The following is a 55,644-nucleotide window of genomic DNA, read 5'->3' on the forward strand; positions in this document are numbered from 1 at the left end:
ACATGCGGTTAGAATGTGCGCCAAATAATGAAAGGATAGTTTTTATGCGCATTCATATTCTGGGTATTTGCGGCACCTTTATGGGCGGTCTGGCGATGCTGGCCCGCTCGTTGGGCCATGAAGTGACTGGCTCGGATGCCAACGTGTACCCGCCAATGAGTACCCTGTTAGAAGAGCAGGGTATTGAATTAATTCAAGGTTACGACCCAAGCCAGCTCGATCCGCAGCCGGATCTGGTGATTATCGGTAACGCGATGACGCGTGGGAATCCGTGTGTTGAAGCGGTGCTTGAGAAAAGCATTCCTTACATGTCTGGCCCACAGTGGCTGCATGATTTCGTCCTGCGTGACCGTTGGGTGATTGCTGTGGCGGGTACGCACGGTAAAACCACCACGGCGGGCATGGCGACCTGGATTCTTGAAGCCTGCGGTTACAAGCCTGGTTTTGTGATCGGTGGCGTGCCGGGTAACTTCGATGTTTCTGCGCGTCTGGGCGAAAGCTCATTCTTCGTGATTGAAGCGGACGAATACGACTGCGCGTTCTTCGACAAGCGTTCCAAATTTGTGCACTACTGCCCGCGCACGCTGATCCTCAATAACCTTGAGTTCGACCACGCGGATATTTTTGACGACCTGAAAGCGATTCAGAAACAGTTCCACCATCTGGTGCGCATCGTGCCAGGACAGGGGAAAATTATCTGGCCTGAAAACGACACCAATATTAAACAAACTCTGGCGATGGGCTGCTGGAGCGAGCAAGAGCAGGTGGGCGAGCAGGGTCACTGGCAGGCGAAAAAGCTCAACCCGGATGCTTCACATTGGGAAGTGTATCTGGACGGCGAGCGTGTTGGCGAAGTGCACTGGCAGTTGGTTGGCGAGCACAACATGCATAACGGTTTGATGGCGATTGCTGCTGCGCGTCATGTGGGTGTCACGCCTGCGGATGCGGCAAAAGCGCTGGATAGCTTTGTGAATGCACGTCGTCGCCTGGAACTGCGCGGTGAAGAAAACGGCGTCACGGTGTATGACGATTTTGCGCATCACCCAACGGCGATTCTGGCAACGCTTGCTGCACTGCGTGGCAAAGTGGGCGGCACAGCGCGCATTCTTGCGGTGCTTGAGCCTCGCTCGAACACCATGAAAATGGGCCTGAGCAAAGACGATCTCGCGCCATCTTTAGGCCGTGCGGATGAAGTCTTCTTGCTTCAGCCGCCGCATATTCCATGGCAGGTCGTGGAAGTGGCGGAAGCCTGCATCCAGCCTGCGCACTGGAGCGCGGATGTCGATACGCTGGTGGATATGGTGGTGAAAACCGCCCAGCCTGGCGACCATATTCTGGTGATGAGCAACGGCGGTTTCGGTGGGATCCACCAGAAATTGCTGGATGCGCTGGCTAAAAAAGCTCAGCTTCAGGCGTAACGCTCCTGCCAATAAAAAAGCCTGCATATTTGCAGGCTTTCTTTTTTAACCCTGGCTTTCGGCCAGTTCGCGCAGATAAGAGAATATCTGGCGGTAAGATTTTGGCGGCTTGTTGGCTGCTTTCTCTTTTTGCGCATTGCGTATCAGCACGCGCAGTTGCTGGCGGTCAGCTTCTGGGTAAAGTCTTAACACTTCACTCATCGCGTCATCGCCTTCTTCAACCAAACGATCGCGCAGCGCTTCCAGTTTATGGAACAGCGCAACTTGCTGGTTGTGGCGGTTTTTCAGCTTATCCAGCGCCTGGCGAATCGGGTCCATGTCGCGCGAACGCATCATTTTACCAATCAACTGCACCTGGCGACGGCGGCCTTCTTTCTTGATTTTCTGCGCCAGCTCAATGGCGGCACGTAAATCGTCATCCAGAGGGATTTTGTCGAGCGCATTTTTGCCCAACTCCATCAGCTCCATACCGAGGCGTTTTAATTCTTCGGCATCACGTTTAATTTCGCTTTTACTGACCCAGATAATCTCATCATCTTCGTCTTCATTTTCGTCATCTGGGACGTCGTCGAGCCAGTCATCGGGCTGCTTAGTCATATTAGGCTCCTTAAAAAAAGTGGCTAATTCTACCAGTAAAGCCTGTTCACTGCGAAATTGTTCTGATCCTGTTAGACTTAAATCACTCACCTTACATTATGGCAGTAGCGATGAAAGTAAACACGCAAGTAGCACAACAACGTCAGGTTCTGGAACAAGCGGTATCTCAGGCGCTGGAACTGGCTTCCGCTCAGTCAGATGGCGCAGAAGTTGCCGTCAGTAAAACCACTGGTATCAGCGTAAGTACGCGATACGGTGAGGTGGAAAACGTCGAATTTAATAGCGATGGTGCGTTGGGCATCACCGTTTATCACCAAAATCGTAAAGGCAGCGCATCAACGACTGACCTCAGCCCGGACGCCGTAGCGCGCACCGTGCAGGCGGCGCTGGATATCGCCCGTTACACATCACCCGATCCTTTTGCAGGCATCGCCGATAAAGATCTGTTGGCCTTTGAAGCGCCAGATTTAGATCTTTTCCATCCCACAGAGATGGATGCCGATCGTGCTATCGAGCTGGCGGCTCGTGCTGAAAACGCATCCCTGAACGTCGATAAGCGCATCAACAATACCGAAGGTGGCAGCTTTAACAGCCACTACGGCATCAAAGTATTCGGCAACAGCCACGGCATGCTACAAAGCTATTGTTCAACGCGCCACTCCATTTCAAGCTGTGTGATTGCTGAAGTGAACGGCGAAATGGAGCGCGATTATGCGTATACCATTGGCCGCGCGATGGAAGACCTGGATAGCCCGGAATCAGTCGGTGCTGAGTGTGCTCGCCGTACGCTGGCGCGCCTTTCTCCGCGTAAATTGTCTACCATGAAAGCCCCGGTTATGTTTGCTGCTGAAGCGGCAACCGGCTTGTTTGGGCACCTGGTGGGCGCGATTGCAGGCGGTTCGGTTTACCGTAAATCCACCTTCCTGCTGGATTCTCTGGGCAAACAAATTCTGCCGGAATGGCTGACAATTGAAGAGCACCCGCACCTGCTTAAAGGCCTGGCTTCTACGCCATTTGACAGCGAAGGTGTGCGCACAGAGCGCCGCGACATTATTAAAGACGGCATTCTGCAACAGTGGCTGCTGACCAACTATTCTGCCCGCAAACTGGGCCTGAAAAGCACAGGCCACGCCGGTGGTATCCACAACTGGCGTATCGAAGGGCGCGGCCTGGATTTTGACGGTATGCTCAAAGAGATGGGTACCGGCCTGGTCGTGACCGAGTTGATGGGGCAGGGCGTGAGCGGCATCACCGGGGATTATTCTCGCGGTGCATCCGGCTTCTGGGTTGAGAACGGCGAAATTCAGTATCCGGTGAGCGAAATCACCATCGCCGGAAACTTAAAAGATATGTGGCGCGAAATTGTCACAATCGGTAGCGATATCGAAAAACGCAGTAATATTCAATGTGGTTCAGTGCTGTTACCGGAGATGAAGATCGCCGGTCAGTAGAACGGTAACGGGCGCGTCCTGCCGCGCCCTTCTTCGACATAATAAAAAGGTGAGCAAATGCGTAAGCAACTTATTGCAATGTTGGCAGTATCGTCCGTGCTCTTTACCGGTGCGGTGATGGCGAAAGATGTTGGCGATGATATGGATACGATCGCTGAAAACTACAAAACCGTGTTGAAAACTGATGACGCGGCAGAACTAAAAACTTCTCTCAACAATATGCGTACCGCGGCGCTGGATGCACAAAAAGGCACTCCGCCGAAGCTTGAAAACGAAGCTGCGGACAGCGCAAAAATGAAAGACTACCGCCACGGCCTGGACATTCTGGTCGGCCAAATCGACGGCGCGCTGAAACTGGCTAACGAAGGCAAAGTAAAAGAAGCGCAGGCCGCAGCCGAAGAATTTAAAACCACTCGGAATGCCTACCACAAGAAGTACCGCTAAGATGATACTGGCTCTGGCTCTTTTTCAGAGCCGGTATATTTCCTTCTCTTTTACAAGGACATCTGATTTATGAAACCGATTCATACGATTATCAAAGGTGCTGCCACCGTTTCGCTGCTTGCGTTTAGCGTTTTTTCTGCAACTGCCGCGCTGCTACCAGTATCCGGGGATTACCAGGCCGATCATTTTTCCGGGAAAGTCGTTTCAGTAGATCAAAAGAATCACGTTGTGGTGCTTGAGGGAAGTGAGGGCAATAAGGTTTCAGTGAATGTTCCTGAAACAGCCGGTACGCTGGCTAATATCAAAGCCGGAGACACAGTGAACACCACCGTGACGCGTTCCGTAGCCGTGGCGTTTGATACCGATATTGATAAATCAGCACCGACAGCTTCTAGAACCCAAGGGGTAGAAAAAGCAACCAAACAAAACCCGGAGCATGAAGCTTTCCGCCAGGTTAATGTTCAGCTCAAGATCAAACATATCGATCTGAAAAAGAATGAAATTACTTTTGAAGGGCCAAAAGGCCAGCAGAAAGTGGTGACGGTTGAAGATCCTGATATTCAGGCGCGTTTGAAAGATCTTAAAGTAAACCAAAGTGTGCGTGTGACTTATACCGATTCCATTCAAATCACAGCCCAGGCTAATAAGTAATTTCTGCCTATGCATTAACCCTTCTTTCTGCGCTTTGGGAAGAGGGGTTATTCAGTTGTGCTTGCTAGAGGGTTGGGTACCCAGCCTCTTTCTGGCACTTTCGGAAACAACTACTTGTGACATAGAGGCCCATCCTGTTCATGCCCGGATCCCCAGGATTCTAACCATGTCACCGTCTCTTCTGCAGTAATGTGGTTTCCTGTCTCCTGGTATTCCTGCCATGCTGCCTGAGCCTCTTTGCGGTACTGGCTACGCTTCTCTTCCCGGACAACATATTCGGTGATCGCTTCGAGCATCAGAGCATGTGCAGAGCTGTGGCGGTCATCGGCCAGTGTTTTGAGTCGGTCTTTCATCTCCTGCTCAATCCGCAGGGTAGTGGTCTGTCGAAGCGTGTTAGGCATAATTTACTCCGTTTGATATCACTGGTGTCACCAACGATATTAAACACATTCAGAAACGCTGTCATTACGGATAGCCTCCAACTTTTAGGGCTATTTTTATACCTGTTGAGCATTCTACGTTCCCCCCAGCTCCCTACCAACCGCCATAACACCAGCTTGCGGCGTTCCTCGCAGTAAGCATTTTTATTTATCCCCTAGCCTATCTTTTCAGCTGCCGCCTTCCAACGCGATCACAAAACCTAATAACAATTATTACTCTAAGGCTAATGATTGATACCTCACCTTAATTGATACCCCAAAGAGGTAGGCGCAAAATTTAACCAGACTAAAGCAAATCAAAATGATTGGCTGAATCAGGAGGTTAAATATGTTGTCCGGGCAAACCCCAGCACGAGTCTGGAACACACGCCGCACCGAGAAACAGCGTCGTATGGCTTCCACCAACGTGCAGGGCAAGGTGCTTCCAACCGAAGGCCTTGTCGATATGTTGGAAAAACTGATCGCTCCCGGCGATCGCGTGGTGCTTGAAGGCAATAACCAAAAACAGGCGGACTTCCTTTCCCGCATGTTGGCCGAAGTTAGCCCATCCAAAGTTCACGATCTGCATATGATCATGCCGAGCGTAGGGCGTAGCGAACACCTTGATATTTTTGAAAAAGGCATCGCCCGCAAGCTCGATTTCTCCTTCTCTGGCACCCAAAGCCTGCGCATTTCGCAGTTGCTTGAAGACGGTCAGTTAGAGATTGGGGCCATTCATACCTACATCGAACTTTATTCCCGTTTGTATGTGGATCTGGCGCCGAACGTCGCGCTGGTGGCCGGTTTTAAAGCCGACCGCAAAGGCAACCTGTATACCGGTGCCAGCACCGAAGATACGCCTGCGTTAGTTGAAGCTGCCGCATTCCATGACGGCATCGTGATCGCCCAGGTTAACGAACTGGTTGACGATGAATGTGACCTGCCGCGTGTGGATATTCCTGGTTCCTGGATTGACTACGTGGTTGTGGCTGACAAACCGTTCTTTATCGAACCGCTGTTTACCCGTGACCCGCGCCTGATCAAGCAAGAACACATCCTGATGGCGATGATGGCGATTAAAGGCATCTACGCAGAACATCAGGTGCAATCGCTCAACCACGGTATCGGCTTTAACACCGCCGCCATCGAACTGCTGCTGCCGACCTACGGCGAACAGCTCGGCCTGAAAGGCAAAATTTGTAAACACTGGACGCTGAACCCGCACCCGACGCTGATCCCTGCTATCGAAAGCGGCTGGGTAGAAACCGTGCACTGCTTTGGCGGTGAGTTAGGAATGGAAGAGTACGTTCGCGCTCGCCCGGATGTGTTCTTTACCGGTGCTGACGGCTCAATGCGTTCCAACCGTGCGTTCTGCCAGTTGGCAGGCCAGTACGCGGTGGACATGTTCATCGGCTCTACTTTGCAGGTCGACGGCTACGCTAACTCCTCAACTGTAACGCGCGGTCGTCTGTCTGGTTTCGGCGGTGCGCCAAACATGGGTCACGATCCACACGGTCGTCGCCATGCAACCGCCGCCTGGCTTGCCATGCAGGCTCAACCAGACTTGATGCAGCGTGGGCGCAAGCTCGTGGTGCAGATGGTTGAAACCTTCCAGGCGGGCGTTAAGCCAACGTTTGTTGAAAAACTCGATGCCGTTGACGTGGCGAAAGCCTCCGCGATGCCGCTGGCTCCGGTCATGATTTACGGCGACGATGTCACCCACGTGCTGACCGAAGAAGGTATCGCGTATCTGTATCGTGCTGAAAGCATGGAAGAACGTCGTGCGATGGTGGCGTCCGTTGCGGGTATCACCGACATCGGCCTTGGCGTTGACGCTAAACGCGTTGCGGCACTTCGCCAAAGCGGCAAAGTCGTGTTCCCGGAAGATATGGGCATCCGTCGTACCGATGCGACCCGTTCTCTTCTGGCTGCCAGCAGCGTGGCGGATTTAGTGGAATGGTCCGGCGGTCTTTATAACCCACCTGCGAAATTCCGGAGCTGGTAATGAAACTGCAACCACAGGTTGGGGTTGAGGGCGGCGCACTTTGGCTTTCAAGGGTTGCCACCCATAGCCTGATTGAAGAAGTACGTTTAAGCCCGAAACCCGGCCTTGTGGATAGCCGGGGAAACGGCGCACATCATGACCTGACACTGGCCTTGATGGAGCGCTCGGCGCATAGCCTTTCCCCGACGTTTCATGCGCTGGCATTACAAAGCTGGCAGCGCCCGGCGGATATTGCCCTGCGCCAACTCATTGGCCGTTTAGGCCGCGAAGGCGAAGCGCAGATGATGGCGGCGACCGGCGGAGTGAACACTCACCGGGGAGCCATCTGGGCGCTGGGATTGTTGGTTAGCGCTGCTGCGATGTGCGGTTTAGAAGGCGGTAGTGAAGAAATTGCGGCAAACGCCGCAAAACTCGCCAGCCTGCCGGACAGCACAGCACCAAAAGTTTTCAGTAAAGGGTTACTCGCCACACGGCGTTATCGCGTCCCTGGCGCTCGCGAAGAAGCGCAGCTTGGCTTCCCGCACATTATGCGTCTGGCGCTGCCGCAACTGCGTCGCAGCCGTTCGCATGGCGCCACGGAACAGCAGGCGCGCCTTGATGCGCTGATGGCCATCATGACCTCGCTTAGCGACACCTGCGTGCTTTCACGCGCCGGTCTTGAAGGGCTTGAAACGATGCAAAACGGCGCGCGTAGCGTGCTGGTTGCAGGCGGCACGGCAACGGTTGAAGGCCGCGCGGCTCTGGCCTGGCTTGATAAGCAAATGCTCGCGCTCAACGCCTCTCCGGGCGGTGCCGCAGACTTGCTGGCAGCCACATTGCTTATCGACCGCATCGCTTGCGATGACGCGACGGTTAGCCCTTTACCGCAACATTCACACTTTTAAGAGGGTGTTATGGAACACATTACATTGTCATTTCCGGCAACACGCAACGTTAGCGGCAAAGCGCTGGCGGGCGTAGTGGGCTCCGGCGATATGGAAGTTCTGTTTACGGCGACCCAGGGCGAAACCCTGACTATCGCTATCACCACATCCGTGGATAACAGCGAACAACGCTGGCAGGCACTGTTTGAGCGCATGAGCGGGTTAACCAGCCTGCCTGCCGGGCAGATGCAAATCCACGATTTTGGCGCGACGCCAGGTGTGGCGCGTATTCGCATCGAACAAGTTTTTGAAGAGGTGGCTCATGCGTAACGACAGCAGCTTTATTGAACTCAAAGCGCGCGAACGTGCTCGCCTGTTGCTGGATGACGGTAGCTACCGCGAACTGCTCGACCCGTTTGAAGGCATCGTTTCCCCGTGGTTAGAAGCGCAGGGCATTGTTGTCCAGTCTGATGACGGCATGGTCGTTGCCAAAGGCACGATTAACGGCGGCCCGGCGGTAGTGATTGCTATCGAAGGTGCTTTCCAGGGCGGCAGTATGGGCGAAGTGTCCGGTGCAAAAATGGCCGCCGCGCTTGAGCTGGCCGCAGAAGATAACCGCAACGGTATTCCGACTCAGGCGGTTCTGTGCCTTGAAACCGGCGGCGTTCGTCTGCAAGAAGCAAACCTTGGCCTTGCGGCCATCGCAGATATTCACGCGGCAATCGTTGATTTACGCCGTTACACGCCGGTTATCGGTGTGGTGGCAGGTACCGTGGGCTGCTTCGGCGGTATGTCAATCGCAGCGGCACTGTGCAGCTACCTGATTGTGACTCGCGAAGCGCGTTTGGGTCTGAATGGCCCGCAGGTTATCGAACAGGAAGCGGGGATCGACGAATACGATTCACGTAACCGTCCGTTTATCTGGAGCATGACCGGGGGCGAAGTTCGCTATGAAAGCGGTTTTGTCGAAGCGCTGGTGGGCGATGGCGTGAATGCTATCAAACAAGCGGTGAACGACGCGATCGCCAAAGGTGTTCCGGCGCAACATCGCACCGATAACTATGAATGGTATCTGGATCGCCTGAGCCATTTCGACACCAGCAAACAAGCCGATGCCGAACAGATTAAACAGCTTTTTGGGGAGAAACGCGCATGAGCCAGAAACTGAATCGCGCCGCCATCTGGTTGGACAAACTCACTGCTAATGCCCCGCACATGGCTGGATTGTGTGCTTCCGTGCAAGTTGCTGACGGCAGTGTTGATGACAAAGCCGCACGTTTTATCGCGGTCGTGCCGGACGAAAATAACCATTACCCACGCGCTGCTGGTGGTGAAGTGGGCCTGCTTGAAGGCTGGACGCTGGCAAAAGTCGTTAGCGAAACCATCGCCGAAGATGCAAACGCCGAAGAAAAACGCGCCATCGTGGCGGTAATCGACGTTCCGAGCCAGGCTTATGGCCGCCGCGAAGAAGCGTTCGGTATTCACCAGGCGCTGGCAGGTGCTGCGGCAGCGTATGCCAATGCACGTCTGGCGGGGCACCCGGTTGTTGGGCTGATCGTGGGCAAAGCGATGTCCGGTGCGTTCCTGGCACACGGCTACCAGGCAAACCGCCTGATTGCGTTTAACGATTCCGGCGTGATGATTCATGCGATGGGTAAAGAGTCTGCGGCACGGATTACGCTGCGTACCGTGGAAGCGCTGGAAAAACTGGCCGCTACTATCCCGCCAATGGCTTATGACATCAGTAACTACGAAACCCTGGGGCTGTTATCTGCTCTGCTGGAAATCGAAAATCCTCAAGCGCCGCAAAGTGACGACCTGGCAAAGGTTAACGCAGCCCTGGTTACCGCAGTACGTGAAGCGCGCACGGATAACACCCTGAAAAACAGGCTGAATGCTAAGAATCGCCATAGCTCAGCTCTGGTTCGCGAACGTATGCGCGCGGCCTGGTAACAAATGTAATTAGAGCCAAAGACAGACCTGCCAGACGATAGATAAGGGCGTCGGCATGTGAAATTTGTAGGGTGGATAAGCGCAAGCGACATCCATCGTTCAAACCCGGCGGGTGGCACGTTGTTTACCCGCCCTACACATTTCGCAGTTGAACGCCCAAAACAAAACTCGTCTGAAAAATAATAACTATCGCGCTCGTGCCAGATTTCTTTTCAAACTACAGGTGAAGTTATGACTTATGTAATTGTTCATGCGCTTGCGCCCATTTTTGTCATCATGCTACTCGGCTTTTTTGCCGGTAAAGCAAAGATGGTGGATAACAAAAATGTTTCTCTTCTCAATATCTTTGTAATGGATTTCGCTCTTCCTGCCGCGCTGTTTAGCGCAACGGTTCAGACGCCGTGGGCAGGTATCGTCAAGCAGTCACCGATGGGCGTGGTGCTGGTTCTGGCGATGTGGATTACTTACGCCGTTGTCTATTTCCTGGCGACCAAAGTATTCAAAAAGTCTCCGCAGGATGCGGCCGTACTGACACTGACCGTAGCGCTGCCAAACTATGCGGCACTTGGCCTGCCAATTCTGGGAAGCGTGCTGGGTGAAGGCCCGTCAACGTCGCTGTCTGTTGCGGTATCCATTGCTTGCGGTTCCGTACTGATGACCCCGTTCTGCCTGATGATTTTAGAGCGTGAGAAAGCGCGTGCGGCTGGCGAAGCGACCGGTTCTACGCTTGCGATGCTGCCGATTCTGATGTGGCGTTCGCTGAAAAAACCTATCGTTTGGGGCCCGCTGCTGGGTGTGATTTTGTCGGCGATTGGCATTCGTATGCCGGATCTGCTGCTGTCGGCTATCAAACCGTTGGGCTTGTCCGCAACGGCTGCGGCGCTGTTCCTGACCGGTGTGATTCTTTCTGCTCGTAAGCTGAAAATTAACACCGTGGTTTGCATCGCGACCATCACCAAGCTGCTGATTCAGCCGTTCATTGCCTGGGGTATCGTGCTGGCGCTCGGCCTGACTGGCCCGGTTGCGGTTACCGCAATTCTGATGATTGCGCTGTCCGCTGGTTTCTTTGGTGTGGTGTTCGGCAACCGTTTTGGTGTGCAATCGCCGGATGCAGAAGCCGTCTTGCTGCTAAGCTCCGTGCTCTCTATCCTGTCGTTACCGCTGTTTATTACTCTGACTTCAGGAATCTAAACCATGAACACACCGCGTCCACACGACCTACTCTGGCTTGACGACCACGCGCAACTTGAAGGCGTGAGCGAAGAGTGGGTGGCAAGCCAGTGGCGGCCCTCGCTGCCAGTGGTGGTGCGACGCGATGTGAACCATGAAGGGCGCATTCCAGTCGGTGTTCGTGGAATGCGCCGCGACCAACGGGCTGCCGGATGGGTAAACTCGGCGAGCATTAAGCGCACCGTTTCCCCTGAATCTCTGACAGCCCGTGACGTTTTGCTCAACTCTCCTTTTGTTTCTATGCCGCCGGTTCAGGGGGCAATCCAGCTGGCACTCCGAGAATGGCCCTGGATTTGGGGCATTACAGGAAGCGTCGGGTACGCGCTCGCAACGGAAGTTCCGGTGCTGCACGCTGAAAGCGATCTCGATTTACTGATTCGTTGCCCGCAGCCTGTGGAACGCGAAACATTGCAGGAATGGCAGCAGGTCATCGGCCTTTTGCTCTGCCGGGCTGATACGCAAATCGAAACGCCGCAGGGCGCTTTTGCACTGGCGGAGTGGCTGCGTGACAGACGTGTATTGTTGAAAACCAGTAGCGGGCCGCAGTTGGTGAGCGACCCGTGGATATCTGGAGAAAAGTAAGGCTCTTCTTTTGTAGGGTGGATAAGCGAGAGCGTCATCCACCGTTTACGCCAGCTCTGGCGGGTGACGCGTTGCGTACCCGCTCTACAAAACCTATTCGACGGATGTTGTTGGCAATCATATGAAAATCCTTTTCACTTTCCCGGGGCAGGGAACGCAACGTGCAGGCATGTTGCAGAAATTACCGCAAGATAACGCCATTATGGCGCAGGTTCGTCGCGTATTAGGTGATGAAGCCGACTCGCTTGATTCCCCCGAAGCTCTAAAACATACCCGCGCCGTTCAGCTCTGCTTGCTGATTGCAGGCGTGGCCTATGCCCAGGAGCTGGAACGCCACGGTATCCAGCCGGATATGGTTTGCGGATTGTCGATTGGTGCATTTCCCGCGGCGGTTGTCGCCGGGGCTTTAAACTTTGACGATGCGCTGCGCCTGGTTGCTTTGCGTGGCGATTTAATGGAGCAGGCGTATCCGCAAGGTTACGGTTTAACGGCGATCACCGGCTTGCAGTTAAGCCAGGTTGAGCGGCTCGTAGAAGGTAGCGGAACGTACATTGCCAATATCAATGCCGAGCAGCAAATTGTGATTGCCGGGCGTGATGAAGATATGGATAGCGTCGCACAACGTGCGCTCGCGGCAGGTGCGCAAAAGGCCAAACAGCTTGCGGTTAGCGTGCCATCGCACTGCGAATTACTGCGTGATCCCGCTCTGAAACTGCAACAGGCTTTCGCTGATGTTACGCTCGCCCGCCCGCGCTGCACTTATCTTAGCGGCAGCACCGCCCGCGTCATCTGGCAACCCGAACAAATTGCCGACGATCTGGCGCTGAATATGTCGCGCACCGTGCGCTGGCGCGATGCAATGGTCGCCGCAAACGAACGTGACGTGCGTCTTGCCATCGAAATGCCGCCCGGCAGCGTATTAACAGGTTTGACGCGCCAGGCATTCCGCGAAGGCGATATGCTATGCGCGGAACAAAACAGTGCGGCACTGATTAAACGCCTGGCCGATCGCGTTAAAGAGGCGCGTTAGGCGTATCGCTAAACGAACGGGCGTACATGCGCCCTTCGGCTGCCAGCGCCAACAAATTTGGGTCGAGTTCGCGGTTGCGGGCAAAGACGATAGCGATGGACTGCTGCATTTGATATGGATCGGCCAGTTTCAGCAGTTGTACCGAATTTTCATAGACTTTCTTCATTCTTCCCGGCATTAACGCCAACCCTACGCCCGCCTGCACCAGGCTTATCATCGAGAAAATATCGTTCACTCGCGTCACAATTTGCGGCTCAAAACCGGCAATGTGAAAGGCTTCCTGGAAGCCGTTATAAGTGGCAAACCCTTCCGCCAGTGAAACAAATTTTTCATCGTGGAAATCACGAAGATCGGCAAGTTTGCTGGTATCGAGCGGGAAAGAGCCGGGAGCTGCAAGGAAAATATCATCCTGAAAGAGCGGCAGAACTTCCAGGCGGCTGCGGTCAATTTCACTTTCAGAAATTGAAATCAGGATGGCATCCAGAACGCCGTCTTCCAGCATGTTAAGCAGCATTTGGTTGGAGCCCATGGTGAGATCCATTTCCAGTTCCGGACGGCGTAATTTCATGCCCATTATCAGGCGCGGCACGGTTTCCAGCGTTAGCGAATACATTGTACCGATGCGCAGCCGACCTTGCCCCACGCCTGCCGCCTGACGCGTTTCTTCAATGCCGCGTTCCATCAGGGCCACGGCTTCTTTGCTGTGTTCCAGTAGCGTGTGTGCCGACGGCAGCGGCACCAGATTGCGGCCCTTGTGAATAAACAGCGGGCAGCGAACGCCTTCTTCCAGCGTATGCAAGGCGCGATGAACGCTCACGCCGCTGATACCCAGCGCTTCAGCAGTACGGGCGATGTTTCCCTTTTCCATAAACGACATAAATATCTCGAGTTTACGGAAGGTGATTTCTGCGTCTATTTTCATGGATTACCTGACGATGTCATCCTTTCACGATGGCCATAAGTATGGGCTGGTGAAATAAAAGAAGGGTGCCTGAGCCAGTACCGTTCACATTTTGGCGGGGTTTCCCCCGCCAGTTTGCTCCTACCGTTGTGATTCGCAAGCCATTGTTGCCGCAACCTCCTTATCGCCATTCCGTATTCGCAGTTCGTAAAGCGAATGACCGGTTAAACAGGTGAATGCCAAAATCGTGATACAGAAAATGAGCAGACACCAGACGATAATATGGTGTGGTTTCATGGTTTGCTTCTCCTTGCCTTCAGGCGGGTAAGAGGCTAACCTCAATGTGTCTAGCATTGGGAGGCCTCACGTTGTACTGACCCCCAAAAGTTGGACTGAATAATCGAGGCATCTCAGAAAGAGTCCATGGTATACATGGGCTCTTTTTTGTTTCCTGTTAAAGCTAAATAACGTGTCCCGCAATCGAATTATCCATTTCGTTGCTTATTACTTCACCCGCTTCCCTGCTTCATCAATAACCTTTTCGCCATCTTCTTTCGTGAATGCACTTTGCTGAGGTTCCGGAATAATTTCCAGTACCACCTCTGAAGGTCTGCACAGGCGGGTTCCTGCAGGTGTGACAACAATTGGCCGGTTGATAAGAATTGGATATTGCAGCATTAATTCTATCAATTGCTCATCGGTAAACCTGTCTTCTGCAAGTTCCAGTTGCTCATAAGGCTCAACATTCTTACGCAGCAATGCACGTACCGTAATTCCCATATCTGAAATAAGTTTAATAAGCTCATCGCGGGTCGGGGGCGTATCGAGATAATAAATTATCGTCGGTTCGTTGCCGCTGTTACGGATCATCTCCAGCGTGTTGCGTGATGTGCCACAGGCCGGGTTGTGATAGATGGTAATGTTGCTCATATCAGTATCTCATTACAAAGTGACAGAGAGCCGCCACGCCAGCGCGGCCAGAGTGACAAACAGCACCGGCACAGTCATGACAATGCCGGTACGGAAGTAATATCCCCAGGTAATCTTTATATTTTTCTGGGCAAGCACATGCAGCCACAGCAGGGTTGCCAGACTGCCAATCGGGGTGATTTTCGGGCCTAAATCGCAGCCAATCACATTGGCATAAATCATTGCCTCTTTGACGACGCCGGTCGCCGTACTCCCGTCAATCGACAGCGCGCCAATCAGCACCGTCGGCATATTGTTCATCACTGATGAGAGAAATGCCGTCAGGAAGCCGGTGCCGAACGTCGCTGCCCATAACCCCTTGTCTGCCAGCAGATTCAGCACGCCAGACAGGTACTCCGTGAGCCCTGCATTGCGCAGGCCATAGACCACGAGGTACATGCCCAGCGAGAAAATGACGATCTGCCATGGCGCACCGCGCAGGACTTTCCCGGTGTTGATGGCATGGCCTCTTTTCGCCACCACAAACAGCACTGCTGCGCCAGCCGCCGCTATCGCACTGACCGGGATCCCCAGCGGCTCCAGAACAAAGAAACCGACAAGCAGCAATAACAGGACAATCCAGCCCGCCCTGAAGGTTGCCGGATCCTTGATCGCACTTGCAGGCGTCTTCAGCAGCGAAACGTCATACGTTGCCGGAATATCCCTGCGGAAGAAGAGATGCAGCATGATCAGCGTGACCGCAATCGCTGCCGCATCCACGGGGATCATAACGGAGGCGTACTGCGTAAAGCCCAGACCGAAGAAGTCCGCAGAGACGATATTCACCAGGTTAGAAACAATGAGCGGCAGGCTGGCCGTATCTGCAATAAACCCTGCAGCCATGACAAAGGCCAGTGTCGTGCCCTGGCTGAACCCCAGTGCGAGCAGCATCGCAATCACAATCGGCGTCAGGATCAGCGCGGTGCCGTCATTGGCAAACAACGCAGCAACAGCGGCACCGAGCAAGACTATCCAGGTGAAAAGCAGGTGACCACGTCCGTTACCCCAGCGGGAGACGTGCAGTGCGGCCCATTCAAAGAAGCCGGACTCATCGAGCAGCAGGCTGATGATGATGACCGCAATAAATGCCGCTGTCGCGTTCCAGACGATATTCCAGACAACGGGAATATCAGCGATATGGATGACACCGGTTCCCAGCGCCAGCACTGCCCCGATACTCGCGCTCCAGCCAATACTCAGGCCTCTGGGTTGCCAGATCACCAGTACCAGCGTCAGTAAAAATATACACCCTGCCAAAAGCATCTCAGACCCCATCATATATGATTTTGTAAATATGTTTTCCTGCTTCAGCAGGAGGTGCAGGCTGATTTGTCCAGCCATTCACGTACATCCTCGCGCAGACACTGCCAGGTCGTCGTGATTGTCTCTGCTGCCCACGCCGGTATATGGGGTGACAGACGATAGTGGATCCATTTGCCTTCCCGATGGTCAAGAACCAGCTCAGCCTCGCGAAGAATAGCCATATGTCGCGAAATTTTGGGCTGTGATTCGGAGGTGGCCGCGCAGATATCGCAGACGCACAGTTCACCGGACTCCCGGAGAAGCATGACGATGGCGAGCCGTGTCTCATCCGACAGGATTTTGAAAAGCTGGACAGGTTGTAGCATTTATCACTCCATTCCCTTTAGAATACACATATGGTAAATCATATATATTAACTTTGAAATCATCTGTTCTCTATGGAGGAGAAAAATGGAACAATTTCCTGCCCTGAACACCGAATGCTTTGATCAACACATCGCTGAACGCCTGCACCTGCAGGAGCCACCACGGATTCTGATCCTGTATGGCTCAGTAAGGGAACGCTCTTACAGCCGCTTTGCCGCGGAAGAAGCCGGTCGCCTGCTGACGGCGATGGGCGCGGAGGTAAAGCTCTTTAACCCTTCCGGTTTACCTCTGCCGGATGATGCACCGGACACGCACCCTAAGGTCACCGAACTACGCAGCCTGGTCAGATGGTGTGACGGGATGGTGTGGAGTTCACCGGAGCGGCATGGGGCAATGAGCGCGGTTATGAAGGCACAAATCGACTGGATACCCTTAAGTGAAGGCGTAGTTCGTCCTTCACAGGGTAAAACGCTTGCGGTAATGCAGGTTTGCGGCGGTTCGCAGTCCTTCAATGCCGTGAACCAGATGCGCATTCTGGGGCGCTGGATGCGTATGTTCACTATCCCCAACCAGTCCTCAGTGGCCAAAGCGTGGCAGGAATTCGATGAGAACGGACGTATGAAACCCTCTTCCTGGTATGACCGTATCGTCGACGTCACCGAGGAATTATTTAAGATCACCCTGCTCCTGAAAGGGCAGACTAATTATCTGGCTGACCGATACAGCGAACGTAAGGAAAGTCATCAGGCACTGTCCGCACGGGTAAATCAGGCCAAAATCTGACAGGGGAACATAGTAACCATGGTTGGCCTCTTCAGGATAACAGCCAGTGAGGCCGGCCATGCTCGTACCCTATCATATCTTTTACATCTCGGGCGCATCTGCCCCGCATGGGGTTGTGATATAATTCCCGCGCCATTGGATTCGTAAGGGATAACAGTGAAAGGCGCACATAAAAATCTTTCCTTTAATGGAAAAAGCTACTGTATGAAGCACCTCGCGCCTTTGACGTTTATGGCAGAAATCGCCAATATCCCTGACCCCGTACAGATAACAATCAACTACAGCAATCATGTCTTTTCTGACCAGAAAGGAAACGGACCGGAAATTCCACCGGATCGATTTTTCTGTGCTGACAGATATGCTGCCAGCCTTAACCTGCCGCAGATGCTTTCAACAAATCTGCTGACCTCCTACGTTGTTCCCCATATCAATAAGGGAAACAATGAGATGTATCATTATATGGAGGTTAATGACTATGCGATCTTCTTTGACTTGCGTAAGGACAACGGCCACCCGAACGGCTTAAAGCTTTATGTTGTATCAGCTTATGAAGTCAATCAGTGGGGACGACACTCCATACCAAAGAGTAGGCCCATGAAATTTGCATATGTCGCACATCTGCGACTGAATGGACAGACGGTTTACACGTCCAGAAAAGCAAAAAGGCGCTGATATCAGCGCCTTTTCACCAGAGTAGATCATCGATGTTATCCACTCTTGTTGGGTTCCGGTCTGTGTCTTTGGATATCCCGCTCTTAGGCTGGGGGAGATTACTCTCCGACATCAATACCCCATCAACATACCAGTGTTGAGTGGTTCCGGTCAGTATCGATGCCTGAATAGTAATAAACCTGACGTTTACCTGCAAGGTCACTGCTATTCATAGCTATTCATGACTTTTCAGCGTTACGGGAATACGCGTTAATAGCCCACTATTCGCAACCAAAGGCCTCAGAAACAGTTTTTACTGTTGAAACACAATTGGCCTTATGCGTAACGAAGAATCGCTCTCCGGGCTTCCTGTTGCGAATTAGAGGCATGTTTTCCTGCAAAAAAGATTTGTAAATTTTTTACGAAAAGCACTTTTTGCTCATTTTGAATGCTGTTCATTTCAGCCTGGCCGTGTCCGGAACATCAGAAACGCCCCGGAACAACAGGGCTGGTATCAATACAGCTGAGGGCCGTCAGGCCGCGTAACGCCCTTGTCAACATCAGACCGTCCAGGTGAAATCAGGATAACGTGGCTAAAGCCGCAACGGGTAGGTCTTCAGGCGGTATTCAACCGGGCTGAGGCCGTTAAATTTAAGGCTGATTCGCCGCGTGTTGTAGTAACGAATGTAATCCTCAAGAACAACCTTCAGCTCCTCAACATCGTTGAATTTACGGGTGTAGAAGCATTCTGATTTTAACGTCCCGAAAAAACACTCAGCGCAGGCATTGTCCAGACAGTTTCCTTTGCGGGACATGCTTTGCAGAACCCCAAACTCCCGCAACTGATACTGATACCACCGATGGCGGTACTGCCAGCCCTGATCTGAATGAAGTACTGGTTTGCTGTTTGCGTCCATTCTGGCAAATGCCTTAATCAACATGTCGTCAATCATCGGCATTGTCGGGCGTTCTGAGATACTGTAGGAAATGACTTCGTTATTGAAGAGATCGATGATCGGAGAAAGATAGAGTTTGCGGCCGTTGACGGCGAACTCGGTGACATCTGTGACCCATTTTTCGTTGGGCCGACTGGCTTTGAAGTTTCGTTGCAGGAGGTTGTCAGCAGCACACCCACGTTCGCCACGCCAGGAGGTATAGCGCTTTACTTTGATAACGGCTTTAAGATCAAGAGCATTCATCAGGCGTTGAACCACTTTGTGGTTGATCAGCCAGCCCTCTCTTCTGATCGCCAGCGTTACCCGTCGATAGCCATAGCGGCCCTGGTTTTCATCATATATCTCGCTGATTCGACGATTTATTTCATCATATTTTCCCGGAGAGCGTAGTGCTTTAAGATGATAGTAAAACGTGCTCCTGGGTATCCGGGCGGTACTCAGCAGCTGATCAAGCGGGTAATGCTGCCTTAGTTCGTCAACAACACGAACCTTATCTCTTACCGAACTAAGGCTTTCAGCTTTTGAAGATAAATTATCCGTAATTCAAGACGTTTGACCTTCCTTTCCAGTTCATGAATTCGCTGCTCTTTTGATCGTTCCTCTGCGGCTTCAATAAGTTCAGGGTGTTCAGCCATGTAAGATACCCTTTTTGTGCCTACCTTGAGTGAGCGAAGCCCTTCTTCACCCTGCTCTTTGTACACTTTTAACCATTTGGCGACAGATGATGCACCTGCAACATTGAATTTAGTCGCGGCCTGTGTCTGAGATATCTGACCAGATAGCACCGCTTTCACAGCTTCAATTCTGATTTCAGGATCGATGGATACACCCTTATCTCTGGGTTTTAGTCCCTCTTCACCATAAGCATCATAGGCTGCAACCCAGATTCTCACCTGGGTTCTGGGAACGTTGAAACGGGCTGAAGTTAAGCGATAGCCTTCATCGCTGGCAAGATAGTGCATAACGACTTCAAGGCGTTCTTCGAGGGTATATTTACGTCCGGGCATAGGACTCTCCAGTTTGAGAGTCCAACTAAATGGGTGCAGTGCACGTTGATGTACAGTCAAGTGGGGCTTTTTCCTGTCTGCCTTTCGATAAGTTCCTGAGACAGCCAGTCTCAAGCACCCACGCACATTCTACGAATTCCTGCCTGTTTCCCTAACGCTAAAACACTTCTTTGCGAGGCTCTTCGCAAGACGCTAATTTATTGTTTCCACGCCATAAGTCAGCATGAATCAACGAGTTGTATTTCTCGTTGGTCGAGGGAGTTGCGCGCCTTTTTTGTCAAAATAACGGCTTGGCCAGATTTGGGCGGGTGGAAGACCGATCGCCTGCGCGATGAGCAATTCACCTTTTGCCCATGGGCGAGAAAGCGCATTCGCAAGCGTTGAGGATGCCAGATTGGCGTTGCGCGAAACAGCCGCAAGCGAAGTGCCTTTCTTATGCAGCGCGGCAATGATGTCGGCTTTATGCCAGTCGGAATGTGTGGTCATTGCTTGCCTCCGCATACGGTAAAAGTACGGGAAACGTTGAGGAACGGCAGGAAGGTGGGGCTGTGTGAAATTCTTTTCATTTGCATCTCCAGTATCTAGCGTATCGCTACCACCAGAGCTGCAATTCTCTTATTGGTGGTAGCCCAGACAGGGATTGCAGTACCGGGATACTGGAAACCGGCCTGACCGAAGTCAGCCCCGCCTGAGCCACCATTGACATCTAAATCAGGTGATCTGATTTTCGACGGATGTGACAAAGCGCAACAAAGAATCGGCATAAAGCGCATTCCTTGCTTCCAGTACACCGGGCTGCAATTCCCGACTGCGGATGTGCCGCAGCGCACGGATAATACCGCAACGTTTAACTGCCTGTCACTAATGGGGTTATTGGATTGCGAGGCTGATTCCAGTTTGCGAAATCAAAGAGGTGAAGAGATTTGAACCTCCGAATACTGAACATAAAGTCCAGGATCCGGAGTTCAGGCTACAACCCTCTTCTTGAAGAAGAGGGGCAGGGAAAATTACTTCAGAATAGTAAACGCAGTCGTGACATGCTTCACGCCGCTGACCCGGCTGGCAATATCTGCTGCAGACCTGGCTTCGCGCTCAGTTAACAGACCTAATAAGAACACTTCGCCGTTTTCGGTGGTGACTTTCACATTTGATGATTTCACCTGATCGCTTGCCAATAACTGCGAGCGCACTTTGGTGGTGATCCAGGTGTCTGATGATGCAGTGCCGAGGCCGATTGGTGCCATATTACGGATTTCGTTGTACACCTCGGTGGTGCCATCAACGCCCAATGCGATTTGTTTGGCACGCGATGCCAGTTCAGCATTCGGTGCCTGGCCTACCAACAGCACCTTGCCTTGATAGGCGGTGACGTTAATACGCGCTTCTTTCTTGATTTGTTCGTCTTTGGCCAATGCGCTGTTTACGCGCAATTCCAGCGTACCATCGTCAACCTGAGTACCGACGGTGCGGGGGTCGGTTGCCGTTTTCGTGGCAACTGCCGCGCTACCCACGACTGCGGCTGCAACACAACCTTGTAGCAGTAACGCAGTAATAAGGACTGCAAGTGGCTTATATGCCTTCATCTGTGCTCCTTAATCGTCCTGGTGAGGGAATAACGTATTATCAATCAGATCGCAAAGGCAGTTTACCGTCAGCATATGCATTTCCTGAATGCGTGCGCTACGGTGAGAAGGGATGCGGATTTCAACATCCTGCGGCCCTAATAAGCCGGCCAGTTCCCCGCCATCATAGCCCGTCAGCGCAACGATAGTCATGTCACGCGTCACGGCGGCTTCTACCGCTTTGACAATATCACGACTGTTGCCACGCGTGGAAATAGCGAGCAAAACATCACCGGCATGACCGAGCGCACGTACTTGTTTGGCATAGACTTCTTCGTGCAAACGATCGTTTGCGATCGCGGTTAAGACCACATTATCGGCATTAAGTGCAATGGCAGGTAAACTCGGGCGCTCGGTTTCAAAGCGGTTGATCATGCTGGCGGCAAAATGCTGGGCGTTCGCCGCAGACGTGCCGTTGCCGCAGCAAAGAATTTTATTACCGTTGAGCAGCGACTGAACCAGCGTCATTGCTCCACGGGAGATAGCATCTGGCAGAGCTTCCGCTGCGGCAATCTGGGTTTGAATACTTTCCGTGAAGCAGACTTTGATTCTTTCGAGCACGTTTATTTACCTGGTTACTTTAAACATCTGCGGTGAACGCGTTGGTTAACCACTCTATTTCATTGCCGGTGAAGGCTAACACATCGAAACGGCAATCCACAGTATCAAAACTTCCTGATGTGCGGGCTAACCAATACTGCGCAGCATGTAACAATTTTTGTTGTTTGCGATGGGTGATGCTTGCGGCGGCATCACCGAAGTGATTTGAGCGGCGGTATCGTACTTCTACAAAGACGATAACCGCGCCGTGTCGCATGATGAGATCGATTTCGCCGCCGCGGGAATGGACGTTAGCGGCAATAAAGCGCAGCCCTTTACGTTCAAGAAAGCGGCGCGCGCTTAATTCATAGTGCGCGCCAGCCTGTTGACGCGTCAGGTCGCCGGAACGATTTGACCGTGACTGAATTGCAGCCAATTTAACTTCCTGTTAATGACGCAATCTGAACTTGCAGAGAGCGTGCCGGTATTGCCATTAACCTGATAACCTGGCACCTGGCGCATTTGAGAGAAGTGGTTTGCCAGCGACCAGGCATCCACGCCCATCGCATACAGGCGTGCTAATGAGTAGTCGTTATTCACGCTGCTTAACGCCTGCTGCATCAGCGATGGGTTATTGCCTGCGAGCATTGGGATTTCGCTAAACTGCAAACCTTCCATTTCCAGACGGAAATCCGGGCCGTTCACACCCTGAGAACTACGAGAGCTGGCATACAGTTGTGCCGCACTTCGGCTACCGGTGCGCATGGCGATCATCGGTTTGATCAGCGCTACTTCATCTGAGGTTGCCACAATGTAGGCCGCATCCACGCCGTCTGAGGTGCCTGCAGTAATTTGCGCATCGGTAGGCGGTGGGGGAATGGTCAGCCCGCCGATGGTCACGCCAGCCGGTTGAGCGGCTGCAGCGTTAACCGGCGTACCGCTTAATGCGATGCCAGAACCGCTGTTAATGCCCTGCTTCAGCTCTGCGGTTGAGCCGAATTTCTGTTGCAGCACTGTGCCGCCGCCCAGTTTCTGCCACTCGTCGGCAAAGGCTTTCGTTACACGGTCGCCCAGTGCGCTACGCGGAACCAGCAACAGCGGTGCGCGGTGGCCCTGCTGCCAGATATGTTCTGCGGCATCACGCGCTTCATCTTCCGGCGACAGCGCGAAATAGCAGATATTGGCGCGGTTCTGCACGTTTTCCGGCTGGTTGAGCGCCAAAATATTTAGCGGAGAAGTGCTGGTCGCTAACTGATCGACATTGTTTTTCAGCAGCGGCCCCACGACTAACGTGGCTCCGTCTTGCTGGGCTTGCGCGAGGATCTGCACAAGTGGCTGCGTGGTGGTGTCGTAGACTTTAATTTCCGCAGACGGATTAGCAGGAGCCGCCGCCGCTGGCTGGGCTTGTGTTACCGGTTGCTGAGTGGGTGCTTGGGCTACAGGTGTAGCCGCAGGCTGTTGGGTTAAATCATCCACTGACGCCGCAGCAGGGCTTGCAACTTGATTCGGATCGTTAGGCTGCGCTGCTGCGCTGTCGCCAGGTTGTGCCGATGCATCCTGGGTTTGCGCAGGGGCAGATTTTTGCGTCACCGGAGCCGAACCCATATTTTTCGCGGCTTCAAAACCTTGTTGAATGGCATGTCCAAATACCGCCGCCTGGCCGCTTAAAGGCAGCAGAAGTGCGATTTTGTTAGCCGACGCAGGTTTGTAATTTTCCATATTACTGAGCTGAGTGGGCAGCGTTTTGGCACCCGGATTTTGCGGATAACGCGTTTGCCAGTCTTTAATCCCGGCTTTTAGCATATTGGGATCGTTACGGTTGTCATTCCAGACGCGTTGTAGATCCAACCAGCCTTGCAGCGTGTTTTCATCAGCGTTAATCACCAGGGAATTCATCTGCTCGGGCGTCATCTGAGATAAGGCTTGCCAGGTACCGTCTATATTCTTCTGATGTGCCTCGCCCTTCAGGAAAGGCTCTTGTGCGATGTAAGCGCGCAGCAGTCCCAGCGATGGGCGATTTTGGCTTGCGTCAATCACCGCCTGGTAATAGCGCGCCTGCTGATTTTTGTTGAACTCTGCTGGGTTGAGTTTCCCCAGTGCGGCAGTGGCTGCAGCATAATCTTTCTGCGCTATTTTGATTTCAGGTACCAGCAGTGACTGTTCGCGGCGCTGTGTATCGTCCATCTCTTTTGGCAACTGATTGTAGAGATCAACCGCCTGCTGAGTTTTACCTTCTTTTACCAGTGCATGAATGGCGAGTAATTGCCAGGTGGTCTTGCTATCATCAGCGCTTTGCTGCATCTGTTGCAGGTAATACGCAGAATCTGCAGTAGCCTCGCCCTGAATGTGCGCGCTCGACTGGTCTGGTGCTTTAGTGGTACAGCCGGCGAAGATTAGCGCGGCCAATACAACAGGCAGACAGCGCCCGGCTTTAGAACGAATAAATTTAGACGGTACCATTCTGTATCCAGTGTAATTTTTATCTCAGTGTTCAATATTAAATCGGCAATACGGATGAAACAATGAAACAACTCGAAACGGCGGCTATTTCTGCCAGCACGCTCTACATCGTTCCGACACCCATCGGTAACCTCGGCGATATCACACAGCGGGCGTTATCCGTGTTGCAAAGCGTTGACCTGATTGCTGCCGAAGATACTCGCCATACCGGTTTGCTGCTGCAACATTTTGCTATTAATGCGCGATTGTTCGCATTGCACGATCATAATGAACAACAAAAGTCAGAAACCCTGCTGGCAAAACTGCAAGAAGGGCAGAGTATCGCGTTGGTGTCTGATGCTGGCACGCCGCTGATTAACGACCCCGGATACCATTTGGTGCGCACCTGCCGTGAAGCGGGGATCCGTGTTGTGCCGTTGCCTGGTCCATGCGCCGCGATTGCCGCATTAAGCGCTGCCGGTTTACCTTCCGATCGCTTCTGTTATGAAGGTTTTCTTCCTGCCAAATCCAAAGGCCGTCGCGACGCGCTCAAGGCGATTGAGCAAGAACCGCGTACGCTTATCTTTTATGAATCAACGCATCGCCTGCTCGATAGTTTAGACGATATCTGTGCCGTGCTCGGTGAATCACGTTATGTGGTGCTGGCGCGTGAGCTGACCAAAACCTGGGAGTCGATTCACGGCGCACCGATTGGTGAGCTGGTGGCGTGGGTTAAAGAAGATGAAAACCGCCGCAAAGGCGAGATGGTGCTGATTGTCGAAGGTTTTAAAGCACCTGCCGACGATGCCCTGCCAGCCGACGCGCTGCGTACTCTTGCTCTGCTACAAACCGAGTTACCGTTGAAGAAAGCCGCTGCGCTGGCCGCTGAAATTTACGGCGTGAAGAAAAATGCACTTTATAAATATGCGTTAGAAAACAGCGAGAAATAACGGTTTTCGAGAAGCGGGTTTTGTCACTATACGAAGCATTAGTGATTAACTGCGGCGTCATTCTGATGAGTGGTAATACGCAATATGCCTCCAATTAAAAAACCCGCAGCAGCGGGTTTTTATTATCCAGATAACAATCCGTAAGAACGTTAAAGTGAGGTTTCAGTCTCTGGTATTAATTTATTGGCTGAGCCGCAAACGGTGACTTTACTGCGCACCACTTCTTTCATAGCATCCATCCCCACGCGCATGTAATAGCGCGGGTCGTTGCCTTCCGGGTTATCGCCAAACCATTTTTTAACGGCTGCGGCGAAAGCGATTTTTAATTCTGTAGCCACATTCACTTTACACACGCCCAGCTCAATGGCGCGTCTGACGTATTCGTCAGGCACATCGCTCGCACCGTGCAGAACCAGCGGAATATCTACCACTTCGCGGATTTCAGCCAGGCGCTGAAAATCAATTTTAGGACGCTTTATGTAAAGCCCATGCGCGGTGCCGATAGCAACGGCGAGGCTGTCGATGCCGGTGAGTTCGACGAAGCGGCGTGCTTCTTGCGGGTCGGTAAGGAACGCGCTTTCTTCATCCACATCCATATCGTCTTCTACGCCGCCCAGGCGGCCCAGTTCAGCTTCGACGCTGCAATCATAGCGGTGGCAAAAATCGACCACGGATTTCACCAGGCGCACGTTTTCGGCGAGCGGGAAGTGGCTGCCGTCAATCATGGCGCTACGCACCCCGGCATTCACCTTGCGGCTGATATCCGCCAGTGATTCATGATGATCAAGGTGCAGCGCCAGCGGCATGTCATAGCTTTCGGAATAGGCTTCGCACAAGGCGTAGATCTCTTCAAACGCGATGTGTTTAAATGTGCCCGGCGTACCGGCAAGAATTACCGGGGACTGCATCTCTTTGCAGACTTCCAGAATCGCCTGGATAGTTTCAGCATTGTGAATATTAAACGCCGGGACCGCGTAGCCACGAGCCTGCGCATCCTGAAGAAGATATTTAGTGGAAATAATACTCATCTTTTATTCCTCTCAGCCTTTCCACGGATGAATAACCACACCTTTCACAACACGGTTTACCGTGCCGCTGGCAGAAGGCGTATCAGGGGTAATGCCCGCTTTGATTGATTCGGTTAGGGCGAAGATCTGGGCATAGATCAGGAAGCAGAAAGCCTGCTCAACGTCGATAAAATCGCGGGAAGCGGGTAGCCAAATATGCGGCCCTTTTTCAACTTCCGCACAAGGTGAAGTGCAGATAGCCACCACGCGCAGGGCTTGTTGATCTCGATACAGTTCTGCCAGTAAATCGAGATCGTACTGACGGGTGTAGGGATCGCTTGAAACCATGACGACAACTAACGTTTCGTTATTCACCAGCGATTTTGGGCCGTGGCGGAATCCGGTGGGTGAGTCATAAAATGCAGCCAGTTTTCCTGCCGTTAGCTCCAGCACTTTTAGGGCGGATTCACGCGCCACCCCCTGTAAACCACCGCTGCCGAGATAAACCACTCGTTTAAACGGTAGATCGCCAAACACGCTTTCGTTGAACTCTCCTTGCGCAGCAATGATTTGCTCACAGCGGTTAGCAACATCCTGGAAAGTGGAACTGTTGATGACATCCGGTGCAAACACGGCGAGGCAGCTTGCCATCATGGTGGTGATGCTGCTGGTCATTGCGAAACCGCGATCGTGAGTTTCTGGCGGCATTAGCAGCGCCAGAGCATTACCGCTTGTTGCTGCGTTCTGATACAGACTGCCAGCTTCATTGCAGGTAATTATCAGGTGATAGCACTCTTGCACGACCTGATTGACGAGGTCTACAGCGGCAACGCTTTCCGGGCTGTTGCCGGAGCGGGCAAAAGAGACCAGTAATGTGGGCTCTTCCTGGATTAAGTAATCCAGCGGATTGGTCACAAGGTCGGTGGTCGGTACGGCAACAAAGTTTTTCCCGGTGTGGCGCGATAGCCACGGCGTAATAATATCGCCAATAAATGCTGAGGTTCCTGCACCCGTCAGGATAATTTTTAGTGAGGTGTTTTGCAGCAAGGGCTCAAGGAAGGCGTCGATGCCACTACGTTGATTACCGATATTTTTTAACGATCGGATCCAGCTTTCTGGCTGTTGGCGGATCTCTTTTTCAGTCCAAGTCGATGTGCCGGAAAGACAGGCAGATTGGGTTTCGCTCATAACTCAGTCCTTAGCAGTGCAAGATCATCGGAAGTAGCACAAAGCCATACTGGATAATCTTTCGTTTTGTTTCATTTACTCAACTTTATGCTTAAATAAAATCTATAGAAAAGAAAACGAAAGGTCAATGTAAGAAAGGAAATAAAACGAAAAGTGTGATCAAGAAAACGATCGTTTTGTTTTAATTAATTGATTCAGATAATGATTTATAAGTTAAAAATAACCAGCGTGAAATAAATCGAAAGGAAAAGAAAGTTCCGCCGTGCAAGCACGGCAGAAAAAAGTGAGGAGCAACGAAAGTACTACAAAGGGAGACTCTGACCACTAATCCAGATATTTTGCAGCCTGAGCTGTGAGTTAAGTGCGATGGTGTTGGCGTGTTTGCCCACGGCGAGTGAGCCTAAACAATGGCCTAACCCGAGCATTTTGGCCGGATGCAGTGAAGCCATATGAATCGCGTCCTCGGCGGAAATGCCGACGTTATGCACCATATTTCGCACCGCTGCATCAAGGGTAAGAGTGCTTCCGGCAAGCCCGCCGCTTTCGGTACGTACGATCCCGTTTTGCATCCTGACCGGATGCCCGCAAATCGAATAAACCCCGTCAGCCATGCCCGCCGCGCTCATAGCGTCCGTTATCAGTAAAATGCGCGATTTCGCACAGCGGCAGCTGATATTCATCACCGTAGGGTGAACGTGATGCCCATCGGCAATCAGTTCCAGCCATGCGCGTTCATCCGTTAAACCTGCGCCGACCATTCCCGGATTACGGTGATGCAGCCCCGTCATACCGTTAAAGCAATGCACCAGCCCGTCTGCTCCGGCATTAAATGCCTGGATGGTTTCTTCATAGCTGGCGGCACTATGGCCGAGCATGACGCGTATGCCACGGCTTTTAAGATGCTTAATGGTGCTCAGCGCTGCGGGTTTTTCTGGTGCGAGCGCCACAACGCGCAACGTGTTTTGCGATATTTCTATCAGCCTGTCCAGCTCGGCAATATCCAGATTGCGGAACAGCTCGGGCGGGTGCGCACCTTTGTTCTGCGGCGTAAAATAGGGCCCTTCCAGATAGCAGCCTAACACGGTGGCACCCGGTCCACCGTGGTAAGAGCGCTGCGCAATTCTGCCTAACGCACGTTCGATATCAGGCAGCGGCGCTGTGACCGTGGTGGGCAACCAGGCAGCCACACCTTCACGCGCTTTGTGTATTGCAATCCGGTCAAGGACGCCGGGGTCGTCATCCATAACATCAACCCCATCGCCGCCGTGAACATGAATATCAACGTAGGCGGGGCAAAGCAGATCAGCATCACGCGCCATCGTTCCCGCAGGAATAGGTTCAATGGCGACAATCGTCTCGTTATCAATACGTAACTGATGATCGTCTAGCCAGCCTTGTTCCGTGAGAACACGCCTGGCTCGCAGCAGCGTGGTCATATTCCTTCCTCGACCGCCTCTGCTTCGCGGTAGCGCCCCATTTCATCAACCAGACTGGTTAATCCACGATGGCCGCATTCCAGCGCCTGAAGGCGAAACTCTTTGCTGCTGAGCCCGTCACGTTCCAGAACCATTTCCAGCAATAATTGCAGGTTAATGCCGGTAATAACTTCGCGCCCAGGTTTCTGTAACGCCATGGTAGAAGCGACGCGGAACGGTGTGCCGCCGAGTAAATCCGTTAAAAAAACCAACCCATCACTTTCGTCTAATGTATTGATGGCTGCTTCAAACTGGGAAGTAAGCAGAGCTGTGGAAGACGTTTCAGGGAAATCAATCGCGATAAACTGCTCTTGCTCGCCAAGGATCTGTTTCATCGCTTTTTCCAGCCCGGTGGCAAAGCCACCGTGACCGCTAAGAATAATACTTAACATTTTGTTTTCTCTCGCTTACTGGCCATCACTTATAAGAAGTGAGCAAACTTCCCGACAACACCCAACACAACCGTGATACCGATAAGGCGCAGAGGGCTCCAGCCACGACGCACCAGCGCGTACATGCACAAGGTATAAACCAAGGGTAAGAAGGCTGGCATCAGTTTGTCGATAACGTCAGTTTGCAGTTTCACTACCGCATCGCCCGCGGTAATTTCAAGCGTAGTGGCCAGGCGAACGTAAGTGGCAACCAACGCCCCAATGACTGTCATCCCAACAATAGAAGCGGCATGGCCCACTTTGCGAGTGTTGGCTTTGATAAGCGGAATGGCTGCTACACCCATACGGTAAGCGTAGTGTGCAAGACCAAAACGCAGGCCGAGATGAACCACGTTAAATAGCACGATAAAGATCACCGCTCCGAGAATCGAACCCTGTAAGGCAAGGCTTGCCCCGATACCGCCGCAAATAGGCAGTAACGTCAGCCAGAACATGGCGTCGCCAATCCCCCCTAACGGCGCGCCGACGGCAATTTTCGTGCTCTGGATGCTATTCACATCCTGCTTTGAGCGCTCCATCGCCAGAATGATGCCGATAACGAAGGTCACGAGGAAAGGGTGGGTGTTGAAGAATCCCATATGGCCTTTCATGGCGCGAGCCAGGTCATTTTTATTGGTGTGGATCTTTTTCAAGGCGGGCAGTAAGCCATAAAGCCAGCCAGATGCCTGCATACGTTCATAGTTGAATGAGGCCTGTAACAGCATGGAACGCCATGCCACCCGGTTAATATCCTGCTTCGTCAGTTCCGCACCAATACGCTGATCTTCATAAATATTGTCATTTTTTTCGACCGCGGCGGTGTCCGTTACGTTGACGGTTTGCAGAGTCTGATCGTTAGATACCATCTTCAAATTCCTCTTGCTTCACGTGTGTGGGTTGCTGTGGTGCAGGGTCTTTGCGTAAGAAATCAATGAGCGCCATTGCGAGTGCCGCGGCGGCAATCGCCAGCACCGGGAGTTTCAGCCAGGCGGCAGCGACAAACCCGAGAATGAAATAGGGGATGTAGACGTTTTTCATCATGATTTTCAGCAACACGGCAAAACCAATGGCAGGCATAATGCCGCCAGCAACGCCGAGGCCGTCAATCAGACGAGCAGGAAGCATATCTATGGCTGTTTTTGCGTGTTCCGCGCCGAAATAAATAGGCAGGAATGCGCAAAGGAAATAGAAGATTCCGAGTGCCAGTAATGCCAGATAGTTCACCCGCTCAATGCCGTCGGTATCAGCATTGGCCGCCATTTTGTCGCAGCGCGCCATCACGCCTGACATGATGGAAAACAGGAAAGTAATCCCCATTTGTACCGCGACGGCAAACGGAACCGCTACGCCAACGGCCACTTCAGGTTTAACGCCGGTGGTAATCGCAAACGTGGTGCCGACAATGGTACCGATAATCACGTTGGGTGGCTGGGCTCCGGCCAGCGGGGCAAGGCCCATCCACACCAATTCCAGTGTGCCGCCCGTTAAAATCCCGGTGTGGAGGTCGCCAAGAATCAAACCAACCAGCGGCCCTAACACCACCGGACGGTGCATATGCGTCAGGCCGTTGAACATATCCAGGCCCGCAATAAAGGCCAGAATACCCAACGCCAGTGCCTGTAATAAGCTAATTTCCATAGAAAATACCTCAGAGGAGTTTGTAGAGATCCTGAGCGGATTCCGTCGGCACACCCTGAACAAAACATTCCACTCCGGCTTTTTGCAGGCCATTAAAAGCGGCAATATCCTGGTCATCTACAGAGACGGTTTTCGCTATTTGTTGTTTACCTTCTGCGTAGTGCATGTTGCCGACGTTAATCCGTGAAACCGGCACATCACCTTTTACTAACGTCAGAAAATCACTCGGGTTTTTGCACACCAGCAGGATTTTCTGGCGGTCGGCTGCGCGGTGAATATTGTCGATAACTTTTTGCAGCGACCAGAACCGAACGGCGATCCCTTCCGCCAGAACCATCTCCATTAAGTTTTGCTGAACCGGATCTTCGGCGACTTCATCGTTGGCAACGAGCACGAGATTTGCGCCAGCAAAGCCGACCCATTGAACGCCAACCTGGCCGTGGATCAATCGTTCATCAATGCGGCTTAATACAATGTTTGGCATATTTTTTCCTTTTTTATCATTGTGTTAATTGGATGTTTGTGTGCCCAGACAGGCAGAATGGTACTGGCGCAACACGTCCTGGATATGGTCGATAATCAGTTCGTGTGGTGTTGCCACGATTTTTCCTTCACGGACTCTGGCGTATTGCAGAGGCAGATACTGACTGATCAATGGCAAAGGAATAGATTCATTAGCCAGATTAGTGACGAGCCGTGAATATGCTTCGTCAATTTCACGATCCGGCCAGTAATAGCGAACGCGATCGGAGTAGCTATATCCGCGTGCCAGACGGCGGTCGCTGTCGTTGCCGTGATAATGGTGTTTCCAGTATTCAGGATGCTCGAGCATGACGCTTTCCAATACTTCTCTTAGCCCGGAACATTTGTGTGCGGGACGTAACTCGCGCTCAACAGCGGCCAGTGAAAATAGCGTTTCGCGTAAGGCAAAGGTGAGTGCCGGGCCAACTTTCAAAATAGCGAAGTGGTTTTGCACCAGTTGCTGCAACGCCTGTGGCGTCTGGTAATCAGTGGAGTGCGCTTCAAACACCATGGTGTCAAACGCATCGATCATTTTGCTCAGGTCATGAGATTTTTCAGGTTGATAATCAATAACCTGAGTGTGGTCAAACTCAACCCCTGGCTGAACGACCAGCCCAATAATGCGCGGCCACAAGTCGCTTAAACCTTGCAATTCAAAAGCATGGCGATGGGCCTCAAGCGTCATTTTTGCCGCCTGTGGCGTGGTAACGGCAAGCTCCGCCAGCGTTTCATGCGCACCGCCTGGAACGGGAACTTCGGTGCCAATAACGTAAACCAGGTCGGACGTTCCAAATTTTTCACAGCAGGTTTGTTCTGCGATTTTTGCCAGGCGTGCGGCACGCATAGCGACGATGACGTCGGTTAACGGAACCGGGTCATCAGCGCAGGACATGCTGCAATCGAGGTGAATCTTTTTGAATCCCGCTGCGACATAGCAACGAATCAGCTCATCTGCATTGCGCATCGCCTCTTCAGCGGGCAGAGATTGCCAACGATTTGGCCCAAGATGATCACCACCCAGAATCAACTGCTCGCGTGGGAAGGCGAAGTTGTCTGCCATTTGCTCGACAAAACCACGGAAGTCTTGCGGCGTCATCCCGGTGTAGCCGCCATGCTGGTCAACCTGGTTGGATGTCGCTTCTATTAATAAGAGAGATTTTGCTTCTCTTGCATGGCGCATTGCCGCTTCGAGAACCAACGGGTGAGCAGAACAAACGGCAAAAATGCCACATCGTGAATCCTGTTTATGGTCGGCCACAAACGCGGTTAAATGTTTCACTTTCCTCTCCGTGTGGGTTGGGTGTCAATTTGTCTTTCGATTTGTTTCATTTAATAGTGGTGTATCGTGCGATAAAAACAAAACGAAAGATAATAGAATTGCGATCTGTTTCGCAAAAGAAACATAATGAAAGGCTATTTGACACGGTGACAGAGAATGAAGCACGCGATGTAAAGGCTTGCTTTCCGCGAAAAGAAAGGTGTTAATAGGCAAAGTGAAATGAAACGAAAGGTTTTATGAAAGGATCTATTATGAGCAATACCGACGCAGCAACGGACAAGCGTGTAACAGGTACAAGCGAAAGACGCGAGCAAATCATTCAGCGCCTTCGCCAACAAGGAAGTGTGCAGGTTAATGATCTCTCATCATTTTTTGGAGTTTCCACGGTAACGATCCGTAACGATCTCGCTTTCCTGGAAAAGCAGGGCGTTGCGGTGCGCGCCTACGGCGGAGCATTAGTTTGCGATTCACTTACGGCCCAGGTTGAACCGACCGTTGAAGATAAAAGTTCGCTGAATACCTCATTGAAACGCAGCATTGCACGGGTTGCGGCGGATCTGATCAAACCCGGTCATCGCGTGATCCTCGACTCCGGTACCACAACTTATGAAATTGCGCGCCATATGCGCAACCATAAAGAGGTGATAGCCATGACCAACGGCATGAACGTGGCGAACGCGTTGCTGGAAGCTGAAGGGGTGGAATTGCTGATGACCGGCGGGCATTTGCGCCGCCAGTCGCTCTCATTTTATGGCGATCAGGCCGATCAATCCCTGCAAAATTATCACTTCGATATGCTATTTCTTGGCGTAGATGCCATCGATCTTGAGCGCGGTGTCAGTACCCACAACGAAGATGAGGCGCGTCTTAACCGCCGGATGTGTGAAGTGGCAGAACGCATTATTGTGGTGACGGATTCCAGTAAGTTTAACCGCTCCAGCCTGCATAAAATTATTGATACCCAAAGGATTCATATGGTTATCACCGATGCGGGTATCCCCGCTGAAAGCCTGAATGGATTGCGTAAAGGTGGGATTGAAGTGGTGCTGGTGGGTGAAAGTTAAACATTAAAGCGGTGGATGGCGCTCGCGCTTATCCACCACAATTTTTGTCTACGTCCGTGACAACTTATACCCCCGCAGGCGACTCACGCTGAGAATAATCGCTAATACCGTGGCGATAACCGCCATCCAGAGGCTTAAATGCACGGCGCTGCTCTGCGCATAAATCGACATCATCACGCCAACGAACGCGGCGCCCAGGCATTGCCCAAAGGTGCGCATGATTGCCAGCACGCCGGATGCGTAGCCGCTGTTTTCCCGCGATGCGTTCGACAACATCTCTCTGTTATTCGGGCTTTGAAAGCAGCCAAAACCGATGCCGCACAGCAAGCTGCGCAGGCAAATATCCCAGGCGTGCGCCTGTTCCGGCAGGATTGCCAGCAGTGCCAGTCCTGTGGCGAAAATGCACAATCCAACGGTTGAAATGATCGCGGCGGAATAGCGGTCGGCGAGGCGTCCGGCATGCGGTGCAGCAAGAATAATACCTATCGGCCACGGGGTGAAAAGCAACGCTGAAACCAGTGCGCTGTAACCGTATACGCTCTGAAAAAGAAACGGTAATGCGATGAAGGTAATTCCCTGGCTGACAAACGAGGCCAGCGACGTGAGCGCTGCCAGCGAAAACCGTGACGAGGCAAAGATGTCGAGAGGAAGCAGCGGTTTCGTCACTCGCCGCTGAACCCAGACGAAAGCCATGCCTGTGATGATGGCGGCGCTGGCGTAAATCACCGCCATTGTCATTTCACCGTTGCCGGGATGGGTAAAGGCGTCCGCAGCCATAATCAGTGCGCCTAAGGCGACGGCGGATAACACGGCTCCTGCAAAATCAAACGGTTCCCGTTTTAACGCCGGGTTGTCAGGGATAACGCGTAGGGTCAGGATCACCGCAATAATGCCCAGCGGAATGTTAATCGCAAACAGCCATTGCCAGCTCATTGTCGAGAGGATCGTTCCGCCAAGAATTGGTGCGATAGCGGTGCTTGAACCTATCAGCAATGCGTTCAGGCCAAGTATTCGCCCCAGCAGGCGGTTGGGGAAAACCGAGCGCAGGATTGCCGGGCCAATGCTTAACGTGGCGGCACCGCCAATACCCTGCAGTACGCGCATAATAATGAGCATTTCCAGCGATGATGAAAGCGCGCAGCCAACGGAGGCCAGTGTGAAAACAGTGAGGCCGAAGGTGAAAATGGAGCGAAAGCCGATGCGGCTGGAAAGCGCGGCGAATATCGCAAGTGTCATCGCCGCCGATAACAGATAACCGTTGGAAACCCAGACGGTGGCACCCAGTGATGCATCAAGCGATCGGGCGATTTGCGGCAAGGCGATGTTGATCATTGAGCCGTCAAATACGGCCATTGTCGTCATTGTCATGACGGCTGCCATCGCTAAACCGCGTTCGCGGCCGGGTAATCCTTCATCGCCTGGCTGGTTGGTAAAAAGTGCCATGGGTTAAAACTCTTTATCGCTGGTGGGTGGCGGAAATATAGCGGGGCGGGAGACAGGGCGGAAGACGCAGCATTTGCATTAATAACCTGCACCAAACGCCTTCTCTCATTCTAAAGAGCAGGCTACTATGCCGTATGACTGAACCCGATCTGAACTTACTCATCGCCCTTGATGTGCTTCTTGCGGAAGGAAGTGTGGCTGGCGCTGCGCGTCGTCTGGGGTTAAGCGCTTCGGCGATGAGCCGGACGCTGAGCCGCCTGCGTGCGACGGTTGGCGATCCGCTATTAGTGCGGGCAGGGCGCAATATGGTGCTGACGCCTTACGCGGAAGAAATCCGTGAGCGCGCGCAAAACGCCGCCTTTGAAGCGCGGGCCATTCTTCGCCCTCCTTCAAATTCCCTGAATCTTGCAACACTTGAGCGCCATTTCACGCTGCGAACAAACGCCGGGTTTATTGAGATTTTTGGTGCGGCGTTGATTGATGCCGTTGCCGCTGTCGCGCCTTTGGTGCAACTGCGTTTTATGCCAAAACCTGAGAAAACCGCGAAATATTTGCGCGAAGGTCTGATCGATCTTGAAGTGGGCGTGCTCGGGGAAATGGGGCCGGAAATACGCTTAACCGCGCTCTATCGGGACAGATTTGTCGGGGTAGTCAGAAAAGGCCATCCGCTGGAGCAAGAGGGGGAAATGACTCCCGAGAAATACGCTGCGTCAGGGCATGTAGTAGTTTCGCGCCATGAAAGAGGCACAGGCCCGGTGGATGTATTGCTGGCAGAACTGAATTTAACCCGCAAGATTGCGGCGATGGTTCCGGGTTTTCCCGCGGCTTTGGCGGTGGCTCAGGCGTCAGATTTAGTGGCGCTGGTGCCGGAGACTTTTTTGTTAAACCAGCCGGGTTTGTATGGCAATCCAGGTGAAGCGAGAGTACATATCTTCGATCTTCCTGTGAAAACCAAAGAAATTACGATCTCTTTGATGTGGCACCCGCGCTCGGAAGTTGACCCGGCACATCGCTGGTTACGGCAGCTGGTGATGAGCGTTTGCCGTGAGCGAGTGCCGGGGTAAGCTTGATTGTTCTCACTGACCCCACCCCAGCCCTCCCCTTACCAGGGAAGGGAGCAAAAGGAGTCTTTAGCTCCTCCCCCTGGAAAGGGGGAGGCTGGGTGGGGGTCATTTAAGCAAAAACCTTTCGCTTAAAGTTCTTGCACGTCTTTCTAAGATTTTAAACGAATCAGGTCACCGGAGCCGGGTTAAACACCGCCAGGGCGTTGTGCAGGCCCCACTGATCCGAGAAGGTTTTCTTGCGTCCGCTCGCGACATCCAGAATAAATTTAAATAACTCCAGGCCGACATCTTCAATAGTTGCTTCGCCCGTGGCGATAGTGCCAGCGTTGATGTCCATTAAGTCATACCAGCGGTTTGCCAGTGCGGTGCGGGTTGCCATTTTAATCACCGGAACCGCTAACAATCCGTATGGCGTACCGCGCCCGGTAGTAAATACCTGAACCGTAATGCCCGATGCCACCTGCTGTGTACCGCAGACGAAATCGCTGGCCGGCGTGGCGGCGAAAATCAGGCCGCGTTTGGTTGGCCGCTGGCCAGGGGAAAGTACTTCCACAATCGCGCTTTTGCCTGATTTGGCTATCGAACCGAGGGCTTTTTCCACCACGTTTGCCAGACCGCCTTTTTTGTTGCCTGGGGATGGGTTGGCGCTGCGGTCTGTTTTGCCCATATCGAGATAGTTATCGTACCATTCCATCTCTTCAAGCAGACGTTTTCCCACCTCTTCGTTGATGGCGCGCGGCGTTAACAGATGGATGGCGTCACGCACTTCGGTGACTTCAGAGAACATCACCGTTGCGCCACAGCGCACCAGCAGGTCAGACGCGTAGCCCACGGCCGGGTTCGCCGTCACGCCTGAGAACGCATCGCTTCCGCCGCACTGCATCCCCACCACCAGTTCAGAAGCCGGGCAGGTTTCACGCTGACGCTGATTAAGTTTCGCCAGATGGTGCTCGGCGACGGTAAGAATGTCATCGACCATCGACTTAAAGCCGACGTGGTGTTCGTCTTGCAGGCGAACAATGCTGGCGTTACCGACGCTAATTGCCTGAACGTCGTCGGTGCCTTCCAGCAGGCGCTCTGGCTGTAACTTCTCACAGCCCAGGCCAATCACCATAATCTCGCCGCCAAAGTTTGGGTTCAGCGAAATGTTATGGATAGTGCGAATGGGGATGACAGCCGCAGGCGCGTTGATCGCCACGCCGCAACCGTAGAGGTGATTCAGGCCCACCACGCCGTCGACGTTCGGGTAGCGCGGGAGCAATTCGCGTTCGATAATTTTGATGACGTAATCGACTACGCCTGCGACGCAATGCACGCTGGTGGTGATGCCGAGCAAGTTTTTCGTGCCAACGCTGCCGTCTGCGTTGCGATAACCCTCGAAGGTATAACCTTCCAGAGGCGGTAATGGCTCTGGCACTTTCGTGGCTAATGGCAGGGTGTTGAGCGGAGGCGCTTTTGGCAATTCCACTAAGGATTCGTCAATCCAGCTTCCGCGCGGAATATCACGCACCGCATAACCAATAACTTCGCCATATCGGATTATTTCGCCATGGGCAGGAATATCCACCAGTGCGGCTTTGTGGCCTTGTGGAATGTGCTCGATCAGTTCAAGCCCGTCCGGGAATCGGGTGCCAGCCTTCAGGCCATTGTCATTAACAATAATAGCGACGTTATCTATTTCATGAACTTTTATATAGAACGACCCTGGCGGCTGCTGTTTTATTTCTATGTTTGACATTATCACTATTCTCCAGACATTACCTGAATGCGAAATAATTAATTTTCTTATCGTGATTACTCACAAGCTAAATAAAGAATGTCAGGCCGCAGAGAATAAAAATGTGATGACGATCACTTTATATTATGACGCTTTATCCATTGGGGTGGGTAATGCATGGAATTGTGCAACAGCCCCCACAAAGATGGGCATAAGTTTAACTATTTGTAATTTTATACGCTATCAATTGTGCATATGCCTAATGTCCATTCCCCTGGTGCTGGCTATACTGTGTTGCGAATGACAAACACCAGGTTAATTTATTATTCCGAAAATATATTCGAGAATATTTCCTTATATAAATAAAAATCCTTGCATTAAGTACCCGCAACAGAGGATGTAGAAAAATGATTTTGGATACAGCTGTTGAGTCAAAAAAAGGTAATCACACCCGATATTTAATATTATTGATTATCTTTATTGTAACGACCATTAACTACGCGGACCGCGCTACGCTCTCTATTGCAGGTACTGAAGTTGCGAAAGAATTGCAGCTCAGTGCAATCTCAATGGGCTATATTTTTTCGGCATTTGGTTGGGCTTACCTGCTGATGCAAATCCCCGGCGGCTGGTTACTTGACCGCTACGGCTCCAAGAAAGTTTATACGTACAGCTTGTTCTTCTGGTCGCTGTTTACGTTCATGCAGGGGTTTGTCGATATGATACCGCTGGCATACGCCGGTATCTCCATGTTCTTTATGCGTTTTATGCTCGGCTTCTCTGAAGCGCCTTCATTCCCGGCAAACGCCCGCATTGTTGCGGCCTGGTTCCCAACGAAAGAACGCGGGACTGCATCGGCTATTTTTAACTCCGCACAATATTTCTCGCTGGCGCTGTTCTCACCTTTGCTCGGCTGGCTGACCTTCGCCTGGGGCTGGGAACATGTGTTTACCGTGATGGGCGGCATCGGTTTTGTGCTGACCTTCCTGTGGGTGAAATTTATCCATAACCCGACTGACCACCCTCGTATGTCTCAGGAGGAGCTGGATTACATCACTAAAGGTGGCGCGGTGGTGGATATGGACCACAAAAAGCCGGGCGTCGTCGTCGAAGGGCCAAAACTGCATTACATCAAACAATTGCTGACTAACCGTATGATGCTGGGCGTGTTCTTTGGTCAGTACTTTATCAACACCATCACCTGGTTCTTCCTGACCTGGTTCCCGATTTACCTGGTGCAAGATAAAGGCATGTCGATTCTGAAAGTGGGGATGGTTGCCTCTATTCCGGCACTGTGCGGTTTTGCCGGGGGTGTGTTAGGTGGCGTGTTCTCAGATTCGTTAATCAAACGCGGTTACTCGCTGACCGTTGCCCGTAAAGTACCGATTGTTCTCGGGATGCTGCTGGCTTCAACCATCATTCTTTGTAACTACACCGATAGCACGGCGCTGGTCGTCACGCTGATGGCGTTCGCTTTCTTCGGCAAAGGTTTTGGTGCTCTTGGCTGGCCGGTTATCGCTGACACCGCGCCAAAAGAGATGGTCGGTCTGTGCGGCGCAGTATTTAACGTGTTCGGTAACGTCGCTTCAATCGTAACGCCCCTGGTGATTGGCTACCTGGTCAGCGAACTTCACTCCTTCAATGCAGCACTGATTTTTGTGGGCTGCTCTGCGCTGGCAGCGATGGTTTGTTATCTGTTCGTAGTGGGTGACATTAAACGTATGGAATTGCAGAAGTAAGCAACGACAAAATTAAGGTAAAGCTCATGAATAGCAACGTTTTCCCAAATAAATTCAAAGCAGCACTGGCAGCACATCAAACGCAAATCGGTTGCTGGTCTGCATTAGCAAATCCTATCAGCACCGAAGTGCTGGGCCTGGCCGGTTTCGACTGGATTGTGCTGGATGGCGAACATGCGCCAAATGACATTACCACGTTCATTCCGCAACTGATGGCGCTGACCGGCAGCCATAGCGCGCCGGTGGTACGTGCCCCTACCAACGACCCGGTGGTGATTAAGCGTTTGCTGGATATTGGTTTCTATAACTTCCTGATCCCGTTTGTTGAGACTCAGGAAGAAGCGGCCCTGGCGGTCTCTTCAACCCGCTATCCGCCGGAAGGTATTCGCGGTGTGTCGGTTTCGCACCGCAGTAACGGCTACGGCACCGTGGTGGATTATTTTAAGCAGGTGAATCAGAACATCACGATTCTGGTGCAAATCGAAAGCCAGGAAGGCGTTGATAACCTGGATGCGATTGCCGCAACGGACGGCGTGGACGGGATTTTTGTCGGCCCTGGTGATTTATCTGCGGCATTGGGCCACCTCGGTAACCCGTCGCATCCTGAAGTACAAAGCGCAATCCAACATATTTTTGCCCGTGCAAAAGCACACGGTAAGCCGTCAGGCATTCTGGCTCCCGCTGAAGCCGACGCCAGGCGTTACCTGGAATGGGGCGCAACATTCGTCGCCGTCGGCAGTGATTTAGGTATTTTCCGTGCGGCGACTCAGAAGCTGTGCGACCAGTTTAAAAAATAACTTCCACCCGTAAATAACGAGAGAGATTAACGCTATGACACTGAAAGTTGGGTTTATTGGCCTGGGCATCATGGGCAAACCAATGAGTAAAAACCTCATCAAAGCCGGTTATTCACTGGTGGTTGCCGACCGTAATGCAGAGGCGATTGCTGACGTTATCGCGGCGGGCGCTGAAACGGCGACAACGCCAAAAGCGATTGCCGAGCAATGTGATGTGATTATTACCATGCTGCCAAATTCGCCACACGTAAAAGAAGTGGCGCTGGGCGAAAACGGCATTATTGAAGGGGCGAAACCGGGTACCGTGGTTATCGACATGAGTTCCATTGCACCGCTGGCGAGCCGTGAAATCAGCGAAGCATTGAAGGCCAAAGGCATCGATATGCTGGATGCGCCGGTCAGCGGTGGCGAGCCAAAAGCGATTGAAGGCACACTGTCGGTGATGGTCGGTGGCGATAAAGCAATTTTCGATAAGTATTACGACCTGATGAAAGCGATGGCGGGTTCCGTGGTGCATACCGGCGATATTGGCGCGGGTAACGTCACCAAACTGGCAAATCAGGTGATTGTGGCGCTGAACATCGCGGCGATGTCTGAAGCGCTGGTGCTGGCGACCAAAGCGGGCGTTAACCCGGAATTAGTCTTCCAGGCTATTCGCGGTGGCCTTGCGGGCAGCACGGTGCTGGAAGCGAAAGCGCCGATGGTCATGGACCGTAACTTCAAGCCCGGTTTCCGCATCGATCTACACATTAAAGATCTGGCGAACGCGCTGGATACTTCCCACGGTGTTGGCGCGCAACTGCCGCTGACGGCGGCGGTTATGGAGATGATGCAGGCGCTGCGTGCCGATGGCCATGGTAACGACGATCACAGCGCAATCGCGTGCTACTACGAAAAACTGGCGAAAGTAGAAGTCAGTAAATAAAAGAGATGGGCATCTTTACGACTCTGTGCGATGCCCGGTTTTTCTCGAACTTTTTGGCATGGACACATTATGAAAATCGTAATCGCACCCGACTCTTATAAAGAAAGCCTCTCAGCGGTTGATGTGGCGAAGGCTATTGAAAAAGGATTTCGCGAAATATTTCCTGATGCGGAATATATATCAGTCCCGGTTGCAGATGGCGGGGAGGGGACGGTCGATGCCATGATCAGTGCCACGCAGGGCAAGAAAATCACCACGACGGTGACCGGGCCGCTGGGCGAGCCGGTGACGGCATGTTGGGGAATGTCCGGCGATGGCAAAACCGCGTTTATTGAAATGGCCGAAGCCAGTGGGCTTGCGCTGGTGCCAACCGAGAACCGTAACCCTCTTATTACCACTTCGCACGGCACCGGAGAGTTGATTTTGCGCGCTCTGGATAACGGTGCGCGCAATATTATTATCGGCATCGGCGGGAGTGCGACTAACGATGGCGGTGCGGGGATGGTGCAGGCGCTGGGCGCAAAACTGTGCGACGCAACGGGCAAAGAAATCAGCCACGGCGGCGGCAGTTTAATGGGCCTGAACACCATCGATATTTCCCAGCTTGATAGCCGTTTGGCGGGCTGTGTGATTAACGTGGCCTGCGATGTGACAAATCCCTTAATTGGCGAGAACGGGGCATCACGTATTTTTGGGCCGCAAAAAGGTGCCGACGAAGCGATGATTGTTGAGCTGGATGCTAATCTTGCTCATTTTGCCGATGTGATTAAAAAGGACTTACACATCGATGTGAAGAATGCAGAAGGCGCGGGAGCGGCAGGCGGTATGGGGGCGGCATTAATGGCGTTCCTCGGCGCCGAACTGCGCAGCGGCGTGGAAATTGTGACGGAAGCGCTGCATCTGGAAGAACATATTCATGACTGTTCGCTGGTGGTGACCGGTGAAGGGCGCATGGATAGCCAAAGTATTCGCGGCAAAGTGCCGGTGGGCGTGGCGGCGGTCGCGAAAAAGTACCGTAAACCGGTGATCGGTATTGCCGGGTCGCTCACGCGTGATGTTGAAGTTGTTCATCAATATGGTATCGATGCGGTATTTAGCGTGCTTAATAGTGTGGGCACGCTGGAAGAGGCGCTGAAAAATGCGTTTGAAAATATTTACCGCGCGTCGCGCAATATTGCCGCGATGGTGGCGATCGGGATGAATACTCCATCTTAGATTCCCCTAAATAATTCAAGTTATGGGAAGGCGTGACAGGGGCGTGTAAACCCTTTATACTCCGCGCCGAAGCTGACCAGACAGTCGCCGCTTCGTCGTCGTCCTTCTTCGGAAGGAGACAGGCGGAGGGGAGGAAAGTCCGGGCTCCATAGGGCAGGGTGCCAGGTAACGCCTGGGGGGGTAACCCACGACCAGTGCAACAGAGAGCAAACCGCCGATGGCCCGCGCAAGCGGGATCAGGTAAGGGTGAAAGGGTGCGGTAAGAGCGCACCGCGCGGCTGGTAACAGTCCGTGGCACGGTAAACTCCACCCGGAGCAAGGCCAAATAGGGGTTCACAAGGTACGGCCCGTACTGAACCCGGGTAGGCTGCTTGAGCCAGTGAGCGATTGCTGGCCTAGATGAATGACTGTCCACGACAGAACCCGGCTTATCGGTCAGCTTCAACCATTCAGGAACGCCCCGCACAGTGCAAACTGCGCGGGGCGTTTTGCTATGTGCGGAAGCCACCTTCCTCCTTGCCTGGTGGAGGAGTTGGGTTGAGGGCGAACTCTTGTCATAATAAAACTCCACCCGTTGCCGGATCGCCCCGCTATGATCAAATCCCTGTATATCGACAACTACCGCTCAGTGCGCAAACTCTCCATCGATCTGGAACGATTAAATGTGGTTTTCGGCCCCAACGGCTGCGGGAAATCCAATATCTACAAAGCGATCCACTTGATCCACGGTGCGGCAGCGGGGCAGCTTTCCCACTGGCTGTCTGACGAAGGTGGGATCCAGAAGGTGATGTGGGCGGGGGATCGCGCTCGCGGGTATGCCAGCGCGCCGCGCCGCATGACTTTAGCCGTTGAAACCGATGATTTTGAGTATGAATTGCAGGTAGGCTTTCCGGACAAACTTCCGTACCCAACCATGTTCGATCTCGATCCTATCGTTAAAGAAGAGCAGATCTGGCTGAGTGGTTTTCGCCGTCGCCCTTCGTCTTCCATTATGCATCGCCGCAACCAGGCGGTTTTTCTCAACGATGTTAACGGCGAAAAAGTTACGCATGCCGCCACGCTTTACGAAAATGAATCGTTGTTTGGTCAGCTTGGCGAGCCTCATCTTTATCCGGAAGTTTCCAGCGCGCGTGAAACGCTGCGCAACTGGCGCTTTTATCACGAATTTGATATCTCAAAAGGGGCTGGGTTACGTTTGCCGCAGGTGGGTTATCGCTCGCCGGTGCTGGCAGGGGATGGGCTTAATTTAGCCGCGGCTTTCCAGACGATTGTGGAAATTGGTGATAGCGAACTGTTGTTTGCAGTGCTGGATGAGGCGTTCCCGGAGTGCTTGTTCTTCTGCGATAACAGCAACGGGCGCTTTCAGATGATGATGCACCGCCAGGGCATTAATCGCCCGCTGGAGTCGGCTGAGTTTTCTGACGGAACGCTGCGTTTCCTGTGCCTGACAGTGGCGCTACTCAGCCCGCGCCCGCCACATTTTATTGCGCTAAATGAACCAGAGAACAGCCTGCATCCGCAAATGCTGCCTGCGCTGGCGCGGCTGATTGCCGAGGCGAGCCGTTATACGCAAATCTGGTTAACCAGCCATTCGCCTGAGTTGGCGACCCTTATTGAAAGATATACGCCGTTTACGCTCTATCAACTGGCCATTGAAAATGGTGAGACGCGGGTAAATCGGCTTTCCTGAAAGTCCCCGGCGCTAACCGGGGCGAGGGATTAGAGAGTGCCTTCTTCTTCAGCCAGACGAACATCTGCTTCAATGACAATTGCTTCGAGCTCGGTGAGCATTTCGTCATAACTCAGTTCAGCCTGCTCGTGGGTTGCTGTTACGGTAGCCTGCGCGGCTTTTTTCTCGCGGTGTTTTGCTATTGATTTCTTACTCACTAATGACTCCCATTTGTCTGTTTTTGACACTGGTCAGACCGGTAAATCTATCAGCAATGCACGCAATGGGGTATCTGCAACCAGCGTAATGTTAGCTTCGTCACGGATAAAAGCGCCGTCTCCGCAGGTAAGCCCTTCTTTTTCCTCGGTAGAAGTGACAGCGTGCACCGTACCGTGGATCGACTGCAAATAGGCGCGTGGGCCGTGCAACTGGAAACTCACCTGCTGCCCTTTCTCCAGTTCAATCTGGTGGATCCAAACCTGTTGGCGCAGTTGCAGGCTCTCTTTGCTGCCATCGGGAGAGGCCAGCAGTTGATGCACCCCATCGGTAAGCGTGATTTTTTGCACCAGCGGGTTTTCACGCTCCGGGCAGGCATCAAGCCACAGTTGCATCCGCGTCAGAGAATGCTCTTTGCTGAGGTTATGCTCGCTGTAACTCAGCCCAGGTTGCGTGGAAAGCAGCAGCGCTTCGCCCGCTTTCGCCTGGACATGATTACCTTCGCTGTCGCGGTATTCCGCTTCGCCTTCCAGAATCAGATTAAGAATATCGACATTGGGATAGGTGCGCGGCTGAAATGATGCACCTGGCGCTAACACTTCCTGGTTGAGTACGCGCAATGAGGCATAGCCCAGCAATTTCGGGTCGAAGTAGTGACCGAAGGAAAAGGTATAGCGGGCCTGGAGCCAACCATAGTCCGCTTTCCCGCATTGTTTGGCAGTTCTTGGCGTAATCATAATTTCTTGACCTCTTTTTACACTAAGCCCATGGTAAAACTCTGGACGCTGTATTGTTAGCCAGTTAATCTGCTTGGTATGTTCAAATTTACTGAATGAGAACGAGATGGCTAAAGAGAGAGCATTGACGCTGGAAGCGTTGCGGGTAATGGACGCGATTGACCGACGTGGGAGTTTCGCCGCTGCTGCTGATGAGCTTGGGCGCGTGCCTTCGGCACTGAGTTACACGATGCAGAAGCTTGAAGAAGAGCTGGATGTCGTGTTGTTTGACCGCTCAGGCCATCGTACAAAATTTACTAACGTTGGGCGGATGCTGCTGGAGCGAGGGCGAGTTTTGCTCGAAGCGGCTGACAAACTTACCACCGATGCCGAAGCGTTGGCTCGCGGTTGGGAAACGCATCTCACCATCGTGACGGAAGCGCTGGTACCGTCGGCCAGACTCTATCCACTGGTGGGGAAACTGGCTGAAAAAGCGGATACGCAGTTATCGATTATTACCGAGGTTTTGGCCGGTTCGTGGGAAAGCCTGGAGCAGGGGCGTGCCGATATTGTGATTGCGCCGGATATGCACTTCCGTTCTTCCTCTGAAATTAACTCCCGTAAACTGTATAAGATTTTGAGCGTGTATGTCGCCGCCCCGGATCACCCGATCCATAGCGAACCTGAACCGCTTTCAGAAATGACGCGCGTGAAATATCGCGGCATTGCCGTGGCGGATACCGCGCGTGAACGCCCGGCCCTGACGGTACGGCTGCTGGATAAACAGCCGCGTTTGACGGTGAGTAGCATGGAAGACAAACGCCAGGCGTTGCTGGCAGGGTTGGGCGTGGCGACTATGCCTTATCCGCTGGTCGAGCAGGATATTGCTGAAGGGCGGTTACGCGTGGTGAGCCCCGAATACACCAACGAAATTGACATTATTATGGCGTGGCGGCGCGATAGCATGGGCGAGGCAAAGGCCTGGTGTCTGCGGGAAATCCCGAAATTGTTGAAATAAAACGTAGGTGTAGTGGGCGGGTAAGTTGACTTACCCGCCGCAATTAATCATTCGCTAACGAATTGCGCATCCAGACTTTTTGGGTCGGGGCCGTACTCATTTTCACCTGGCGTGCCGCGCTGGCAGTTAAACGCCAGAATAATCAGCCAACCCACCAGCGGAATTAACAGCAGTAACAGCCACCAGGCTGAACGATCGGTATCGTGCAGGCGGCGGAACTGTACGGCCCAATAAGGTAAGAAGATGAGCACGCCGTAAATTGTCGTGAGCAGACCTTCGTCCTTTGCAATCCTGAGCCCTAACATTTTGTCCAGAATGGTGAGTACCGCCGTCAGAACCAGGTTTACCAGGATGAACATCCAGAACTCTTTGCGGCGAGCCCGCCCGCTAAAGCCAACATAATTTCTTAATACTTTGAAATACCAATCCATTTGTAGCCTGCCTTGAGTAGTCATCAATCGCTTGATCTGTAAGCGATCTATTTCAAGAATAGCTGCGATTGGATTTTACGTAAATCATCGCTTTAATGAATTTTCTCAACCTTGATTAAACCGTTCATCGCGCCCGTGGGGCTCGTTTAAATCCTGTGCCGGGCCAATAGAAATAACCCCGGTTGGGTTAATGGTTTTGTGGCTGCGGTAATAGTGATTGCGGATATGCGCAAAATCGACGGTTTCTGCAATGCCTGGCATCTGGTAAATATCACGCAGGAATCCGTACAAATTGAGGTAATCGCTAATGCGGTGTTTGTCGCATTTAAAGTGGGTGACATAGACCGGATCAAAACGCACCAGAGTAGTCCAAAGGCGTATATCGGCTTCGGTAAGTTGGTCGCCGGTTAAATAACGGTGCTGACCAAGAATTTGCTCAACGCGAGTCAGCCCTTCAAACACTTTTTCAACGGCTTCATCATAGGCTTCTTGAGAGGTGGCAAAACCTGCTTTATAGACGCCGTTATTAATGGAGTCGTAAATCCAGCTATTGAGATCGTCAATTTTGCTGCGCAATTGCGGCGGATAATAATCCCCGGCGCGTGCTCCTTTCGCATCAAATGCGGTATTTAACATGCGAATGATTTCAGCCGATTCGTTACTGACGATAGTCTGGGTTTTCTTGTCCCACAGAACCGGGACGGTAACGCGACCCGTGTAATCGGGATCGGCTTGTAAATAGAGTTGATAGAGATATTCGTGCTGATACAAACCGTCGCCGGTGGCGTTCGGGAAGTCATCATCAAATGTCCAGCCATCTTGCAACATCAGCGGGTTAACCACCGAAACGGAGATGAAAGACTCTAGTCCTTTTAAGACGCGCATAATTAAAGTGCGATGTGCCCACGGGCAGGCGAGGGAAACATACAAATGATAGCGATCTTTCTCAGCGGCAAAGCCACCTTTCCCGTTTGGGCCGGGTTCGCCATCGGCAGTCAGCCAGTTGCGAAACGCTGACTCTGAACGTTTGAAACTGCCACCGGTAGATTTGGTGTCGTACCAGACATCATGCCAGACGCCGTCAATTAGCTGTCCCATGTTTCATTCCTCTTGTTGTGCCTTTAAAAACAAAAAAGCGAAGGGGTTAACCTTCGCTTTTATCAATTCTCAGTATAGAACTGTTACCACTTTTTATTCAGCGCTCGGTCGATGCTGTATGCGCCCGGCCCGAAGATAGCCAGCAACAGATAACCACCGGCTATGGTGAAGTTCTTCATAAACATGATGGAGTTCGGGCCCTGAGAGAAATCACTGTGGAACAGGAATGCGGTCAGCAGCGTAAATACTGCGGTGATAATAGCCGTAGTGCGGGTTAAGAAACCGAACAGAATGGCCAGACCGCCGCCAAATTCAAGCAGGATGGTCAGTGGCAACAGGAACCCTGGGACGCCCATTGCTTCCATATATTGTTGCGTGCCAGCATAACCTGTGATTTTGCCCCAGCCTGCAACGATGAACAGTATTGGCATCAGGATACGCGCTAACAGTACTCCAGCATCATCTAATTTTTTCATTTTACTCTCCAGTCAATCTTATATGGGTACTATTGGCCCAGGGATGTTTGTCTTTGCAATTTCCGGTTGTTACCGTTAGCTGCGGTTGATGGAGAGGATAATAGACGTGCCGTTAACAGATTGTTAGCAAGGAAAACTGTCAATGTTTTTCAAATATCTTGAGCATGATGGGTAGAGAAAGCAGAAATAAAAACGCCGCCTAAATCAGGCGGCGTTGAAAATTAACGCGATTGCTGTTGTATCGTGTTGCGAATGAGTCGCCAGGCGCTCCAGGCTCCAAATCCGCGTTTGGCCCAGCGCATCAGGAAACTAGGATGGCGCACCGTCCAGATAGCCATTACGCTGCTGGCGATTAACGCATAGCTGCGAAAGCTCAGTAGGGTGTTCCAGCCTCGATCGTATGCACCTGTCGCTTCAAGCCAGTCACGCCTGCTCGCACTTAAATCCAGCCGCTGCTGTTGAATTTGGCTGAGTAAAAATGCTTTGCGCTTCTCGCGCTCGCGGTCACTCATGGCTTGTCATCTTCAAGCAACGCACGATCGTTTTCTAGCTCGCGCCGCGTATGACGTAACAACGTGGATTGGCGCGACTTACGTAGCGTCCAGATCCCGCCGATTAACGCTAACGCCAGCAGTACCACGGTCGTCGCAATCATGGCGTTCAAACGATACTGTGGATCAACGGCCCAGATAACCAGCACCATCAGACTCATCAAGCCGAATGCTGCAAACAGCATGGTTAATCCAAGCATCAACAGTAGCTGGACGAGATGCGCTTTCTCTTCTTCCAGCTCCACCACAGCAAGGCGTACGCGTGTTTCCACCATCCCAACGATGATGGTGACAAGACGCTGACCGATGCCGAGGACGCCTTTGCCTGGCCCTTGAGGTTGATGGGATTCAGGCATAATTAACGACGCGTCATCAGAACACCGAGCACAACGCCAATCGCTGCACCAATACCGACGCCAGTCCATGGATTTTCACGAACATAATCATCGGCTTTTGATGCTGCTTCTCGAGTTTGCTTGGCAATAATATCCCCGGTGTCACCCAGGCGTACGCGGCTTTCTTTCAGGGCTTTTTCAGCCTTCCCGCGCAGCTTTTCGAGTTCGGATTTCGATTTGTCCGTCGATGCACTCAGCACCTCTTCAAGGGTATCTGCCAGGGATTTCAACTCAGCGCGCAAATGTTCTGATGTAGTATCTTTTGACATGGTTCTCTCCAGGTGTTTGAGGTTAGTCCTTAATACCCTTCATACGTAGAATCGCAGGTATTTGGGGCAGTCTTAGTAATCACGGGCCTGCAAGGTCTTCAGCTCATGTTCAGCTTCAGACAATTTTTGTTCCCGTTTTGAAATTTTATCCGCGTCGCCTTTCTCGCGAGCTTCTTTCAAATCGGCTTTACGTTCGGTGATTTCAGCTTTCTGCTCGTTGATTTTCTTCTGGTGCGCCGCGCGTAAGCTGCTGTCGGTGCAATTGGCGCGCACTTCTTTCAACGCTTTGTTCAGCCCATCAACGCGGCTTTTATTCTGGTGTTTCTCCGCATAGCCAATTTCTCGCTGGATATCCTGCTCTTTTTCACTGCAAAGCGAGTTCGCATGAGCGGCAGAAGTCAGGGATAACAAGGCGATAGCCAATACGGTACGATAGTTCATGATAAAAACCTTCCATTGTGAATGTACGTTTAGCCGCAGGGTTAAGCACACATTAAATCCAGAAATTATTTGAAAATGATGATTTGTAGCGATTTAAGTAAAAACAAGCATAGTCAGAAATTGAGTAAAAACCCAATTTCCATTAACAAATTAGGATTTCTGGAAAGAGTTAACCGATGCGGATATTTTCGTTAAGCACACGCGTAAGCCAGGTGCTGGCGCTGTCATTATCCTCTTGTTGAGCGATGACATAGCCATGCGGCAGCGTTTTGTATAACACCGCTTTAGCGGCTTCACTTTGCGCGTTCGAATCAAATTTGATCAGTAAGGAGTTGTTTTCAGGGGTAATGCTTTTGAAGCGAATGCCGTTGGCATCGAGGTGATGCCACACGGAAAAGCCGTCGGGCATACTGATACCCTGTTGGCTGGAGCGAATTTCTAAGGTTGATTCAGTCCGTTGCATGCCTGAAAACATCAGGATAGCCGCGACTATCAGTATGCCCACCAGCATCGTGGCCCGCAGGCCACGAAAAAAATGTGTTTTCATCTTATCCCTCTTAACTGCGGTTTCCGTATTTCTTACGCCAAAGCACAATCAACGAACCGATCAGGCCAATTACCAACAATACGACCGGTAACAGCATCAGGCAGGACATCAACGCATCTTCGTATTTCAGGAACACCGGCGTTTTGCCCAGTAGGTATCCAAGTGTTGTGAGAATCAGCACCCACAGTAGGCCGCTCATCCAGTTGAAGAACTGGAAGCGTGCATTGTTCAGACCCGATAAACCGGCAATAGTTGGCAAGAGGGTACGAACAAAAGCAATGAAGCGACCAATCAACAGCGCAGACAGGCCATGTTTATGGAACAGGTTGTGCGCGCGTTGGTGATAATGGGCGGGCAGATGGGAAAGCCAGTTTTGCACAATTCGCGTATTGCCAAGCCAACGCCCTTGAATGTAACTGAGCCAACAGCCGAGGCTGGCTGCGGTAGTTAACAGAATGACAGTTTCCGGGAACCCCATAGCACCTTTAGCAATCAGTACGCCCACCAAAACTAACAGGCTATCGCCCGGCAGGAATGCCGCAGGCAACAGGCCATTTTCGAGAAATAAAATCATGAATAACACGAAGTAAAGCATGCCAATCATTCCTGGATTGGCGAGCGTTTCAAAATCCTGGCTCCAGAGAGCGTTCAACAATTGCGTGAAAAGTTCCATTCAGTGTTCCTGGCACATCGGTTAAGACCGCTGAACAACGTCAGCCTGGTAGCGCACGGCATGGTTTTGTTTGGTTATGAAGTTGCCGATTGCAATTCACAGCGTGAAACTCGTTCGTGCCACACTCCGTGTGAATACGAACGGAAGGTGAAAAGCAAAGCTAACACCGACAGTGAAATTGCATCTAATTGTAACAAAGCTCTGCCTAATGCGTCACAGTATTTGTGCTTTGTTGAAGATTGATTTTGCTGACTAGCGGAGAGGCTGGCGAGGGTATTTACAAACGCTGACACTATTGGTTGGTTTGCTTACCCTCGCGGGGGAAAATGACTATTTTTGACCGTTTGCAGCGGTATCGAGGTGTATAACCGGATTATCCGCAAACAGGTAGCGGTCAGCGTTAAATTCGAAATCATCGCTGGTTGCATCAAACAGCATCTGTTTTGTGTTTTCGAGATGCTGCCACATGGCGACTTTCGCCGCGTGCGGGTCTTTACGAATCAGCGCTTTAAGAATCTGGTCGTGATCGTCACACCAGTTATCGGCGGTGCGCTTATCAATATGCTCGTGAAGTTTTTTCCAGTACGGGTTGTGGATACGTTGGCTCCACATTTTTTCCACGATGGCGGCGAGGGCGCTATTTTGCGAGGCCAGCGCGACTTGAGTGTGAAAATGAAGGTCCCATTCAGAATCCTGGAAATTATGCTCGTTACGGGCCATTTCCTGAATTTCCATCAGCTTGACGATATCTTGCTTAGTCACCTGGGTCGCGGCAAATTCCGCAATGTTACTTTCAATGAGCTGACGCGCTTGCAGCAGCTCAAAAGGCCCAAAGTTTGCAAATTCAAACTGTTCATCTGGTGGAGTGGTGTATTTTGCCTGGTTGGCAATAACGTGGATGCCGGAGCCTTTGCGCACTTCGACGTAACCTTCCACTTCCAGCATGATAATGGCTTCACGAACCACAGTGCGGCTCACGTTCTTTTCTTCAGCAATAAAACGCTCGGCCGGGAGTTTTTCCCCAACCAGATAAACACCGTTTTCGATGCGTTGTTTAAGTTCAGCGGCCAGTTGCTGATAAAGACGACGTGGTTCCATAACTTCCATCTGTAGCTCCGGGAAAGACCCTGCGGGTAACCTTATTTGTTATACCACTTTTCACACTTCGGCTCCACATTCTGAATACACAAAAGCCGCCCATCAGGCGGCTTTCGTTGCAAACGTAAATGCCGATTATGCTAATGCTTGTTTCGGTTTTTGTTTGTCTCCCAGTTCACTGATAGGTTTATTTTGCAGCACGGTCCAGATAACGATAGCCCCGAGGACATCGAATACCGCCAGAGCTGCAAACAGTGGGCTGAAGCCGATGGTATCAGCCAAAGCACCCACAACCAGCGCAAACATGGTGCTTGCGGTCCAGGCTGCCATACCGGTCAGGCCGTTCGCCGTTGCCACTTCGTTACGACCAAACACATCGGAAGACAAAGTGATCAGCGCGCCGGACAGAGACTGGTGAGCAAAGCCGCCCACGCACAGCAGAGCGATAGCAACGTATGGGCTGGTGAACAGACCAATTGTGCCTGGGGCAATCATCAGAATCGCGCCCATGGTTACCACCATTTTACGGGAAACAATCAGGTTCACGCCGAATACGCGCTGGAATAACGGTGGCAGGTAGCCGCCAACGATACAACCCAGGTCAGCAAACAGCATTGGCATCCAGGCAAACATCGCAATGTGTTTCAGGTCAAAGCCATAGACTTTAAACATGAACAGTGGGATCCAGGCGTTGAAGGTACCCCAGGCTGGTTCGGCAAGGAAACGCGGCAGAGCAATACCCCAGAACTGGCGGTTCTGTACGATCTTCCAGGCGCTCATTTTTTTGCTGTTATTGGTCTGGTGCTGCGCTTCCTGACCACCAATGATGTATTCGCGTTCTTCTTCAGAAAGGTGTTTCTGATCGCGTGGGTGTTTGTAGAAAACTAACCAGGCCATTGCCCAGGCAAAGCTCAGTACACCGGAGATGATGAACGCCATCTGCCAGCTATGCATGACAATCGCCCAAACCACTAAAGGTGGAGCAATCATGCCGCCGATTGAAGAGCCCACGTTAAAGTAGCCAACGGCGATAGAACGCTCTTTAGCCGGGAACCATTCGCTACTGGCTTTCAGGCCCGCAGGGATCATGGCAGCTTCGGCGGCACCTACGGCACCACGCGCGATGGCCAAACCACCCCAGCTTCCTGCCAGTGCCGTTGCACCACAGAAAATTGCCCATGCGACCGCAAAGAATGCGTAACCCACTTTCGTACCCAGGATATCAAGCACGTAACCGGCAACAGGTTGCATAATGGTATAACAAGCTGAGTAGGCGGCGATAATGTAAGAATATTGCTGAGTAGAAATGTGCAGCTCTTCCATCAAAGTTGGAGCCGCAGCCGCAATGGTATTACGTGTCAGATAACCCAAAATAGTCCCCATAGTTACCAGGGCTATCATGTACCAGCGTAAGCCTTTAATCTTTCGCATATCGAATTTCATCCCGTCTTAAAGACAACCGCACAGTAGGCGGTTGTACGTCCGGCATGGCTGCCAGAGCGTTGTTCTGTTAGAGGGCTCATATCCGGGGGTATCACCCGGTACGACCCGTACCTTGCCATATAAAATAATCTGTGGTGGCAAATTCGGTTTCCGTACCGTAATGCGCTGTTTGTCATCTCAACGTCTGATGTAATTCCATTACCTGTGTATTGCGACGGCGGAAAGATAACTTGTCATACAGCTTTAAAAGTTGAGTGATATCACAAAAGTGTCGATCACCTCATCCTAAGGGGGTAGGGGCTTTCAGGCCAGAACTGGCGCGGGATACGGGGTTTTTTTATACAGAATATTAACAATAAAAGTGTGGTTTTTGTGACGAATACCTCAAAAATCCACTCGGCCTCTAGAAATTGGTGTGATAACTTTATTTGCATTATGCGCAAGCATCGAACTGCTATGAACAGAGGAACCCTACAATGGCCCAGTTTATGACTGAAGATTTTCTCCTGGACACCGAATTTGCCCGCCGTTTGTACCATGAGTTTGCAGCCGATCAGCCTATTTTCGACTATCACTGTCACTTACCGCCGCAGCAAGTTGCGGAAGATTACCGTTTTAAAAACCTGTATGACATCTGGTTAAAAGGCGATCACTACAAATGGCGTGGCATGCGTGCGAACGGCGTGGAAGAGCGTTTGTGCACTGGCGATGCAACTGACCGTGAGAAATTCGATGCCTGGGCTGCGACGGTTCCGCACACCATCGGTAACCCGCTGTACCACTGGACTCACCTTGAGCTGCGTCGTCCGTTCGGCATCACTGGCAAACTGTTGTCCCCAACGACTGCCGATGAAATCTGGAACGAATGTAATGAGCTGCTGACTCAGGACAGCTTCTCTGCGCGCGGTATCATGAAGCAGATGAACGTAAAAATGGTCGGCACCACCGATGACCCGATTGACGATCTGCGTTTCCATCGTCAAATCGCGCTCGATGCGTTTGAAACCAAAGTGCTGCCGAGCTGGCGCCCGGACAAAGCGTTCAACATCGAACAAGCGACCTTTGCTGAATACATGGGCAAACTGGCGGAAGTGTCTGATACCGACATTCGTCGTTTCAGCGATCTGCAAACGGCACTGAGCAAGCGCTTGGATCACTTCGCAGAACATGGCTGTAAAGTGTCTGACCACGCATTAGACGTTGTTCTGTTTGCAGAAGCAGACGAAGCGACTCTGGATGGCATTTTGGCGCGTCGTCTTTCCGGCGAAACCCCAAGCGAGCACGAAGTTGCCCAGTTCAAAACTGCGGTTCTGGTTTGGCTGGCTGCGGAATATACCCGTCGCGGTTGGGTGCAGCAGTACCACATTGGCGCGCTGCGTAACAACAACCTGCGTCAGTTCAAACTGCTGGGGCCGGATGTGGGCTTTGACTCCATTAACGACCGTCCGATGGCTGAAGAGCTCTCCCGTCTGCTCAGCAAGCAAAACGAAAACAATGAGCTGCCAAAAACTATCCTGTACTGCCTGAACCCGCGTGATAACGAAGTTCTGGGCACCATGATCGGTAACTTCCAGGGCGAAGGGATGCCGGGCAAGATGCAGTTTGGTTCCGGTTGGTGGTTCAACGATCAGAAAGATGGCATGGAGCGTCAAATGACGCAGTTGGCGCAACTGGGTCTGCTGAGCCGTTTTGTCGGCATGCTGACTGACAGCCGTAGCTTCCTGTCATACACCCGCCATGAATACTTCCGTCGCATTCTGTGCCAGATGATTGGCCGTTGGGTTGAAGCGGGCGAAGCGCCAGCGGATATCCAGTTGCTGGGCAAAATGGTGGAAAACATCTGCTTTAACAACGCCCGAGACTACTTTGGCATTGAACTGAACTAATCAGGCTTTGAGGTTGATATGCAATACATCAAGATCCATACGCAAGATAATGTCGCGGTTGCGTTAGTGGACCTGGCCGAAGGTGAAGTGGTTACCGTTGAAGGCGCAGAGATAACCCTGCGC

Annotated in this window: 62 protein-coding genes and 1 other RNA gene (1 of these 63 running past the window's edge); 27 read left to right on the plus strand and 36 right to left on the minus strand. The window is 52.1% G+C overall.

Annotation, left to right across the window (positions count from 1 at the left end):
• The first annotated feature begins 44 nt into the window (after positions 1–44).
• Positions 45–1,418, plus strand: coding sequence for a UDP-N-acetylmuramate:L-alanyl-gamma-D-glutamyl-meso-diaminopimelate ligase (gene mpl, locus AB1E22_RS11800; protein ID WP_367595502.1), 1,374 nt, complete (start codon positions 45–47; stop codon positions 1,416–1,418).
• Between the two features lie 45 nt (positions 1,419–1,463).
• Here mpl and yjgA read toward each other — a convergent pair whose 3' ends face one another.
• Entirely contained in the window at positions 1,464–2,015 is a 552-nt protein-coding gene (yjgA, locus tag AB1E22_RS11805) for a ribosome biogenesis factor YjgA (RefSeq protein ID WP_367595503.1), read from the minus strand.
• A gap of 98 nt (positions 2,016–2,113) precedes the next feature.
• On the opposite strand from yjgA, the gene pmbA reads away from it, so the two are divergent.
• The 3 genes from pmbA (at position 2,114) to AB1E22_RS11820 (ending at position 4,561) form a co-directional block, all read left to right on the plus strand.
• Positions 2,114–3,466 (plus strand): metalloprotease PmbA, encoded by a 1,353-nt coding sequence (pmbA, locus tag AB1E22_RS11810; protein WP_367595504.1) that lies wholly within the window; start codon positions 2,114–2,116, stop codon positions 3,464–3,466.
• A gap of 57 nt (positions 3,467–3,523) precedes the next feature.
• Positions 3,524–3,910, plus strand: coding sequence for a cytochrome b562 (gene cybC, locus AB1E22_RS11815; RefSeq protein ID WP_367595505.1), 387 nt, complete (start codon positions 3,524–3,526; stop codon positions 3,908–3,910).
• A 69-nt stretch (positions 3,911–3,979) separates the two neighbouring features.
• Complete coding sequence (locus AB1E22_RS11820; protein WP_367595506.1) at positions 3,980–4,561, plus strand: hypothetical protein; 582 nt, start codon at positions 3,980–3,982, stop codon at positions 4,559–4,561.
• Positions 4,562–4,671: 110 nt separating this feature from the next.
• Here AB1E22_RS11820 and AB1E22_RS11825 read toward each other — a convergent pair whose 3' ends face one another.
• Positions 4,672–4,962 (minus strand): CopG family ribbon-helix-helix protein, encoded by a 291-nt coding sequence (locus tag AB1E22_RS11825; protein WP_367595507.1) that lies wholly within the window; start codon positions 4,960–4,962, stop codon positions 4,672–4,674.
• Positions 4,963–5,329: 367 nt separating this feature from the next.
• On the opposite strand from AB1E22_RS11825, the gene mdcA reads away from it, so the two are divergent.
• From mdcA to mdcH, 8 genes are all read left to right on the plus strand, one after another.
• Positions 5,330–6,985, plus strand: coding sequence for a malonate decarboxylase subunit alpha (mdcA, locus tag AB1E22_RS11830; RefSeq protein WP_367595508.1), 1,656 nt, complete (start codon positions 5,330–5,332; stop codon positions 6,983–6,985).
• The gene (locus AB1E22_RS11835) at positions 6,985–7,869 is read left to right on the plus strand and encodes a triphosphoribosyl-dephospho-CoA synthase (RefSeq protein ID WP_367595509.1); all 885 of its coding nucleotides are present in this window, start codon (positions 6,985–6,987) and stop codon (positions 7,867–7,869) included. The genes mdcA and AB1E22_RS11835 overlap by 1 nt, the downstream gene beginning before the upstream one ends.
• A 9-nt stretch (positions 7,870–7,878) precedes the next feature.
• Positions 7,879–8,178, plus strand: coding sequence for a malonate decarboxylase acyl carrier protein (gene mdcC / locus AB1E22_RS11840; RefSeq protein ID WP_367595510.1), 300 nt, complete (start codon positions 7,879–7,881; stop codon positions 8,176–8,178).
• Positions 8,171–9,004 (plus strand): biotin-independent malonate decarboxylase subunit beta, encoded by an 834-nt coding sequence (locus AB1E22_RS11845; protein WP_367595511.1) that lies wholly within the window; start codon positions 8,171–8,173, stop codon positions 9,002–9,004. Before mdcC ends, AB1E22_RS11845 begins: the two co-directional genes overlap by 8 nt.
• Positions 9,001–9,801: a biotin-independent malonate decarboxylase subunit gamma gene (mdcE, locus tag AB1E22_RS11850; protein WP_367595512.1), complete on the plus strand. Its 801-nt coding sequence runs from the start codon at positions 9,001–9,003 to the stop codon at positions 9,799–9,801. Before AB1E22_RS11845 ends, mdcE begins: the two co-directional genes overlap by 4 nt.
• 231 nt (positions 9,802–10,032) lie before the next feature.
• Complete coding sequence (locus AB1E22_RS11855) at positions 10,033–10,992, plus strand: AEC family transporter (RefSeq protein WP_367595513.1); 960 nt, start codon at positions 10,033–10,035, stop codon at positions 10,990–10,992.
• Positions 10,993–10,995: 3 nt separating this feature from the next.
• Entirely contained in the window at positions 10,996–11,613 is a 618-nt protein-coding gene (locus AB1E22_RS11860; RefSeq protein WP_367595514.1) for a malonate decarboxylase holo-ACP synthase, read from the plus strand.
• Positions 11,614–11,734: 121 nt separating this feature from the next.
• Positions 11,735–12,643 (plus strand): malonate decarboxylase subunit epsilon, encoded by a 909-nt coding sequence (mdcH, locus tag AB1E22_RS11865; protein ID WP_367595515.1) that lies wholly within the window; start codon positions 11,735–11,737, stop codon positions 12,641–12,643.
• Here mdcH and AB1E22_RS11870 read toward each other — a convergent pair.
• From AB1E22_RS11870 to AB1E22_RS11890, 5 genes are all read right to left on the minus strand, one after another.
• Entirely contained in the window at positions 12,627–13,565 is a 939-nt protein-coding gene (locus AB1E22_RS11870; protein WP_367595516.1) for a LysR family transcriptional regulator, read from the minus strand. The genes mdcH and AB1E22_RS11870 overlap by 17 nt on opposite strands.
• A 120-nt stretch (positions 13,566–13,685) precedes the next feature.
• On the minus strand, positions 13,686–13,841 hold the full coding sequence (locus AB1E22_RS11875; RefSeq protein WP_367595517.1) for a type I toxin-antitoxin system Hok family toxin: 156 nt from the start codon (positions 13,839–13,841) through the stop codon (positions 13,686–13,688).
• A 207-nt stretch (positions 13,842–14,048) separates the two neighbouring features.
• On the minus strand, positions 14,049–14,474 hold the full coding sequence (gene arsC / locus AB1E22_RS11880; protein WP_367593516.1) for a glutaredoxin-dependent arsenate reductase: 426 nt from the start codon (positions 14,472–14,474) through the stop codon (positions 14,049–14,051).
• Positions 14,475–14,486: 12 nt separating this feature from the next.
• The gene (locus AB1E22_RS11885; protein ID WP_367593517.1) at positions 14,487–15,776 is read right to left on the minus strand and encodes an arsenic transporter; all 1,290 of its coding nucleotides are present in this window, start codon (positions 15,774–15,776) and stop codon (positions 14,487–14,489) included.
• Between the two features lie 44 nt (positions 15,777–15,820).
• Entirely contained in the window at positions 15,821–16,141 is a 321-nt protein-coding gene (locus tag AB1E22_RS11890) for a transcriptional regulator (RefSeq protein ID WP_367593518.1), read from the minus strand.
• Between the two features lie 85 nt (positions 16,142–16,226).
• On the opposite strand from AB1E22_RS11890, the gene arsH reads away from it, so the two are divergent.
• Both arsH and AB1E22_RS11900 read left to right on the plus strand, forming a co-directional pair.
• On the plus strand, positions 16,227–16,925 hold the full coding sequence (gene arsH, locus AB1E22_RS11895) for an arsenical resistance protein ArsH (protein WP_367593519.1): 699 nt from the start codon (positions 16,227–16,229) through the stop codon (positions 16,923–16,925).
• Positions 16,926–17,081: 156 nt separating this feature from the next.
• Positions 17,082–17,597: a hypothetical protein gene (locus AB1E22_RS11900; RefSeq protein WP_032664851.1), complete on the plus strand. Its 516-nt coding sequence runs from the start codon at positions 17,082–17,084 to the stop codon at positions 17,595–17,597.
• A gap of 572 nt (positions 17,598–18,169) precedes the next feature.
• Here AB1E22_RS11900 and AB1E22_RS11905 read toward each other — a convergent pair.
• A protein-coding gene (locus AB1E22_RS11905; RefSeq protein WP_367593520.1) for an IS3 family transposase occupies positions 18,170–19,539 on the minus strand; the annotation gives its coding sequence in 2 pieces (ribosomal slippage) (positions 18,170–19,056 and positions 19,056–19,539; 1,371 coding nt in all).
• Between the two features lie 228 nt (positions 19,540–19,767).
• Entirely contained in the window at positions 19,768–20,025 is a 258-nt protein-coding gene (locus AB1E22_RS11910) for a helix-turn-helix domain-containing protein (protein WP_367595518.1), read from the minus strand.
• A gap of 213 nt (positions 20,026–20,238) precedes the next feature.
• Here AB1E22_RS11910 and AB1E22_RS11915 point away from each other — a divergent pair, with 213 nt between their 5' ends.
• Positions 20,239–20,466 carry a hypothetical protein gene (locus tag AB1E22_RS11915; RefSeq protein WP_367595519.1) on the plus strand — a complete coding sequence of 76 codons (228 nt, stop codon included), beginning with the start codon at positions 20,239–20,241 and terminating at the stop codon, positions 20,464–20,466.
• A gap of 80 nt (positions 20,467–20,546) precedes the next feature.
• Here AB1E22_RS11915 and dolP read toward each other — a convergent pair whose 3' ends face one another.
• Genes dolP through AB1E22_RS11935 form a run of 4 tightly spaced genes read right to left on the minus strand, consistent with a single transcriptional unit; the run spans position 20,547 to position 24,161 of the window.
• Entirely contained in the window at positions 20,547–21,122 is a 576-nt protein-coding gene (gene dolP / locus AB1E22_RS11920) for a division/outer membrane stress-associated lipid-binding lipoprotein (protein WP_367595520.1), read from the minus strand.
• 9 nt (positions 21,123–21,131) lie between these two features.
• Positions 21,132–21,722: a DnaA initiator-associating protein DiaA gene (gene diaA / locus AB1E22_RS11925; RefSeq protein ID WP_367595521.1), complete on the minus strand. Its 591-nt coding sequence runs from the start codon at positions 21,720–21,722 to the stop codon at positions 21,132–21,134.
• A gap of 19 nt (positions 21,723–21,741) precedes the next feature.
• On the minus strand, positions 21,742–22,137 hold the full coding sequence (locus AB1E22_RS11930) for a YraN family protein (RefSeq protein WP_367595522.1): 396 nt from the start codon (positions 22,135–22,137) through the stop codon (positions 21,742–21,744).
• On the minus strand, positions 22,095–24,161 hold the full coding sequence (locus AB1E22_RS11935; RefSeq protein WP_367595523.1) for a penicillin-binding protein activator: 2,067 nt from the start codon (positions 24,159–24,161) through the stop codon (positions 22,095–22,097). Before AB1E22_RS11935 ends, AB1E22_RS11930 begins: the two co-directional genes overlap by 43 nt.
• 62 nt (positions 24,162–24,223) lie before the next feature.
• Between AB1E22_RS11935 and rsmI the strand changes: the two genes are divergently transcribed.
• On the plus strand, positions 24,224–25,090 hold the full coding sequence (rsmI, locus tag AB1E22_RS11940) for a 16S rRNA (cytidine(1402)-2'-O)-methyltransferase (protein ID WP_367595524.1): 867 nt from the start codon (positions 24,224–24,226) through the stop codon (positions 25,088–25,090).
• 149 nt (positions 25,091–25,239) lie between these two features.
• Here the strand turns inward: rsmI and kbaY are convergent, their stop codons facing one another.
• From kbaY to kbaZ, 8 genes are all read right to left on the minus strand, one after another.
• Positions 25,240–26,118, minus strand: coding sequence for a tagatose-bisphosphate aldolase subunit KbaY (kbaY, locus tag AB1E22_RS11945; protein ID WP_367595525.1), 879 nt, complete (start codon positions 26,116–26,118; stop codon positions 25,240–25,242).
• Between the two features lie 12 nt (positions 26,119–26,130).
• The gene (locus AB1E22_RS11950) at positions 26,131–27,285 is read right to left on the minus strand and encodes an SIS domain-containing protein (RefSeq protein ID WP_367595526.1); all 1,155 of its coding nucleotides are present in this window, start codon (positions 27,283–27,285) and stop codon (positions 26,131–26,133) included.
• 302 nt (positions 27,286–27,587) lie between these two features.
• Positions 27,588–28,721 (minus strand): N-acetylglucosamine-6-phosphate deacetylase, encoded by a 1,134-nt coding sequence (gene nagA / locus AB1E22_RS11955; RefSeq protein WP_367595527.1) that lies wholly within the window; start codon positions 28,719–28,721, stop codon positions 27,588–27,590.
• Entirely contained in the window at positions 28,718–29,152 is a 435-nt protein-coding gene (gene agaF, locus AB1E22_RS11960; protein WP_367595528.1) for a PTS galactosamine/N-acetylgalactosamine transporter subunit IIA, read from the minus strand. Before agaF ends, nagA begins: the two co-directional genes overlap by 4 nt.
• A 29-nt stretch (positions 29,153–29,181) precedes the next feature.
• A complete protein-coding gene (gene agaE, locus AB1E22_RS11965) occupies positions 29,182–30,057 on the minus strand; it encodes a PTS N-acetylgalactosamine transporter subunit IID (RefSeq protein ID WP_367595529.1) in 876 nt (291 codons plus the stop codon).
• The gene (gene agaW, locus AB1E22_RS11970; RefSeq protein ID WP_367595530.1) at positions 30,047–30,829 is read right to left on the minus strand and encodes a PTS N-acetylgalactosamine transporter subunit IIC; all 783 of its coding nucleotides are present in this window, start codon (positions 30,827–30,829) and stop codon (positions 30,047–30,049) included. The genes agaE and agaW overlap by 11 nt, the downstream gene beginning before the upstream one ends.
• A gap of 10 nt (positions 30,830–30,839) precedes the next feature.
• Positions 30,840–31,313, minus strand: coding sequence for a PTS N-acetylgalactosamine transporter subunit IIB (agaV, locus tag AB1E22_RS11975; RefSeq protein ID WP_367595531.1), 474 nt, complete (start codon positions 31,311–31,313; stop codon positions 30,840–30,842).
• Between the two features lie 24 nt (positions 31,314–31,337).
• A complete protein-coding gene (gene kbaZ, locus AB1E22_RS11980) occupies positions 31,338–32,630 on the minus strand; it encodes a tagatose-bisphosphate aldolase subunit KbaZ (protein WP_367595532.1) in 1,293 nt (430 codons plus the stop codon).
• Between the two features lie 251 nt (positions 32,631–32,881).
• On the opposite strand from kbaZ, the gene AB1E22_RS11985 reads away from it, so the two are divergent.
• Entirely contained in the window at positions 32,882–33,694 is an 813-nt protein-coding gene (locus AB1E22_RS11985) for a DeoR family transcriptional regulator (protein ID WP_367595533.1), read from the plus strand.
• A 48-nt stretch (positions 33,695–33,742) separates the two neighbouring features.
• Here AB1E22_RS11985 and AB1E22_RS11990 read toward each other — a convergent pair whose 3' ends face one another.
• Positions 33,743–35,137, minus strand: a complete 1,395-nt coding sequence (locus AB1E22_RS11990) for an MFS transporter (protein ID WP_367595534.1) — start codon at positions 35,135–35,137, stop codon at positions 33,743–33,745.
• 134 nt (positions 35,138–35,271) lie between these two features.
• Between AB1E22_RS11990 and AB1E22_RS11995 the strand changes: the two genes are divergently transcribed.
• The gene (locus AB1E22_RS11995) at positions 35,272–36,201 is read left to right on the plus strand and encodes a LysR family transcriptional regulator (RefSeq protein ID WP_367595535.1); all 930 of its coding nucleotides are present in this window, start codon (positions 35,272–35,274) and stop codon (positions 36,199–36,201) included.
• 166 nt (positions 36,202–36,367) lie between these two features.
• Here the strand turns inward: AB1E22_RS11995 and garD are convergent, their stop codons facing one another.
• Complete coding sequence (gene garD / locus AB1E22_RS12000; RefSeq protein WP_367595536.1) at positions 36,368–37,939, minus strand: galactarate dehydratase; 1,572 nt, start codon at positions 37,937–37,939, stop codon at positions 36,368–36,370.
• A 386-nt stretch (positions 37,940–38,325) separates the two neighbouring features.
• On the opposite strand from garD, the gene AB1E22_RS12005 reads away from it, so the two are divergent.
• The 6 genes from AB1E22_RS12005 (at position 38,326) to AB1E22_RS12030 (ending at position 44,284) form a co-directional block, all read left to right on the plus strand.
• Positions 38,326–39,657, plus strand: coding sequence for an MFS transporter (locus AB1E22_RS12005; protein WP_367595537.1), 1,332 nt, complete (start codon positions 38,326–38,328; stop codon positions 39,655–39,657).
• Positions 39,658–39,683: 26 nt separating this feature from the next.
• Positions 39,684–40,454, plus strand: a complete 771-nt coding sequence (garL, locus tag AB1E22_RS12010; protein ID WP_367595538.1) for a 2-dehydro-3-deoxyglucarate aldolase — start codon at positions 39,684–39,686, stop codon at positions 40,452–40,454.
• A gap of 34 nt (positions 40,455–40,488) precedes the next feature.
• Positions 40,489–41,379, plus strand: a complete 891-nt coding sequence (gene garR, locus AB1E22_RS12015) for a 2-hydroxy-3-oxopropionate reductase (protein WP_367595539.1) — start codon at positions 40,489–40,491, stop codon at positions 41,377–41,379.
• Positions 41,380–41,448: 69 nt separating this feature from the next.
• Complete coding sequence (garK, locus tag AB1E22_RS12020; RefSeq protein ID WP_367595540.1) at positions 41,449–42,594, plus strand: glycerate 2-kinase; 1,146 nt, start codon at positions 41,449–41,451, stop codon at positions 42,592–42,594.
• Between the two features lie 68 nt (positions 42,595–42,662).
• Positions 42,663–43,041, plus strand: an RNA gene (gene rnpB / locus AB1E22_RS12025) — RNase P RNA component class A.
• Positions 43,042–43,186: 145 nt separating this feature from the next.
• Positions 43,187–44,284, plus strand: coding sequence for an AAA family ATPase (locus AB1E22_RS12030; RefSeq protein ID WP_367595541.1), 1,098 nt, complete (start codon positions 43,187–43,189; stop codon positions 44,282–44,284).
• A gap of 29 nt (positions 44,285–44,313) precedes the next feature.
• Here AB1E22_RS12030 and AB1E22_RS12035 read toward each other — a convergent pair whose 3' ends face one another.
• Both AB1E22_RS12035 and AB1E22_RS12040 read right to left on the minus strand, forming a co-directional pair.
• Positions 44,314–44,481, minus strand: coding sequence for a hypothetical protein (locus AB1E22_RS12035; RefSeq protein WP_367595542.1), 168 nt, complete (start codon positions 44,479–44,481; stop codon positions 44,314–44,316).
• Positions 44,482–44,514: 33 nt separating this feature from the next.
• Complete coding sequence (locus AB1E22_RS12040; protein ID WP_367595543.1) at positions 44,515–45,216, minus strand: pirin family protein; 702 nt, start codon at positions 45,214–45,216, stop codon at positions 44,515–44,517.
• A 106-nt stretch (positions 45,217–45,322) separates the two neighbouring features.
• Between AB1E22_RS12040 and AB1E22_RS12045 the strand changes: the two genes are divergently transcribed.
• On the plus strand, positions 45,323–46,213 hold the full coding sequence (locus tag AB1E22_RS12045) for a LysR family transcriptional regulator (protein ID WP_367595544.1): 891 nt from the start codon (positions 45,323–45,325) through the stop codon (positions 46,211–46,213).
• A gap of 47 nt (positions 46,214–46,260) precedes the next feature.
• Here the strand turns inward: AB1E22_RS12045 and AB1E22_RS12050 are convergent, their stop codons facing one another.
• From AB1E22_RS12050 to AB1E22_RS12100, 11 genes are all read right to left on the minus strand, one after another.
• Positions 46,261–46,644 (minus strand): DUF805 domain-containing protein, encoded by a 384-nt coding sequence (locus tag AB1E22_RS12050; protein WP_367595545.1) that lies wholly within the window; start codon positions 46,642–46,644, stop codon positions 46,261–46,263.
• Positions 46,645–46,749: 105 nt separating this feature from the next.
• Positions 46,750–47,742 carry a glutathione S-transferase family protein gene (locus tag AB1E22_RS12055; protein ID WP_367595546.1) on the minus strand — a complete coding sequence of 331 codons (993 nt, stop codon included), beginning with the start codon at positions 47,740–47,742 and terminating at the stop codon, positions 46,750–46,752.
• Between the two features lie 83 nt (positions 47,743–47,825).
• On the minus strand, positions 47,826–48,218 hold the full coding sequence (locus AB1E22_RS12060; protein WP_367595547.1) for a DoxX family protein: 393 nt from the start codon (positions 48,216–48,218) through the stop codon (positions 47,826–47,828).
• 221 nt (positions 48,219–48,439) lie between these two features.
• A complete protein-coding gene (locus AB1E22_RS12065) occupies positions 48,440–48,730 on the minus strand; it encodes a YqjK-like family protein (RefSeq protein WP_367595548.1) in 291 nt (96 codons plus the stop codon).
• On the minus strand, positions 48,727–49,125 hold the full coding sequence (locus AB1E22_RS12070; RefSeq protein ID WP_367595549.1) for a phage holin family protein: 399 nt from the start codon (positions 49,123–49,125) through the stop codon (positions 48,727–48,729). Before AB1E22_RS12070 ends, AB1E22_RS12065 begins: the two co-directional genes overlap by 4 nt.
• Before the next feature lie 2 nt (positions 49,126–49,127).
• The gene (locus tag AB1E22_RS12075; protein WP_367595550.1) at positions 49,128–49,433 is read right to left on the minus strand and encodes a DUF883 family protein; all 306 of its coding nucleotides are present in this window, start codon (positions 49,431–49,433) and stop codon (positions 49,128–49,130) included.
• Positions 49,434–49,505: 72 nt separating this feature from the next.
• Positions 49,506–49,874 carry a DUF1090 domain-containing protein gene (locus AB1E22_RS12080; RefSeq protein ID WP_367595551.1) on the minus strand — a complete coding sequence of 123 codons (369 nt, stop codon included), beginning with the start codon at positions 49,872–49,874 and terminating at the stop codon, positions 49,506–49,508.
• Between the two features lie 169 nt (positions 49,875–50,043).
• Positions 50,044–50,421, minus strand: a complete 378-nt coding sequence (mzrA, locus tag AB1E22_RS12085; RefSeq protein WP_367595552.1) for an EnvZ/OmpR regulon moderator MzrA — start codon at positions 50,419–50,421, stop codon at positions 50,044–50,046.
• A gap of 10 nt (positions 50,422–50,431) precedes the next feature.
• A complete protein-coding gene (yqjA, locus tag AB1E22_RS12090; RefSeq protein WP_367595553.1) occupies positions 50,432–51,094 on the minus strand; it encodes a DedA family general envelope maintenance protein YqjA in 663 nt (220 codons plus the stop codon).
• A gap of 330 nt (positions 51,095–51,424) precedes the next feature.
• The gene (exuR, locus tag AB1E22_RS12095; protein WP_367595554.1) at positions 51,425–52,201 is read right to left on the minus strand and encodes a transcriptional regulator ExuR; all 777 of its coding nucleotides are present in this window, start codon (positions 52,199–52,201) and stop codon (positions 51,425–51,427) included.
• Between the two features lie 126 nt (positions 52,202–52,327).
• Entirely contained in the window at positions 52,328–53,623 is a 1,296-nt protein-coding gene (locus tag AB1E22_RS12100; RefSeq protein ID WP_367595555.1) for an MFS transporter, read from the minus strand.
• A 488-nt stretch (positions 53,624–54,111) separates the two neighbouring features.
• Between AB1E22_RS12100 and uxaC the strand changes: the two genes are divergently transcribed.
• Both uxaC and AB1E22_RS12110 read left to right on the plus strand, forming a co-directional pair.
• A complete protein-coding gene (gene uxaC, locus AB1E22_RS12105; protein WP_367595556.1) occupies positions 54,112–55,521 on the plus strand; it encodes a glucuronate isomerase in 1,410 nt (469 codons plus the stop codon).
• Between the two features lie 18 nt (positions 55,522–55,539).
• Positions 55,540–55,644, plus strand: partial view of a UxaA family hydrolase gene (locus tag AB1E22_RS12110; RefSeq protein WP_367595557.1) — the 5' end (the start) only. The gene runs 1,383 nt beyond the window's last position; the window shows 105 of its 1,488 coding nt (coding positions 1–105); it begins with the start codon at positions 55,540–55,542; its stop codon lies off the right edge, out of view.

The sequence above is a fragment of the Buttiauxella gaviniae genome, from assembly GCF_040786275.1.
GTDB lineage: Bacteria > Pseudomonadota > Gammaproteobacteria > Enterobacterales > Enterobacteriaceae > Buttiauxella > Buttiauxella gaviniae_A.

Bases quoted from the DNA above. Each gene is read 5' to 3' on its own strand.
- AB1E22_RS12100 (WP_367595555.1), bottom strand. From the start codon at position 53,623: ATGCGAAAGATTAAAGGCTTACGCTGGTACATGATAGCCCTGGTAACT.
- AB1E22_RS11845 (WP_367595511.1), top strand. From the start codon at position 8,171: ATGCGTAACGACAGCAGCTTTATTGAACTCAAAGCGCGCGAACGTGCT.
- yjgA (WP_367595503.1), bottom strand. From the start codon at position 2,015: ATGACTAAGCAGCCCGATGACTGGCTCGACGACGTCCCAGATGACGAA.
- AB1E22_RS11950 (WP_367595526.1), bottom strand. From the start codon at position 27,285: ATGAGCGAAACCCAATCTGCCTGTCTTTCCGGCACATCGACTTGGACT.
- arsH (WP_367593519.1), top strand. From the start codon at position 16,227: ATGGAACAATTTCCTGCCCTGAACACCGAATGCTTTGATCAACACATC.
- uxaC (WP_367595556.1), top strand. From the start codon at position 54,112: ATGGCCCAGTTTATGACTGAAGATTTTCTCCTGGACACCGAATTTGCC.
- AB1E22_RS11990 (WP_367595534.1), bottom strand. From the start codon at position 35,137: ATGGCACTTTTTACCAACCAGCCAGGCGATGAAGGATTACCCGGCCGC.
- arsC (WP_367593516.1), bottom strand. From the start codon at position 14,474: ATGAGCAACATTACCATCTATCACAACCCGGCCTGTGGCACATCACGC.
- garD (WP_367595536.1), bottom strand. From the start codon at position 37,939: ATGTCAAACATAGAAATAAAACAGCAGCCGCCAGGGTCGTTCTATATA.
- AB1E22_RS11910 (WP_367595518.1), bottom strand. From the start codon at position 20,025: ATGACCACACATTCCGACTGGCATAAAGCCGACATCATTGCCGCGCTG.
- AB1E22_RS11870 (WP_367595516.1), bottom strand. From the start codon at position 13,565: ATGAAAATAGACGCAGAAATCACCTTCCGTAAACTCGAGATATTTATG.
- AB1E22_RS11995 (WP_367595535.1), top strand. From the start codon at position 35,272: ATGACTGAACCCGATCTGAACTTACTCATCGCCCTTGATGTGCTTCTT.
- agaW (WP_367595530.1), bottom strand. From the start codon at position 30,829: ATGGAAATTAGCTTATTACAGGCACTGGCGTTGGGTATTCTGGCCTTT.
- AB1E22_RS12030 (WP_367595541.1), top strand. From the start codon at position 43,187: ATGATCAAATCCCTGTATATCGACAACTACCGCTCAGTGCGCAAACTC.
- agaF (WP_367595528.1), bottom strand. From the start codon at position 29,152: ATGTTAAGTATTATTCTTAGCGGTCACGGTGGCTTTGCCACCGGGCTG.
- dolP (WP_367595520.1), bottom strand. From the start codon at position 21,122: ATGAAGGCATATAAGCCACTTGCAGTCCTTATTACTGCGTTACTGCTA.
- AB1E22_RS11890 (WP_367593518.1), bottom strand. From the start codon at position 16,141: ATGCTACAACCTGTCCAGCTTTTCAAAATCCTGTCGGATGAGACACGG.
- AB1E22_RS12065 (WP_367595548.1), bottom strand. From the start codon at position 48,730: ATGAGTGACCGCGAGCGCGAGAAGCGCAAAGCATTTTTACTCAGCCAA.
- cybC (WP_367595505.1), top strand. From the start codon at position 3,524: ATGCGTAAGCAACTTATTGCAATGTTGGCAGTATCGTCCGTGCTCTTT.
- mdcH (WP_367595515.1), top strand. From the start codon at position 11,735: ATGAAAATCCTTTTCACTTTCCCGGGGCAGGGAACGCAACGTGCAGGC.
- AB1E22_RS11835 (WP_367595509.1), top strand. From the start codon at position 6,985: ATGAAACTGCAACCACAGGTTGGGGTTGAGGGCGGCGCACTTTGGCTT.
- agaV (WP_367595531.1), bottom strand. From the start codon at position 31,313: ATGCCAAACATTGTATTAAGCCGCATTGATGAACGATTGATCCACGGC.
- exuR (WP_367595554.1), bottom strand. From the start codon at position 52,201: ATGGAAGTTATGGAACCACGTCGTCTTTATCAGCAACTGGCCGCTGAA.
- mzrA (WP_367595552.1), bottom strand. From the start codon at position 50,421: ATGAAAACACATTTTTTTCGTGGCCTGCGGGCCACGATGCTGGTGGGC.
- garR (WP_367595539.1), top strand. From the start codon at position 40,489: ATGACACTGAAAGTTGGGTTTATTGGCCTGGGCATCATGGGCAAACCA.
- AB1E22_RS11820 (WP_367595506.1), top strand. From the start codon at position 3,980: ATGAAACCGATTCATACGATTATCAAAGGTGCTGCCACCGTTTCGCTG.
- AB1E22_RS11855 (WP_367595513.1), top strand. From the start codon at position 10,033: ATGACTTATGTAATTGTTCATGCGCTTGCGCCCATTTTTGTCATCATG.
- agaE (WP_367595529.1), bottom strand. From the start codon at position 30,057: ATGGTATCTAACGATCAGACTCTGCAAACCGTCAACGTAACGGACACC.
- AB1E22_RS12055 (WP_367595546.1), bottom strand. From the start codon at position 47,742: ATGGGACAGCTAATTGACGGCGTCTGGCATGATGTCTGGTACGACACC.
- pmbA (WP_367595504.1), top strand. From the start codon at position 2,114: ATGGCAGTAGCGATGAAAGTAAACACGCAAGTAGCACAACAACGTCAG.
- kbaY (WP_367595525.1), bottom strand. From the start codon at position 26,118: ATGAGTATTATTTCCACTAAATATCTTCTTCAGGATGCGCAGGCTCGT.
- AB1E22_RS11875 (WP_367595517.1), bottom strand. From the start codon at position 13,841: ATGAAACCACACCATATTATCGTCTGGTGTCTGCTCATTTTCTGTATC.
- AB1E22_RS11985 (WP_367595533.1), top strand. From the start codon at position 32,882: ATGAGCAATACCGACGCAGCAACGGACAAGCGTGTAACAGGTACAAGC.
- rsmI (WP_367595524.1), top strand. From the start codon at position 24,224: ATGAAACAACTCGAAACGGCGGCTATTTCTGCCAGCACGCTCTACATC.
- yqjA (WP_367595553.1), bottom strand. From the start codon at position 51,094: ATGGAACTTTTCACGCAATTGTTGAACGCTCTCTGGAGCCAGGATTTT.
- garK (WP_367595540.1), top strand. From the start codon at position 41,449: ATGAAAATCGTAATCGCACCCGACTCTTATAAAGAAAGCCTCTCAGCG.
- AB1E22_RS11825 (WP_367595507.1), bottom strand. From the start codon at position 4,962: ATGCCTAACACGCTTCGACAGACCACTACCCTGCGGATTGAGCAGGAG.
- AB1E22_RS12060 (WP_367595547.1), bottom strand. From the start codon at position 48,218: ATGAAAAAATTAGATGATGCTGGAGTACTGTTAGCGCGTATCCTGATG.
- AB1E22_RS11935 (WP_367595523.1), bottom strand. From the start codon at position 24,161: ATGGTACCGTCTAAATTTATTCGTTCTAAAGCCGGGCGCTGTCTGCCT.
- AB1E22_RS12075 (WP_367595550.1), bottom strand. From the start codon at position 49,433: ATGTCAAAAGATACTACATCAGAACATTTGCGCGCTGAGTTGAAATCC.
- AB1E22_RS12045 (WP_367595544.1), top strand. From the start codon at position 45,323: ATGGCTAAAGAGAGAGCATTGACGCTGGAAGCGTTGCGGGTAATGGAC.
- mpl (WP_367595502.1), top strand. From the start codon at position 45: ATGCGCATTCATATTCTGGGTATTTGCGGCACCTTTATGGGCGGTCTG.
- nagA (WP_367595527.1), bottom strand. From the start codon at position 28,721: ATGACCACGCTGCTGCGAGCCAGGCGTGTTCTCACGGAACAAGGCTGG.
- garL (WP_367595538.1), top strand. From the start codon at position 39,684: ATGAATAGCAACGTTTTCCCAAATAAATTCAAAGCAGCACTGGCAGCA.
- AB1E22_RS11885 (WP_367593517.1), bottom strand. From the start codon at position 15,776: ATGCTTTTGGCAGGGTGTATATTTTTACTGACGCTGGTACTGGTGATC.
- AB1E22_RS11860 (WP_367595514.1), top strand. From the start codon at position 10,996: ATGAACACACCGCGTCCACACGACCTACTCTGGCTTGACGACCACGCG.
- AB1E22_RS12040 (WP_367595543.1), bottom strand. From the start codon at position 45,216: ATGATTACGCCAAGAACTGCCAAACAATGCGGGAAAGCGGACTATGGT.
- AB1E22_RS12070 (WP_367595549.1), bottom strand. From the start codon at position 49,125: ATGCCTGAATCCCATCAACCTCAAGGGCCAGGCAAAGGCGTCCTCGGC.
- AB1E22_RS12050 (WP_367595545.1), bottom strand. From the start codon at position 46,644: ATGGATTGGTATTTCAAAGTATTAAGAAATTATGTTGGCTTTAGCGGG.
- mdcC (WP_367595510.1), top strand. From the start codon at position 7,879: ATGGAACACATTACATTGTCATTTCCGGCAACACGCAACGTTAGCGGC.
- mdcA (WP_367595508.1), top strand. From the start codon at position 5,330: ATGTTGTCCGGGCAAACCCCAGCACGAGTCTGGAACACACGCCGCACC.
- mdcE (WP_367595512.1), top strand. From the start codon at position 9,001: ATGAGCCAGAAACTGAATCGCGCCGCCATCTGGTTGGACAAACTCACT.
- AB1E22_RS12080 (WP_367595551.1), bottom strand. From the start codon at position 49,874: ATGAACTATCGTACCGTATTGGCTATCGCCTTGTTATCCCTGACTTCT.
- AB1E22_RS12005 (WP_367595537.1), top strand. From the start codon at position 38,326: ATGATTTTGGATACAGCTGTTGAGTCAAAAAAAGGTAATCACACCCGA.